A 57,671-nucleotide genomic window follows, 5' to 3' on the forward strand; every position below is an offset into this window, starting at 1 on the left:
TGCGCGACGATACAGCGAGGGTGTAGACGCCGGTGTCCTGCGGCAGCCTCGCGGAGAGCGTGCACTGCTCGCTCCTCTGGGAGGCACATCCGGCGATGTCGGTCGTGGCGATCTCCTTTCCGTCACGGGAGAACTTCGTCTTCAGGAGAGCGCGGTCCATGCACAAGAACCCGTCGCACATCTACGCGACGTTGATGTTTCGTCCGCGGCCTGCGACCCTCGGTGAGTGGGCAGCTGCGGCGGTAGCGGCAACGTTCACCGCCCTTCTCTTCTTGCTAAAGACTTCGGAAGATCGCCCACCTGCTGTCCCTGGACCGCCCGCGCCGCCAGCCCCTATGTCCTGCTCGTTCACAACGGCACCGGCCGACGGCCCAAGACCCTGGGAGCCTATGACTCCTACCTGCGCAAACGGTGGGGCGAGGGATGCACCAACGCCGAACTCCTCTACCAGGGGCTGCAGGCTCTGGGCTATCGCGGCAGCGGCACCACCTTCCGCCAGTATGTCGCCCCTGGCGCGACGGAACGCCTCTCGCGCCAACACGAGCGCGGCCACCCACGGTCGGCAGGCCACCGGCTGGTTCCTGCGCAACCCCGCCAACCTCGCCCCTGACGACCGCCGCCAGCTCCAGTCGCTCACCACCGCATGCCCCAGCTGGCGGCACTTCGGCTGCACGTGCGCCAGTCGGCCGAGATGATGTCGCACCGCCACGGCCAGAACCTGGATGACCGCAGTTCTAGGCGACGATCTGCCTGAGCTGCACTCCTCTGTCAGCGGGCTACGCCGGGACCAAGATGCCGTCACCGCTGGGCTCACTCTGCCTTACAGTCCGAGCCTGTCGAAGGGCACGTCAACCGGACCAAGATGCTCAAGCGACAGATGTACGGCCGTACAAATCCCGATCTCCTGCGCAAACGCATCCTGCTGACCGACTGATCAGAGTCCGAACACGAAAGTGCGCCTGATCCAGAATGCGGCCGTCGTTGACAGGCCGAACAGTCAGTCAGCACGCGCGGGGCTACGTAGCTTGCGTGTATCGGGTCGTCGAGAACCAGCGATTCGGGGGAGGTGCCCGACTCCTGGTGAGCGTCAACGGGTAACGCGCAGGGCCCACTCGACCGAGTCTGGGGCTTGGATGCGCATGGTCAGGGTCTTCCGCTGCCCGAGGTCAAGCCGGTTCATGATGGGGCTGATCAGGTCGTCGAGACAGGTGGAGGGCATGTTGATGCCCGGCTCCAGAATGATCTCCGCCTTGCCCTCTCCCCGGCAGTTGAAGAGCACCCAGAGTTCGTCCTTGCCGGGTGGGATGTCCCCGACGATCATTGATCCCGTCCTCGGCCCCGCCTTGAGTACGGTTTTCGTGCCCGCGTCCATGCCCGGCATGCGGAGCGGCACGCTTTTTGGCGAGGGTGGTGTGGTCACTGCGGTCTCGGTCGGGACGGCCGACGAGGTGGCGCCTCGCCGGTCCGGCACCGGATCCGTTGGAGGAGTAGTCGTGCAGGCCACTGCCAAGGAGACGACGGTGCAGAAAACCAGGAGAGGCGCTACCTGTCGAATCCTCATGTCGAGATCACCTTTGCTTGACGTACCAGCCGACGTGCCAGGGAGTCCACGCGGTCACTCGTCGCTGACCGCTCCGACCGCAGACCTGGTAGATGCCATTGGTCTTTTTACGCCACACGCCGTACGTGGCGGTCGTTGTTTTGCGTGGTGGGGTCGGGACTGCGATGCTGTTGCCCAGCGAGGCCGTCAGGCTTGCGGACAGGTTGACGCCCGTGGCCGCCTCGGCGCCCGCGATGAGCCTGTCTATCTTCAAGCTGCCGGAGACGTTCCAGGAGTCGGCTGGTACCACCCCCGATGCCGGCCCCCGCAACACGCCAGGCCTAATCGCTCGCGTCATTGCTTCCATGACCTCGCTCTCGATCACGGGGCAATGCGGTGATCCATGAACCGGTGTATTTGGATGGGCGTGCGGATCTCGACGGCGTGAGGAAGAATCCCTGCCTCATTGAACGTGTGCGCTGAGGAGGGACAGTTGGGGCGGCGGCCACGCGGGTGGGCCTCGGCGGTGTCCACGTGCCACACGCTGGCACGCAGTGATAGCGAATCCACCAGCCACAGTTGGTAGTTATCACGGTGTTGGGCCAAGTGGGTGATGTAGCGAGTGAGTACGGTTTCCGCGACCGTCTCGGCCGTATCGGCGGGGGTGATCCCATGGGAGTGCTCGCTGGGAGCTTGGTGCCAGCCTTTGGCGTGCTGGTCGGTGTATTCGATGAGATAAGCGAATTGGTCGGTAGTCTCGGGCGCGTTCGGCTTGCCGAGCTGTTCGGCCGCCTGCGCCGAGAGCCGAGCCCAGTCGGCGATGCCGGCGTACAGCGCCGCCTGCTGTCGGGTTTGCGGAGCGTCGTCGTTGTGGGTGGCGCTCATGTCCAGGTGCGGCATGTTGAGCAGGGCTGCCACCTGGTGAAGCTGGCGGGGAGAGACCAGGCGGTTCCGAGCGTCGGTGAGATCGTACGTCACGGCCTTCAGTGTGGGGGGTCGTCAAACGTCTGGTCAGTAGAAGATAAAAAGATCTTCCATGGCGGCTTCCAAGGCTGTGCGGTAGTGCTTCTGCGGCGGCCGGTTTCGCGGCACCGCAGACCGCGACAGCACCGGTAGATCCAGTCGTCCGTCTAGCCATCGGTCGGGAAACGCCGAGGCGCTGTACGGCGGCCGCTGTCATCCCAGGTCGTCGGCACGTCCAGCAGCACCACCGTCCACTTGGCCGGCTTGCCGCTGACCGGGAGCCGCCAGCATGTCCCACCCCCGTCGAACACCCCAAGACCGCAACCCGGCCGGCTCGGGCACGATCGGTGCCGCACGCAACCGCTGACTCTCCGCGGCCTACTCGGCGGCCAGGTTGAAGCCGCCCGCCGCCCCGGAGCCGAGCAGTCGCAGTACGCCGGCCAGCCTTCCCATGCCGTACTCGCCGACGAGCGGCATAGGCCTCGGGCACCACCGTGGTCGCCTCGACCCTCGCCGTCTGTCCGGCGACGTCGAAGGCGAGCGGCGTATGCGGAAAGGAGGCCGTTTCCGGAACATCCTCCAGCAACGGGTGGAGTGAACGTCGAGGCGTACGGGGGAGACACCGCGGGCAGGGCCTCCCTGAGGTCAGGCTGCCCCTCACCCCGCGGTGAGCATCTCCATCCTGGGCGCGTCGACGCCGCCACGTCTCATCAAGCGGTGTCGAGAGCCTCGGTGATCTTTCGGGCCATCTCGGCCATGGTGGGGCTGGGCTCGCCCTTCTGGGGCCGGGCGGCTGCGTCGATGGCGACGTTGACGGTGCGGCGGAAGTTGTCGGCCTCGGCCGGGTCCTGCTGCTTGAGCAGGCTGATGGATGTGGTCAGGGCGGGCAGTACCTGGTCGGCGAGTGCGGCTACGGTCTTGCCGTACTTCACCCCTTTGGGGGCCTTGGTGAGTACGTGCCCCACCAGGCCGGTCGCGGAGGTCAGGGCAATGGAGCCTTCGGCGGCGGCCTTGTGGGCCGAGCCGGCGGCGCCAGCGGCGGACATCAGTGAGACGGCGCCCCACGCGGCGATCCGCAGGGTCAGCTTGTCCTGGTCGGTGAGGGTGATCGACATGGTGTTGTGCTCCTTCGGACTGTTACGAGATTTGTCTTGAACGGACAGGTGCTGAACCGCTCATGCATCCACGATCGCCGACCACTCTGATACCGACCTGTCGCCCTCCTGATGCGGCCGCTGACACGACGACGCATGGTCAGCGCGAGGGCCGGCCGGCTGAGTCGAGGGCTATGGCGATCTTGGGGGCATCTCGGAGGGCGGAATCACCGTCGTTGTCGGTCACCAGCACCGGCGTGCACGGGCAGCGCACCGCCCAAGATCGACCAACGCCGGGATGGCCACTGGACGCGATCTGGGAGGTCGTATTTGGCTTGTGCCGCGGAGGTGACGCTGGAATGTACGCATGTATTTCGCACGATCAACGGCTGTAGTTGTCCGATGCCCGGGCGATCGTAGCCGGTTCCCAAAGGCCCGAATGACCCAGCATCAGGGTCTGACCTGGGGAAACGCCTCCAAGATCATCCCGCATATGTCCCTGATCATGGTCTTATGGCTGCACGCGGGCACCGTCGGCTGCCTATCAAGGTCCAAAGAGCAAGGACCTGCGGCTGAGAAACCGCAGGTCGCAGGACAGTGCCCCGGCAGGATGCGAACCTGCGGCACCCGCTTTAGGAGAGCGCGGGCGGAGAGACCAATCTATATGGAATGACCTGCTGAAACGCGGTGCTGGACGTATATGGGCCGCTTGATCATCCCGCGCATGTCCCCGAACGACGGACCACGGTCCGCCCACCTGCTGAGATCTGCATGAGTGAATGCAGAAGGCGCTCCAGTTCACCAGGCCGCCGACCTCGACCGATGATGCGTACCCGCTCGCCACCTGGACTACGGCCGTCTGCACTGCGCGGCCCCAGATCTGTGATTTGGCGGTCACACGTTTACCGTACGTGATAAAGTCGCAGAGTTATCGACTGCTTGGCGCGGGTCCTCTGTCGTCGGAAGTTCCGTTGTTGGATGAGGCGGTGGAGTACCTGGCGCCGTGATCCATTCGCACGGAATCGTCGGCGGCTGGAGTCCCAGCCCCTCAAGTCGCCGAATGGGCGGGGCACAGCGTGGCGGTGCTGCTGCGTGTTTACGCAAAGTGCATCGCCGGACAGGACGAGACCGTGAAGCGCCGAATCTCTATAGCTCTCCATGAATAAGCGGATCGTATCGGGGGGCCGATCTGCGCGCTGGGTCTCCGTGAGTAACCGTCTGCTGCAATTGCTCAGCTGCGCAGCGATACCACAATCCAGAAATGCACTTCAAGAGCCGATGACGGCACGCGGCGCCAGCCCTTTCATGCTCCTAGTGAGGCTAGATAGGAATCAATACGTAACTCACACGCCGCTGTTCTCGTCAGGCACGATGGGCCCTTCTCCCGAGCCGGTTACGGAGGGAAGCCCATATCGAGACGACAGCTTCTTATCTAATCGGTGGATTGCATCAAGCAGCGCATGCAACGCTTCTCGCGCAGCTTCGCGCGACTGCGTCTGTGCTGCGAGTTCGCCCCATGCTTGCATCAACGGTGCCCACCATTGTTCGGCCTCACTTAACCGATTGGCGAAGCGGTAGAATTTGTCGATGTCCAGCTCATCGCCCAGGCGACTTGGGTCGCGCTCCAGGAAATCGACCGCAAGTAGACTCGCATCGGAGTAGAGCGTGGTCTTGAGGTACTGTAAGTGATTGACACGGGCCTCGCTTGCCAGCAGTCGACGTAAGGTTTTCTCGTTTTGTTCATCGATGTGCAAAGCAACACGAGCCCTGCAGTCTCGGTAGAAACCGTCAGTGGAATCCGACGGCCTTCCGAGGCGCGCATTTATCGCGTCCTCCGCTTCGAGGATCTCAATCGCCAGCCATGACTGAGATTCCTCCCGGGCGGCCTGCAGGACTTCATGCCGTATAAGGCTATCCCGGTTGCAGTGGCCTTGGCGACCAGGGCGATATGTAATCTGGAAGTCGGCTTCGAAATAGAAACGACTGCCTTTGTAGGACGTAGTCGGCAGTGAGGCAGTGAACTCTATTTCGATCAGGGCGGCTTTGAAGAACGACATCTACGCAGATGGGTTGGCAGGACTAGTAGATTCGCTGTTAAGCGTCAACCTTGCGTGCATCCTTGAGCTAACATCCCCAACCACGTCCCGTGAGATCTCTTCTCCTGTCTTTGCCAGGGTACTACTGAAATTAAATATTGCCTGGATGGCGCCATGGTTCACAACCGCTTCCGTTATGCGGTCGATTGCTCTGCTGTACAGCTCGTCGCTGAGGGCGGCTTTCCTCAATAATGCAACCAGGGAAGCGCCAGCGCTTTGGCTTACATGCAAGTCCGAGATGGTTTCCGCAAGCATGCGGTTTATGTCCACGCCTACGGATTCAGGTGTAAGAAGCCACGGTATTCCATCAACCTCGAGATGCATGATGGCGATGAAAGCGAGCTTCGTGGATGTGGCCGAGGTTTCCATGGAGCGAGGTACGAACCATGGACGCGCCTCGCTGAGGAACCACTCTCTAGAGCTCTGGTCGCTTGCAGCATTCTGAAAGGCGTTCAGGACTCGTTCTTTAGCTCCAGGCCTAGATCTCGGTGCGTCTGCCACACGTCGGAGCCGCCTTAGCGCGATAGCACCTCTATCGGTAGGCAGCAACCTCTCTGCAACGTCGATTACGACATCTTGCATCTCTGGCTTCAACGCCCAGTCGTAGAGCAGTCGCTCACTGTGCCGCTGCATATGTGGGTCCTGAGCCGCATCATATAGAAGGCGACTCAAAACATCTGGCCGCTCCTGTTTGACACACACATCGGACAGGTAAGTCCTCATAAAGGCGACATCTTGGTTCTGTCGTATGAGCCTTGAGATCCATGTGCAGATAGCTTCGGTTCGTGTATTATCGAGTTTAATAAGGCTTATTAGCCAATCGGCCAATGGCTTACGGAGCTCTGTATAATTGTCCCAGACATAGTGGATGACCGCACTCTTAAGGCTTGGGCGGCGCAGGATAACGGTCTCGCCAGGACCAACTTCCGCAGTGGTCCTCCGTATGCGACCCCGAATCCCTGGCCCAGACAGGAGAGTGCCCACATCCACGGATGCTGTAGGTTGCGGCTTTGCGGCCTCTAGTCGCTCAAGGAGGCGGCGGCTATCCTCCTCCAATTGAGGAATTCGTACTGTATCGCGAAATGAAAGAGCGATTAGGAGGCAGCGATCAGACAACGCCAAGGGCCGCTGCTCTTCTGTCCGGATCTTGTAGAGGGCCTCGGCGCGGCGCCGGCGCGTTATCTGCGCCTGAACTGGCTCGTAGTCATCAAACAGCCTGTCTAGGAGCGCCACGTGATCGTCTAAGGCTTCGGCGATATACGCCCTAATGCCATCGGCGTCCTGATCCTTGACGACCTCGCGTGCGTCTAGGATATGTTCGACCGCTTGTGCTGCTTGTAGTGCGTTTAGTCCTTTGAGATGAGTAGTAATCTCTTCGGCTCGCACCACGTCCAGCAGTAATGGCGCTCGGACGCTGAGGTACTTCTCAACGAGTTCTTGAGAATTTGGGGCCTGGTTCAAAGTGACTACTGACACGCTGTCAGCGACCTTGGCCTTACTGCCGCGCCACAACTCATCGACGACGGCGATAATCAAGGTCGACTCGAGATTTTTGTAAGTGGAGGCAATTTCGCTCAAGCCCTTGACGAAGTGAGCCGAGGGCCTATCATGATCAGGGTGGTTTAGTTCAAGTAGGTATGCTCGCCGCGGCTGCACGGGAAGGGCCGCAATAGATGGCTCATTCCATTCATCCGGGTGCAGGAGTGTGATCTGTAAGTCGCTCTTAGTGTGCTGTGCGGCCAATTGCTGAATGAAGGTAGTGGAGCCGACGCCGGGCGGCGCCGAAACTATCGCGATATTCCCTTGCTCGATTGCTTGAACTGCGTCGTCCCAAGGCTCTGACCATTCGCTCGATTTGATGAAACATGGATCTTCCAATAGGTGATTACGATCTAGTGTGGTGCTTGAGAGCCATTTCGTGCGACTCGCCAACGCCGGCTGGCGTTCGATAGGTATAGAGACGATGCCGTGCAGTAAGGTCTCGAGATCTTCTGTCCGGCTGATCCAAACGCGTCCTGAAACCCACGCGTCCGATGAGTTGTAGCGGCTCGTGAGGACACCCACTAGCGCGCCGTCGTGTGCGCGTAGGACAGGGCATCCGCTCATGCCTGGCACTGCTCCGTCAGCTCGAGCGCGAGCAAGAACGATGCCGGATCCTGTCTGCTGCGCTATCCCCTCCCAAGTTCCCGTAGTTTGCTGATAGTCGTATTCAGCGACCCCATCCATCTCTGGCAGAGTGGCGAAACCTGTTATATGGATAGGCATATCAAGCTGTTGAACTTCCGACATGGCCATCAGTGTTATCGAGGAGTCGAGATAAGCGTCCGTTCGTAAGATGACTAGATCATGAACCTCATCGATGTTCGCAACATAAGCGAGTAAGGGTGCACCTCCTCTTAGCGGTCTGTACTTTATAGGTGACATCACATCCTGATAAGCGTCCTCGATGACGTGTAGCGCTGATACGATGTAACCGTTGGCGATCTGGAAGCAAGTGCCGATCGGCTGTTCCTCAGCGTCAAGTATGCATCCGAGGAAGTGAAGGTGAACCTCTCGTTGCTGTGCGCCAGTCGGCTCGCCTTTAAGCACTTTGTTGCTCCTGGCGAGAGGGATCATTACTCGTGACAGTATCGCCAGTATCCGGGCGCCCGTTCCCGTAAATGATCTTTATAGCTAGCGACGCTTCGGCGGCAGCGCTCGCAAAGATGATCTGTCCTTGAGTGGTAAACTTGACGCCGAACTGAATCTCAAGCTGATCGGGTCTGTGTGCGTGCGAGGCCAATTTCTCGCGCATGTCAATGATCTCGATCGCCATCTGCTCTATTACGCCCTGCGCTCGAACAAACATGTCGTTCAGGCGTTCTGTTACCTCTGCCCGACTCGATGTCTTTTGGGTCCCTGGGCCTGTGACAGCATCTACATAAACTATTATTCCGCCGATTTGACTTTCAACGAGCATGTTCCCTTCCTTTCGCTTATGAGGATGAGTTCCCAGAGTGTACATCATGCTCTGCGGGGGAGGGAGTGGCTGTTTTGTGCGGACATTTTATTCTGCATAAAATGGTACTTTTTTACTTGCTCAAAATACCCTCGGTTGTACATCCGCTGCGGGAAGGGGGTGCGGTTGGTCGGCTGATAGCTGGACAAGCGATCACGATGGCCATGCTGTGAGCCTCTGCTTAGGGCGTCAGTCAGCCGTCGGTCTCACCGTCGTGTTCGGCGGCGATCCGCGGCCGGGCCTGAGCGATGTAGAGCTTGACCCGCTGGTAAGAGTGGGCGAAGCCGTACTCGGCGACCAGTCGTTCATGGATCGTGGAGGCGGTGATGGCGCGCTCGGCGCGCAGCATCGCGTCGATCACGTGCACGTACGGTTCGACCACCTGGGGCTAAGAGCTGCTAACGCAATGAGGTGAGACGCCGCCAGCAGATGAGCGCGCAAGCCAGGCTGAGGAAGGCTTCGTGGATGTCGGCGCGGACCTCCCAGCGGATGCGCAGGCGGCGGAAGGCGTGCAGCAGGGCGAAGGTCTGCTCGACGACGTAGCGGTGTTTGCCGAGGCCGGAGCCGTGTGCAGTGCCACGGCGGGCGATCAGCGGGCGGATCTGCAGCTCACGTACGAGGCGCCGGTACTTGTCATGGTCGTAGCCGCGGTCGGCGAGTACCACGTCGGGGCGCTGGCGGGGGCGGCCGCGCTTGCCTCGTACCTTGGGGATGGCCTCTAGCAGGGGGATGAGCTGGGTGACGTCGTTGCGGTTGGCGCCGGTCAGGATGACGGCCAGTGGGATGCCGGTGGCCTCGGTGATCAGGTGGTGCTTGCTGCCGGCCCGTCCGCGATCGACCGGAGACGGGCCGGTCTGCGCCCCCCTTTTAGCGCCCTGATCTGCGAGGAGTCCACCGCAGCCCGGGAGAAGTCCAGCGCGTCGGCGGCGCGTAAGCGATCGAGCAGCACCTCATGCAGGCGCTGCCACACCCCGACGTTGTTCCACTCGGCCAGGCGCCGCCAGCAGGTCATGCCCGAGCCGTAGCCCAGCTCTTGCGGCAGATGCTCCCAAGCGATGCCGGTATGCAGCACGAACAAGATGCCCTGCAAGGCCAGCCGATCATCGAGCCGCTTGCGCCCCGGATGACGGAAACGCCGCTGACGCTGCGGCAACAGCGGCTCGATCACCGCCCACAGCTCGTCGCTGACCTCCCACGGCTTCTGCTTGGCCACCCGTGCTCCTCTCGCTCGACTACAGCGAGAGATCAAAGCACAACAAAGATCATTCTGTTAGGGCCTCTAAGTGCCCTTGCGCGAGGACGCCTTCGGCGGTGTGACAGGACCGTCCTGCTGCAGGTACTTCTTGACGGTCCGCCAGTCCAAGCCGGTGGCCTCGGCGATCTCTTTATAGGTGGCACCCGCCTGATGCAGGGCGCGGAAACGGCGTAGGTTCATCCAGGACTCCTGATCCAGGATCATGAGAGTTGTCATCCTTCGGGTTGTCTGCTTGGCCTGCCGACAATCCGAAGGATGATCAACTCTGTGGCGAGGAACGGGTCAACTCGCCGGAGCCTCACCTACATATGAGGTCGTACGACCACCGTCATGCGAGGTCGTACGCGGACACCCGGCGCCCAACTCCGCTTCACCGACCTCGACGGACACCGCTTCACCTGCTTCGTCACCGGCACCCCCGGCGGCCAGCTCGCCGACCTCGAATTGCGCCACCGCCGCCCCGCGAGAGCCGAAGACCGCATCCGCGCCGCCAAGGACACCGGCCTGCGCAACCTGCCTCTGCACGACTTCACCCAGAACCAGATCTGGCTCGAGATCGTCGCCTTGGCCTGCGAACTGCTCGCCTGGATGCAAATGCTCGCCCTGCACGGCACCGACGCCCGCCGCTACGAGCCCAAACGCCTGCGACTGCGCCTGCTCGCCGTCGCCGGCCGATTGGTGCACGGCGGCCGCCGCCTACGCCTCCGCATTCCGACACGATGGCCCTGGGCCAGCCAGCTCATCACCGCCCTGACCCGCCTGCACGCCCTGCCGGCACCAACCTGACCACCACCCAACCGCCCCCACGACCAGGAAAGGAGACCCGCGGGCCCGTGGAACCCCGCCCACCCGGCGCGACAGCCGGGCGACCACGCTGACCACAGCGAGGAAATCGACCTTCAGCCGAATGCCTCAGCCAACCAGCTCAAGGTCGAGAAAGATCGAGGCTAGAGGACGCGGACAACGTCGAGGGTGCCTTTCCCAGTCGGTCGTTCCTGGCGGGGGACGCCAGTCACCTCCGCGTCTGCGATGTCTTTATGTGACCGAAGCGGATGGATGAATGCGGTCAGGGTCGACGTGATCGGCAACGGTGTAGATTCAGCAACGTGGGCGAGGAGGGCTTCGCGTCTGGTATGCCGGGGTTGTGTTGCGAGTTGACGGAAGAGGGCGACGTGACTGCGGGGAAGAGATTGCTGAGCCCAGTGTTCGAACGTTTACTCGCGATGGGCTTCGCACACCTGAAGCCGTGCCCCGTAACGATCTTGATGGGGGATCCAGATTGGAGCGAGGATCCGCTCGCTCCACCCGAGGCGTGGGCAGTCATCCGGGAGCCGTCAGCGGAATTTATGGGCGTCAGGGCCAGTAGCCTCCTTGAGAAGGGCCCGATCCTGCTCATGCCGCCGTGGGAACGCCAGACAGAGACGCCATCATTGATAGATTCGCCATTAGCAAAGCGGGGTGGCCGTCGAGTCTTCTACGCCTACGAGAATGTGCTGCGCGACTGCAGGCCCGCTGGCACTGATAGCGTGATGGCTGTCTTGACCCCCTCAGAGCTGTGGACTTCGGATGCCCAGTGGGCAGCTAGCCTCAGACATGATCTGGAAGAACACTGGGATGTGCACTTCCTGCTCTACAGCTCCGGAGCGATCTCGGGGATCCATCACAACTTTGTGATTGCCGCCGCCTTCCTACGAGGTAAGAGCGTGCACCGTCCGCCTCTCAAGATTTTCCAGGCTCGGCGCGATGAAGAAGAATCGACCGTCGAAAAGGACTTCGAGACGCTGTTGACTCGAGGAGGCGGGCGTACCCGGTACGGGTATGTTATTCGCGATCTGCCGCCTCTCACAGAGCGTCTGGACTTCGACCGCCACGACCCTGTCGTGTTGCAGCAGCGTGCCGATCTAGCTGGCTTCGGCGGCCTGTGTGCTCTGGGCGATCTGTTCGTTACGGTTCCACATATCCACAGGGCAGCTAATGCGCGGCTGATCAGCTCTGAAGAGAAACCTGGTACGGTCCGGCTGGTGACGGGGCGCGACATTCAACGCGATGGCACGATCACGTCACCCGCCGACGAGGTCTGTTGGGTAGAGGCCGAGCCTGAGTACCTGCTCGAACCGGGTGATCTGGTCATCCGTGAGCTCTACGGCTACGGAGACCCGCACGGTTTTGTTGTCGCTGTGATGACAGAGCAGGACCTTCCAGCTGCCGCGTCCAATTCGACCGTTGTGCTACGCCCCCGTGCCAACGTTGATCAGCAACAAATTCGCTTTGCTGTCATGTTCCTGCGTACGCCGCTGGCCCGTACGTTGGCTGGTAGATCTGGGCACCATGTCATAGTTAGCAGGCTGACGGCTCTTCCAGTTCCTCAGCCCGACGAGGCTTTGACGCAGGCATTCAATGATCTGAACGCGGCCAGGTTGCAGCTTGAGAAGTGGCAGAAGGAAGCGGATTCTCTTTTGGAATCTGTGTTCACGTATGAGACAGCAGCTCAGGCCCGCTCGAAGATCATCGAGCAGGGTCGTGCGCTGCGGCTGCGCGTGGAAGCGGCAGCCCTTCTCGACGACCTGGGTCACACAGTGCGCACACGCTTTCCCTACCCGGTTGCCTATCGGTGGCGTGAGACCGAAGCCCGGATGAGCGCGCGAGATCTAGAAGCGGCCTACGGCGCCGTGCTCGATACAGCAGAGATCCTTCTCTGCTACACCGCCCAGGTCGCCCTCGCACTCGGCCGGGAGGCCGGGATCAGCTTTGGCGCAGTGACAGCGATCAGGGAGAAACTCGCCGGCGGTCGCAGCGGTCCCGGCTTCGGTGACTGGGCAGCAGTGCTGCACGAGGCCGCCTCCAGCCGTCAACTTCGCAGCCTGCCCGCCGAGCATCCCCTCCACGACATCCGCGGCCTTCTGGGCAGCCAGGAGGCCGCCGACGCACGCCAGCGTCTGAATGATCGCCGGAACGACCAGGCCCACCTGCGGCGCATCGACCTCGTCGACCTGCCTGCTGCTCTCCAGGGCGCCTTCGCTGAGCTGACCATCCTGGTAGAGCGGGCCCGGTTCCTCGCTGACTACTCGCTACTGCATGTCACCGACGTGCGCTGGGATTCGCTGCAGAAGACGGCTCAGGTGCATTACCGCGAACTAATGGGAGATCACCCAGTCGTCCCAACCAGATCTATGGTCTTACCCAGCAACGACCTGGAATCCGGCAGCTTGCACCTGCGTGATTCCGATCACCGACTTCATCTACTACGGCCCTTCCTGATAGGACAGGATTGTCCAGTCTGTCGGGCTTGGTCCACATTCCACGTTGATCGCGTCCCCAAGAGTGGTGTGCTCCTCAAGAGCCTCGAACATGGGCATGTCGTTCAGGAGGTCTCGCAAGGCACGACCGCGGTGCTGGAGAGTGTTGGCCTGCTGTGATCTCTAAGGCGGGCGAGGCCGAAACCTCGGCCCTGATTCTTGCTGTGATCCGGTGCTTGATGTCTTCGCGCGACAGGTTGGTGTGGCCAAGTCGCTTGCGTACGGGCGTAACGGTGGGTAATCGAGCCGTGATAACAAGAAGGATGCAGGGTTGAGTATGCCTCGCTCCACGGCCTTATGACCATTAGAGTGCTCCTCCACGAGTTTTCGAAGATCGCAGAATGCGGGCGGGATGGACGTCTTCAAGGTTCACGAGCAGCTGATCGCAGACTACGCTGCGTTCACGGCCGGCTTCACGGAGATCGAAGACGAGCGGATCAAGAAGCATGTGCGCGACAGGCTGGCCGCCGGGGATCAGTGGCCCGACCCTTACCTGGCGCTAAATCCGAATTTTGAGCCCGGTGGATCAGTCGACGATCTCGTGCAGCAACAGCTCCTCGTCGCGGAATGTGAGCGGATCTTCCGCGTCGGCAAGTCCGGCGACTCGGCCGGCCAGGTTCTCAACCTCCACCGGCATCAGCGTGAGGCAGTGGAAATCGCCAGGTCCGGAGCGAGTTATGTGCTGACCACGGGCACTGGGTCTGGCAAGAGCTTGAGCTACATCGTGCCGATCGTGGACTGGATCCTGCGGCAAAAGGCCGAGGGCGTCTACCAGTCAGGCGTGAAAGCGATCATCGTTTACCCGATGAACGCACTGGCCAATAGCCAGGTCCATGAGCTCGACAAGTTTCTCAAGGAGGGGTATGGCCCTGGCCGTGAACCGGTCACGTTCCGCCGCTATACCGGCCAAGAGAAGATGGACGAGCGGCGGCAGATCCTCGCCGATCCGCCAGACATCCTGCTGACCAACTACGTCATGCTCGATCTGGTGCTCACCCGGCCGGGCGAGCGGGACAGTCTGATCACTGCTGCACGCGGTTTGCGCTGGCTCGTCCTAGATGAGCTGCACACCTACCGTGGCCGGCAGGGTGCTGACGTCGCGATGCTTGTCCGACGAGTGCGTGAAGCCTGCGAGGCGGCCGAGATCCAGTGCGTCGGAACGTCCGCGACGATGACCACCGAGGGTAGCGAGCACTCCCGGCGTGCCAAGGTGGCCGAAACAGCTAGCCGGCTGTTCGGCGTTCCGGTCTCCCGCGCGCACGTCATTGGCGAGACTTTGGAACGTGTTACTACCGCGGATCCGACTCACGTAACCCGGCTCGAGTTGCCCGAGCCCGAATATGGATCCTTCATCGCGGATCCGCTCGCTGCCTGGGTGGAGGCGCAGTTTGGCGTCGTGACTGACCAGGAGACTGGCAAGCTTGTTCGCCCTCCGCGACCGCGAACTGTTGCGGAAGCTGCCGCTGAGCTGGCGGAGTCGGTCAATGAAGATCCCGAGGATTGCGCCATCGCGATCCAGGAGATTCTCAAACTCGGCGCCTCGATCCCGCATCCTCGCACGCAACGTCCGGTGTTCGCCTTCCGGCTGCACCAGTTCCTCTCCAAAGGGGATGACGTCTATCTCAGCATCGAATCCGAGGCTGACCGGTACATCACCAGCCGATACCAGACCGTCGTGCCAGAGCCGGGCAGGGAGGATCACATCCTCGTTCCCGCCTCTTTCTGCCGGGAGTGCGGCCAGGAGTATCTGACCGTCCGAAGGGTCGACGAGCGCTTCACGTCACGGCGTGACAGTGACACCACGGGGGACGAGAAGGATGGCTACCTTTACATCTCGACGGACTTCCCCTGGCCTGACACGGTCGAGGTCGCCATCGATGACCAGCGGGTGCCGGAGTCATGGGTGGAGACCCGGAAGGACGGCTCGCCTGGCGTAATCTCGGCTAAACAGAAGTACCTGCCGAAGGTTGTCACAGTGGCGCCCAACGGCCACATCGCTGACGGGGGGACGCGAGCCGCCTACATCGCCGCTCCATTCACCTTCTGCTTGGCCTGTCGTACCTCCTATGAGCAGGTGCGCGGTAGCGACTTCGCCAAGCTGGGGTCGCTGGCGGTGGAGGGGCGCAGCTCGGCCACCAGCGTGATCAGTTCGACGGTGGTCCGGACTCTGCGTGAAGACGCGAACCTCGAAAGGCCTGAGCGCAAACTGCTAGCGTTCACCGACAACAGGCAGGATGCCAGCCTCCAGGCCGGTCATTTTAATGACTTCGTTCAAGTCGTCCAGCTTCGTGGTGCCCTCTATCGGGCTCTGCAGGACTATCCGGATGGACTGACTCACGAGGTGATTGCGCAGAAGGTAACCGAGTCGCTCAATCTGAGCTTCGCGGACTTCGCGCAAAAGCCTGAAGCCCGATTCTCAGCTGAGCGCAACACCTGGAAGGCGCTCCGCCAGCTAGTCAATTACCGGCTCTACCTTGATCTGGAGCGTGGCTGGCGAATCACCATGCCCAATCTGGAGCAAACCGGATTGCTCACGGTGGATTATCTTGATCTTCCGGAGATCGCCGCAGCCCAGGATTTGTGGGATGGCGTCCATTATGCGCTTCGCGATGACGCGCCGGAGCTGCGTGAGGAACTGCTGCGGACCTTGCTGGATGAGCTGCGCCGCGTGCTGGCGATCGACGTCGACTGCCTTACCGAGCCGGGGTTCGTCCAGATCAAGGAAGAGAGTCGGCATTACCTGAAGGACCCGTGGGCGATGGAGCCAACGGAGAATGTCGTGTATGCCCCGGTCGCCTACCCGCGAGCCGGAAGTCATGGCGGGTTGCGCTCCAGCAAGGACTTGTATCTCACTGGGTTCGGCGCCTACGGCAAGTATCTGCTCCGCGAGCACTCTGGGCTGACCCGCGACGATGCGCACGCGATGATTCGCGACATGCTCGCGGTGACCGAGCGGTGCGGCCTTCTCACCATGGACAGGGATGGCTATCAGCTGAAGGCATCCGCACTGGTGTGGCGGCTCGGTGACGGCAAGGCCGGTGCAGTGGACCGCATCAGAAAGCACGTCGCCACCGAAAGAGGCCCGCGGATCAATCCGTTCTTTCAACGCCTCTACACAGATAAGGCAGCTCAGCTCGCGGGTCTCCAAGCACGTGAGCACACCGCCCAGGTGATGAACGAGGTTCGTGCCCAGCGCGAGGAGCAGTTCCGCGCAGGCGATCTACAGGTGCTCTACTGCTCACCCACGATGGAACTGGGCATTGACATCGCCAGCCTGAACGCGGTCGCACTACGGAACGTGCCGCCAACCCCCGCCAACTACGCCCAGCGGGCCGGTAGAGCGGGCCGATCGGGGCAGCCGGCGCTGGTTGTGACGTACTGCGCTTCCGGATATGCCCACGACCAGTACTACTTCCGTCATCGCGATCAGATGGTGGCAGGGTCGGTAGCCGCGCCGCGGCTGGACCTCACTAACGAGGACCTAATCAGTTCACACGTCAACGCGATTTGGCTGGCTGAGATTCAGCTGCCGTTGGACAGCTCGATCTCCCAGATTCTCGACGTCGATCAGCCCAGCTTCCCGCTGCTGCCAGACGTTGCTGCGGCAGCCGCGAACCCGCAGGCCCAGCTCCGGGCCGCCGAGCGGGCCCGACGCGTGCTGGCCGAAAGGGTCAGAGAACTGAAGATTACCTCGTGGTGGCATGACGACTGGATCGACCGGGCCGCCCAGGATGCTCCGGCGGCGTTCAACGCCGCCTTCGATCGCTGGCGCGAGCTGTACCGGACGGCGCAGGCCGAACGGGAGGAACAGCACCGGATCATCGGCGATCATTCCACAAGCAAGGGTGCCCGGGAAGGGGCCATCATCCGCCGCCGTGAGGCGGAAAACCAGCTGAAGCTGCTCAGGAACGAGGACTCCGAAGACTTCCAGACCGACTTCTACTCCTACAGATACTTGGCATCGGAGGGGTTCCTCCCCGGTTACTCTTTCCCGCGGCTTCCGCTGCGCGCCTACATCGCTGCCCGCAAAGGAAAGAGCACCGAAGTCGAGTTCATCCATCGGCCCCGCTTCATCGCGATCCGCGAGTTCGGACCGGACGCCCTCATTTATCACGAAGGCTCCCGGTATCAGGTCAAGGAAGTGCAGCTCGCACCCAACGAGCAGGGTGGCGGCGGGTTGGACACCCGATCCGCACGGCGCTGCGAGTTCTGTGGCTATCTGCACGAGGCGGTCGTCGGCACCGACGTCTGCGACTCGTGCAATGGAATACTCGGCAAGACCATGAACCGGCTGCTGCGGCTGCAGACCGTCAAGACGGTTCGGCGCGACCGGATCTCCTCAGACGAGGAGGAACGCCGCCGCGCCGGCTACGACGTGGTCACCTCCTATCGCTTCAACGACCATGGCGTACGACCCGGCCGCCTGGATGCCAAAGCAGTGCGGGGTGCAGCACCGCTCCTGGAACTCACGTACGGAGACACCGCCACAGTCCGCGTCACCAACATGGGACGCAAGAGGCACACGAGCGACGGCTTCTGGATCAACGTGCAGACCGGGCGCTGGCTGTCGGAGAAGGACGCTCTCACCCCTGACCTGCATCGCCTGGATGACGCCTCGCTTGTTCAAGCCAAGCAGCAAGTCATTCCCTATGTCGAGGATCGAAGGAACATCCTTGTCACCCGGATGCTCGGCTCCGTAAGCCACGAGGCCGCAATCAGTTTCATGTATGCGCTGGAGCGGGGCATTGAGGCCGAGTTTCAATTGGAGGACAGCGAGCTCACCAGTGAACTGCTCCCTGACGAAGCACACTGCGGCCGGGCACTGTTCATCGAGAGTTCTGAAGGTGGCGCGGGCGTGCTACGGCGACTGGTTATGGAGCCCGACGCACTCGCACGGGCCGCAAGGAAAGCGCTGGAGATCGCCCACTTCGACGTCGCCACCGGCGAGGACACGGGTGGGGCTGTCAACAACGAGCGCTGTGCCAAGGCGTGTTACGACTGCCTGCTTTCCTTCGGCAACCAGGCCTACCACGATCTGATAGATCGTCACCTCGTCCGGGATCTTCTGCTCGCGTTGTCGCTCTCGGACGTGCCCGAGCCGCCGGTGGCTTCCCCTCAGGACATCTGGGAGCCCGTACGCTACGCCGCCGAACTCAACGATCCGGTGCACGCCTTTGTCGCGTGGTTGGAGGAGTGGGAATATCGGGCTCCGGATGAGCTGAGTGTGGACCTCGGGGTGGCCACCCCGGAGATGGTCTATCCGGGCCAGGTCGCCGTGTTCGTCGACGGCCCGGACAACGGCGCCTCACCCGGCAGGGACGAGGACGCCGAGGACGAACTCCGCGAACTCGGCTGGAGTGTCGTCCGTGTTCCTTACCGTGGGGACTATGCGCAGATCGTAAAGAAATATCCGAGCGTCTTCGGGACCAGTCGCAGGGAGCCGCGTTGACCACTGTCTTCAGCCCAGGAACGCTCGTGAGCGCCCGCAACCGCGACTGGGTGGTGCTTCCGGGCTCCAGCGACACGTTTCTGGTGGTCCGTCCGCTCGGCGGTGGAGACGACGAGGTCGCCGGCATCCTGACCCAGGTCGAGGAGGTCGCACAGGCCACTTTTCCGCCGCCTAGTGCCGACGACGCCGGCAACGCGGTCAGCGCCAGCCTGCTGCGTACGGCCTTGCAGATCGGGTTCCGCGCGACGGCGGGGCCGTTCCGGTCGCTCGCGGGGCTGGCCGTGGAACCCCGGCCATACCAACTGGTCCCGCTGCTGATGGCGTTGCGGCAGGAGACGGTCCGGCTGTTGATCGCCGATGACGTCGGTATTGGCAAGACCATCGAGGCGTCGCTGATCGCGGCCGAACTCCTCGCCCAGGGCAGCGTGACAGGGCTGACCGTGCTGTGCAGTCCCGCCCTGGCCGAACAGTGGCAGGAAGAACTCACGACGAAGTTCCGCATCGATGCCGAGCTGGTGCTGCCGAGCACCGTCAAGCGGCTGCAGCGCAACATCGTCGACGACGATCAGTCGATCTTCGACTTCTACAAGCACACCGTGGTCTCCACCGACTTCATCAAGTCTCCGACCCGGATGAAGGAGTTCATTACCTCCTGCCGCGACCTGGTGATCGTGGACGAGGCGCACACCTGCGTTGCGGACGGCACTTCCACCGGCGGTCGAACCAGACGCTACAACCTGATCCGTGAACTGGCCGACGATCGGGATCGGCACCTCATCCTCGTTACGGCCACTCCGCACAGTGGCAAGGATGAGGGATTCCGCAACCTCATCGGCCTGCTCGACCCCGAGCTTCCGGCGCTGAACCTCGACGACGCCAAGGGCCGCGAAAGGCTCGCCCGGCACATGGTCCAGCGCCGTCGGGGTGACATCAAGGCGTACCTCAATGAGGACACCAGGTTTCCCCAGCGGCGTGAGACGCGGGAGGAGCGCTATTACCTGACCGACGACTACCGTAAGCTCCTGCGCCAGGTCCTCGCCTACGCGCGGGAGACCGTTCGCGACGTATCGCGCGGGCAGTTGCGGCAGCGGGTCCGCTACTGGTCGGTGCTGGCGCTGATGCGAGCGCTCGCCTCCTCGCCCAACGCGGCGGCGGCGACGTTGCGGACGCGTGCGGAGGGAGCGGGTAAGGAAACTCCTGAGGAGGCGGACCGGATCGGCCGTTCGACGGTGCTCGACACTGACGATGACGAGGCTGCCGAGTCCGTCGATGTGATTCCCGGCGCCGACGACCTCGATGAAGACGATCAGAGCGAGCGTGCCAGGCTGCTGCGTTTCGCCAAGGCGGCCGACGTCCTGGCCGGGAGGCAGGACGCCAAGCTGGCCAAGGTCGGCGACGTCGTGGAAGGCCTGCTGGCTGACGGGTTCGACCCGATCGTGTTCTGCCGGTTCATCGACACCGCCGAATACGTTGCCGCGCACCTGCGTGAGCGCCTGAGCAGAGCGGCGGAGGTAGCCTGCGTCACCGGCACGCTCCCGCCCAGCGAACGGGAGGCGCGGATCGACGAGCTTCGAGCGGTGGAGGGGCGGCACGTGCTCGTGGCCACCGACTGCCTGTCCGAGGGGGTCAACCTTCAAGATGCCTTCCAGGCGGTCGTCCATTACGACCTCGCGTGGAACCCCACCCGCCATGAGCAACGCGAAGGCCGGGTCGACCGGTTCGGCCAGGCTGCCGAGATCGTCCGGGCGGTGACGATTCTCGGTGCCGACAATCTCATCGACGAGATCGTCATGCGGGTCCTGATCCGCAAGCATGAGGAGATCAGGAAGAGCCTCGGCGTCAGCGTGCCCGTGCCGAACTTCTCCAACCAGCTCGTTGAAGCGCTGATGGAGGAACTGCTCACCTCCAACACCGACAGCTGGGAGCAACTCCCGCTCGAAGGTTTCAGCGCGACGAACCTGCACACCGAGTGGGAGAACTCGGCCGAGTGGGAGCGCCGCTCCCGTACCAAGTTCGCCCAGGCCGGCATCAAGCCAGATGAGGTAGCCAGGGAGCTGGCGGAAGTCCGGGCCAGCCTCGGCTCACCCACAGAGATCGACGGTTTTGTCCGCGAGGCCCTCGACGCGCTCGGCTCTTCACTCGTCGAGGCTGCAGACGGTTTCACGGCCGTAACGGCTACTCTTCCCCTTGGCCTGCGCGACGCGCTGCCTCCAGGTCAGGTGCAGCCGCTGCCGTTCCACCGTGACCTGCCGGTTCCTCGCCGACACGCGCATCTGGACCGGACCGACGCCAGTGTCGGAGCGATCGCCCGCTATGTGCTCGACAGCGCGCTAGATGCGAAGACCCCAGGCCCGCGGCCGGCCCGCAGATGCGGCGTGATGAGAACGAGCGCGGTGCAGCGGCGGACTACCCTGCTGCTAGCCCGGTTCCGGATGCATCTGACCCTGCCCGGCCACGATGGCGTCCGCCCTCTCGTGGCCGAAGAGGCGCGCGTGCTGGCTTTCCGCGGGCGCCCGGACAATCCTGAGTGGATCCCTGCGGCAGAGATCGACGCGCTCCTGAAGGCGACGCCGGGCGGCAACATCGCGCCCGACCTGGCCCGTGACGATCTCGACCGGTTGCTCGCTCCCGACGATGACGGCCTGCCGAAACTTCTCTCACAACTGCGCCCCGCCCTGGACGCCGAAGCTGACGCCATGGCGGAACGGCTTCGCGACTCGCATCGCCGCGTCCGCGAGGCGTCCCGCCAAAGTGGACTCAGCAAGATCCAGGTTGCCGCCAACAAGCCGGTTGATCTGCTTGGCGTTTACGTCTACCTGCCGGTGGTGTCCCGATGAGCAGATCCCCCTACCCCTCTCTCCGCACGGCCGGCGGCCTGCTCTCCGCCGACCTGTTCGAGCGGGTCATGGACGCCCGGCAGGGCGAGAACGCACTGCCGGGGCGCGAACCGGAGACCTACGGGCTGCTGCCCCACGAGAACGTCCGCGAGGCGGCGGCCCGCGCGTTCGACTACCTCAAGAACGCCTGGGCCCAGTTCGCCAAGGAGCGAGAGCGTGCCCGGCAGGAGGGGCGTTCCCCGCGTGCCCGCGACCGGTGGCTGATCCCGTTGCTGCGGCAGCTCGACTACGGGGTGCTTCAGCCCGCCGGAGGGATCACCGTCGAGGACGTCACCTACCCGGTTAGCCATCGCTTCGAGCAGGTGCCCATCCATCTGGTCGGCTGGAATGTCGATCTCGACCACCGCACCGCCCGCGTCAACACCCAGGCGCCGCAGTCGATGGTGCAGGAGTTGCTGAATCGGAGCGACGATCACCTGTGGGCAGTGCTTTCCAACGGAGGCAAGCTGCGGCTCCTCCGCGACACTCGTTCGCTGGCCGGCTCCGCCTATGTCGAGTTCGACCTTGAGCTGATCTTCGAGGAGCAGCTCTTCGCCGACTTCGTGCTGCTCTACCGGCTCGTGCACGCGACGCGGCTCGCCGTACCTGAAGATAAGACGCCTGCGGACTGCTGGCTGGAACGCTGGCGAACTGATGCTGTCCAGGTCGGCGACCGGGTGCTCGCACGGTTGAAGAAGGGTGTCCAGGAGGCCATCAATACCCTCGGCACCGGCTTCCTCCGGCATCCTGCCAACGATCGGCTCCGAAAGCATCTGGAGGGTCGCAGCACACTCGCCGACCTCAGCGAACGGTCGGACGTTCTGGCCGGGCTCGGCGGCGGGACGCTGGAGAAGGTGCACCGGCTCAGCAAGGAGGATTACAACCGCGCCCTTCTCCGGCTGGTCTACCGCTTGCTGTTTTGGTTCATTGCCGAAGACAGGGACGTGCTGCTCTTGCCGCTTCCGGAAGAGGAGGAACTGGCCGAAGAGCGCAAGCAGATCCTCGCCGCCCGCAAGCGTTACGGCGACTACTTCTCGGCCCACCGCCTGCGCGACCGGGCGATCCGCGGCGGGGCGAATCATCACGATGACCTGTGGGAAGCAGTCCAGCTCGTGATGCGTGGTCTCGGCGAGGACGGAGGCCGCCCTGAGCTGGCCATCCCCGGCGTTGGCGGGCTGTTTGAGCGGATCACCGAACTGCATGACGGCACGCGGCTGGACCACAGCCTTCCCGACGAGTTGGACGCGCCGCTGGAGGGGATGCGGATCGACAACGCCCACTTGCTGAAGGCCATCCGTCACCTCGCCGTCGTCGACACGGGCATCCAACGCAGGCCGGCCAATTTCCGCGAACTCGGTTCGGAGGAACTTGGCAGCGTCTATGAGTGGCTGCTGGAATTCCATGTTGATCTCGACACAGCCAACCGAATTTACATGCTGTGGAAGGCGGATGGCAGTGCCCGGAAGACTACCGGCTCCTACTACACGCCTACCTCTCTCCGAGAGGCCTTGCTCGACAGCACGCTCGACCCGGTCCTGGACCAAGCAGCCGGATCGGCCGACACCGTAGAGGGCAAGGCTGAGGCGTTGCTGAACGTGACCGTGTGTGATCCCGCCTGTGGGTCCGGGGCTTTCCTCGTCGCTGCTGCGCACCGGATCGCCCGCCGCATCGCACAGATACGCTCCGGTGAGGACGAGCCGTCTCCCGCCCAAGTACGGCATGCGATGCGGGAGGTTGTATCCCGTTGCCTCTACGGAGTCGACATCAACGAGATGGCCGTCGAGCTTGCCAAGGTGTCGCTCTGGATTGAATCGGTGGAGCCCGGCAAACCGCTTGCCTTCTTGGACACCAACATTCGAGTCGGTAACTCACTGCTCGGTGCCGCCCCGGCGCTCATTGAGCGTGGCATTCCGAAGGAAGCCTTCAAGCCCATCGAGGGCGACGACAAGAAGGTCGCCTCCGCTGTGGCCAAGGAGAGCGAGGCGGAGAAGGCCCTCTCTGCGCGAGGAGACTTCGCCGGAACACTCTTTGACCTCGATGAAGGGACGAACCGGTCGAACAAGCGCCTGGGCACGGTAACTCGCGAAATCGTCACCGCCCTGCCGGACGACCTTGTTGGCGCGGCGGTGCAGCGGCGGCGGCTCCGTCTAATCGACGCGGAACGGTTGCCCGCAAAGCGAGTAGCAGATGCTTGGTGCGCCGCCTTCGTGCAGGAACTCACTGCTAAGACCCGGATGAGCGCCATCACGCAGTCCACGCTGGATTGGATCGGCGGCGAGCAGTTCGACGAACGCCAAGAAAGGATCGCTTCCCGGGTGGTCGAGCTCGCCAGGGCGTACCGGTTCTTCCACTGGCACGTGGAGTTCCCGCACCTGTTTCAGGTGCCCGACAGCGGGTCAGTGAACGGGAAGACCGGCTGGAAAGGCGGCTTCACCTGCGTTATCGGCAACCCGCCGTGGGAGAAGATTGAGTTCAAGGAGCAGGAGTTCTTCGCCTCGCGAGACGAGGATATCGCCAACGCCAAGAACGCCAGCGCCCGTAAATCCGCGATTGCTGCTCTAAAGGATAGCGAGGACGAGACTGAACGATCTCTGTACAACGAATACGTTCTAAATCTCCGCATCCCCGCCTCATGGACGCACTTCTTCAAGGAGTCAAGCCGCTATCCACTCACTGGAAGAGGGCGACTCAACACATATGCTGTCTTCGCAGAGACTGGTCGGGACATCATTGACCCGATGGGTCGAGTCGGAATGGTACTGCCCACGGGTATCGCCACCGACGCGACCACCCAGTTTTTTATCAAGGACTTGGTGGAGACTAAGACTCTCGCTTCACTTTACGACTTCGAGAACGAGGAGAAGCTCTTCCCGGACGTCACCAATCGTGTGAACTTCTGTATCTGGACTGCGACTGGCGAGAAGATTCCTCAGAAAAGAATTTTGTTGGCATCTAGGCTACGTCAAGCGTCGCAGATCGCTGACCGGCGGCTCACCCTCACACCCGAGGACATCACGCTACTTAACCCGAACACTGGCACCCTCCCGGTCTTCGACTTCAAACGGAACGCGGAGATCACCCTCGGAATCTATCGACGGCTTCCGGTTCTGTGGCGTGACTCTGCCAATGGTGGTGAGGGAATCAACCCCTGGGGACTGATGTTCCTCCAAGGCCTGTTCAACATGGCCAGCGACTCTGCTCTGTTTCGGCCTAGCGCCGCTGAAGAAGAGACCCTGGAACAGATGCTCGACGACGGCTGGCAGTTCGACGGCAATGCCCTCGTCCGCGACAACGAACGAATGTTGCCGCTGTACGAGGGAAAGATGCTGCACCACTACGACGGTCGTTATGCCACATACGAGGGTGCGACTCAAGCCCAACTTAACAAGGGCACACTCCCACGAACTTCCGCGGCGCAGAAGGACGACCCGTCCTACGTCACCATTCCCCGGTACTGGGTCCCCGAGAAGGAGGTCGCAGCCCAGCTCCAAGGCTCCCGGAACAATCGGCGCGTTCTCAGCTGGGACCGGGAGTGGCTGCTGGGTTGGCGCGACATGTGCCGCCGCTCCGATACTCGCACAGTAATCTCTACGATCCTCCCGCGCGCTGGCGTCGGCGACAAGTTCTTGCTTGCCCTGCCGCAGCAGGAGGGAGCACTTCTTGGGGCGAACCTTGCATCGTTCGTGTTGGACTTCTGTGCCAGGCAGAAGATCTCTGGCACGTCCCTGAAGTACTTCATTTTCAAGCAGCTCCCCGTGCTGCCACCCTCCGCGTACGAGAAGCCATGTCCTTGGGGCTCTGGCGAGCGGCTTGACAACTGGGTGCGGCTTCGGATGTTGGAACTGGCCTATACCTCCTACTCGATGGAGCCCTTCGCTCGCGATCACTTTGACGACGGCCCGCCGTTCCGCTGGGACGATGAGCGCCGTTTCTGGCTCCGAGCCGAGCTGGACGCCGCCTACTTCCACCTATACGGGATCGCACGAGACGACGTCGACTACATCATGGATACCTTCGGCGCCCTCAGAAACAAGAGGCCGGAGGAGTTCGCACGTACCAAGAAGGCCATCTTGGAGATCCACGACGCGATGAACGCCGCGATCAGCTCGCGCCAGCCGTACCAGGCGACCCTGAATCCGCCGCCTGGGCAGGGAGCGCGTCATCCCGCCCGCCCAGCAACCGCCTAGGAGACCACCGTGGCCTTCGCCGATCATATGGGGCCGCTGCTGCGGACCACTCTCGAGGTGCTGCGCGACGCCGACGGCCCGCTCACCCGCCGGGAGACGTTCGATGAGGTCGAGCGGCGGGTGGAGATTGCTCCCGACTACCTCACTGCATACCCGAGCGGCGAGCCACGCTGGCGCAAGCAGCTCGGGTGGCGAGTCATGGAGGCGGCGGCGCTTGGGTGGGTGACGCGGCGGGGTGGGTGGTCGATCACCGAAGCAGGGCTTCAGGCGTTGGAGGATTACCCCGGTGCCGAGCTGTATCGCCAGGTGACGGCGCAGTATCGCGCCAAACAGCAGAGCGGGAAGAAGTACGCGGACCCAAAGTGGGCGCCGGTCGCCGAGGCCATCGCCCGTCTGGAGCCGGGTATGTGGACTAGCCATGTTGATCTCGCCGCACTGAATAGTACGGCCTGGAACTCGATCTGGGGATTCCTCGGCGAACAGCGGCCTGCTGCGGCGCACCGAGTGCTGCTCAACGACGGTCGCATTTCCGATGACTTCAAATGGTTCGACCCGGAGCGCACCGACGACCCCCGTGAGGTACTGGAGCGCGAAGGCCTGGAGTTCGACGCAGCCGGCCGCGCGAACCCGGCGCGACGACTCACTACCGATGACTTCCGTGAGATGTTCGCCGAACTGGCACCAGAGCCGGTGATCCGGCGGGCGTGGCTGGTTCGCGGCTCATCAGTAGACGGACGTGACCTCGTACCGGTCTGGCTGCACAAGGGGTCGGTCTCGTTGGCGGCCGCCAGCCTGCCGGAGATCCCGATTCCGATCGACCGCGATCAGCTCAGAATGACCGTCGACGGGAACTACCAGCACAAGTCCTACGCGGTCAGGGAAACGAAGCTCACCGAGTTCGATGCGTTTAGCAACCGCATGCGGCCGGGCGACTATGTGCTGACGACCACTCAAGGCAAGGCGTACGTCGGTGTGCTCGCCGGTGACGCCTCCTACGTCGCCTCCTCCGACCAACGGTCCAACCTTCGACGAGCTGTCGACTGGTTGAACGAGACCCAGCCGGTGCCGTTCGCGCACCTGCCGCAGCCGCTGCCCGCCAAACTGCACAGCCAGTCCGACGTCGTCGAACTGACCGAGAACATCCCGGCGATCGAAGAACTGCTCGCGGCTCTGGACATCACGCTCGGCGAGACCGAGCCGGAGCCGGTCCGCGTCCTGGCCTTCCCCGAGATCGGCCAGGACCTCGCCGACGACATCCTCATCACCCGCGAGGACCTGCAACGCCTGGCCGACCTCCTGTGGGAGAACAAGCAGCTCATCCTGTACGGCCCGCCCGGCACGGGCAAGACGTTCCTCGCTCGCAAGCTCGCCGGGCAGTTGGCCGAGCCGAGCGCGGTCAAGCTCGTCCAGTTCCACCCGTCCTACACCTATGAGGACTTCTTCGAAGGCTTCCGCCCGGTCCAGCGAACGGACGGCCAGCTCGCCTTCGATCTGCGGCCTGGCCCGTTCCGGCAGCTCGTTGAGGCCGCCCGGCAACACCCTTCGGATCCGTACATCCTCATCATCGACGAGATCAACCGGGCCAATCTGGCGAAGGTCTTCGGCGAGCTCTACTTCCTGCTGGAATATCGCGACGACGCGATCGGCCTCCTTTACTCAGCCGAGTCGGATTTCACGCTGCCACCCAACGTTTTCGTCATCGGCACCATGAACACCACCGACCGCTCGATCGCCCTCGTCGACGCGGCGATGCGGCGCCGGTTCCGCTTCGTGGAGTTGCATCCGTCTCACGCTCCCATCCAGGGACTTCTCGATCGATGGCTCGCACGGCTGCGCAACGACGACGAGCTTGCCGTCCACAACGTGGACGCACCGGAGATCCTCGACGCGCTCAACACGCGCATCGAAGACCACGACCTCGCCATCGGCCCGTCCTACCTGATGAAGCCGAGCATCTACCAACGCGAGAGCGGCCTGGCCGAGGTGTGGGAGACCGCTATCCTCCCGCTCCTCGCCGAGCAGCATTACGGCAGCCCGCTCGCTGTTCTCGACCGCTATCGCCTGCCCGCCCTCCGGCAAGCCGTACGCCAAGCCGCCCCTGAAGCCGAGCCGGAACAGCCCGCGTCGTGATGCGTCTGACCGTTGCCGAGAACGATCAGCTGGTCGCGCGTCTCAGCCATGAGCAGGGACGACGGCTGGCGGACTCGGGCGTCGTTCAGGCACGTCCTTCTTCCTTCAATGCCGAGCTGTGGGAGCTCACTCCACAGGGGAAGGTCGGCGTCGCGCGGGTGGGCGACGTCGAGGTGTGGGTGACACCGAAACTGGAGATCGACCGGCTGCTGTTTCTCGTCGGGTACGCAGCGGATCCGAAAGGATGGCGGGACGAGCTGGTTCATCTGGAGGTACGGGAGGGGTTGATTCCCGCCGTCGCCGATGCGTTGTGGCGGCAGACAGAGCGTGCGCTCCGACAAGGGCTGCTTCAGGGATATCGAACGGCCGAGGAGACCTCGTACGTGTTGCGCGGACGCCTCCGCGAGGCCGACCAGCTCCGTCGGCACCACGGTCGCCCTATCCCCATGGAGATCCGTCACGACGACTTCACCATCGACATCCCGGAGAACCAGATCCTGCTCGCGGCCATCACACGGCTGCTGAGGGTTTCTCGTGTCTCCGGAAGCTCACGTCGGAGGCTGGCTGCCCTCCGGATCCGCCTTGCGGGCGTCACCAGCCTGATTGTCGGGGCGCGCCTGCCGAGCTGGCAGCCGACGCGGCTGAATGCCCGGTACTATGCCGCCCTCCGGCTCGCAGAGATCGTGTGGCGGGCGACCTCACCCGAGCACGCTCCGGGCCCGACGGTTGCCAGCGGGTTCCTCTTCGACCTGCCGAAGATCTTCGAAGACTTCGTGACCGTGGCGGTGTCGGAGGAACTGCATGACCGTTTCGGCGGGATTGCTTATCCGCAGTATCCTTGCCACCTGGACGAGGCGCTGGCCGTACGGATGAAGCCCGATCTGGTGTGGGAACTGAGCGGTGTTCCCCGGGCCGTGGTCGACGCCAAGTACAAGCAGGAGAAGCCAGCCGGATACCCAGACGCCGATCTGTACCAGATGCTGGCCTACTGCACGGCCCTCGGGCTGCCTCGTGGACACCTGATCTACGCCAAGGGGAACGGATCAGGTGCCTCACACGTCGTAAGGCATGCGGGCATCGAGATCATCTGCCATGCGCTCAACCTCGCTTCGGAACCCGAGGCGATCCTTTCGCACATCAGCAAGATCGTAAGTGAGCTCTGACCGGCGAGGAGGATCTGTGGCACGTCTGGCGATCGACAGCAGCTTCCTGTGGGAATTCGGCAAGCTGAACCCGGACGTCCAGGAGCGTGTCCAGGAGGTCTTCGCAAAGTTCCAGGCGGGCGGCGCAGGCATCAACCTGGAGAAGATCCACAACGCGAAGGACGAACGGTTCCGCTCCATCCGGATCGACCAGGGCTATCGCGGGATCGTGCTGGCCCCGGAGCAGGGTGACCTCTACCTGCTCCTCAAGGTCGACCAGCATGACGCCGCCTACAGGTGGGCTGAACGGCACAAGGTCTCCGTCAACAGCACCGCCGGTGTGGTCGAGGTCATCGACGTGGTCGGCGTGAAGGAAGCCACCGCCAGGAACACCGCATCCGGCGGGCCCGATCGACTGTTTGATCACGTCAGCGACGCGCAGCTCCGGACGCTTGGCATCGACGAGCAAACCCTTGCCTTCGCCCGCTCCGTGACGGACCAACTGGAAGTGGAGAAGGCGCGCCGGACGCTGGGCGAAGCCCAGTATGACGTGCTCATCGGCCTGGCCATGGGGATGACGCCCGAAGAGGTGTGGAACGAAGTCGCTCAGTCGGCTCCGGTCGACATCGATGACATGGTGGCTGCCACTGAACGGACCAGCCGCAGGCTTATCCTGGTGACCGGGCCTGATGAACTCATGGACGTCTTCAGCCAGCCGTTCGCCCTTTGGCGGGTCTACCTCCATCCAAGCCAGCTGCGTGTTGCCCACGCTCGGTACAGCGGACCAGCTCGGGTTTCCGGTGGGCCGGGAACCGGAAAGACGGTCGTCGCCTTGCACAGGGCCCGGCATCTGGCTAGACGTGTTGAGCGCCAGGGCGCGGTCCTGCTTACCACCTTTACGAAAACGCTGGCCGCCTCTCTCGACGACGGGCTACGTGCTCTTGTTAGCGAACCCGACCTGCTCGAGCGTGTTGACGTCCGGCACATCGACCAGGTTGCCCACCAGATTGTTGCCCGCGAGCACGGGCGACTGTCTGTTCTCAACCAAGCGGAGGAGGTGGCTAGGTGGGCGAAGGCCAGTTCCGCGCACGAGCCGGCGTTTCTCGCCGCCGAGTGGCGGCAGGTCATCCTTGCCCAGGGCATCACCACGCTGCTGGAGTACCAGGGTGCCCGGAGGAAGGGGCGCGGGGTACGGCTAAGCTCTGCCGCGAGAGAGACTGTCTGGGAGGCGTTCGAAGCGTTCAGCTCCGGGCTGCGCAAGGACGGCGTGTGGACACACGAGACGATCTGCGTTGAAGCGACCCGACTCCTGACCGAGGCGGACCGCCAGCCGTACGAACACGTGATTGTTGACGAGGCGCAGGACCTCAGCCCATGGCAGTGGCGCTTCCTGCGCGCTGTTGTCCCGGTCGGACCTGATGATCTGTTCATCGCCGGAGACACCCACCAGCGCATCTACGACAACCGCGCCTCCCTACGGCAGGTCGGGGTGGACGTGACGGGCAGGTCAACCCGACTGAAGATTAACTACCGGACCACGGCAGAGATTCTCGCGTGGTGTGTCGGCCTCCTTCGCGGTCAGGCCATCGATGACATGAACGAAGACCTCGAATCGTTGACCGGCTGCCGCTCAGACGTCCACGGTAACCAGCCACGGCTGGAAGGATTCGCTTCACGGCAGGACGAACTTGCCTTCGTGACAGCACAAGTCCAGCAGTGGCTCGACGATGGGGTGGAGCCAGAACAAGTCGGCATCGCCATGCGTGCCCGTGCCCCCATCGGCGAGGTCGTCAATTCATTGGCAGAACACGGCATCCCGGCGGCGAGCCTGGCCAGCCAGGCCGCCCATGAGGGCAAGGTTCTGGTCGGGACCATGCACCGGATGAAAGGGCTGGAATTCCGCTGCATGGTGGTCACCGGCGTCAGCGACAACTCGGTGCCTGCGCCATCGGCGGTGACACTGGCGAGCCTAGACAAAGCCGCGCACGCCCTTGACCTACAGCGCGAGCGCTGTGTCCTCTTCGTCGCTTGCACCCGGGCGCGAGAGGAGTTGCTCGTTACATGGACTGGCGTACGAAGTCCCTTTCTACCTGTCAGCTGATGATCTCCACACCGGTGCGATCCGGACGCATCTCCAGCCGTCTGCCAGTGGTCGTGAGGCGCCCTCTGACTCGGACGGTAGCGCGTTGGTAGTGGAGCGGGGCGATACTCTCATACTGGCGGCGGCTCAGTACGACCCAGATCGCGCGGGCAAGGGACTCGGACGACGAGGTTTGCAACTCGCCCCGGATCTTGATGCGAGGCGGTTCCACGTCGTCATAATGGAGATCCTCAATTACACCGGTGATCGTGGCCGTTCCTACACGGGCCAGGTCTCTCAGCTGTTTCGCTGCCTGGCTCAGGACCCCGGCCATGGTCGCACTGAATTCGATCGCCTCCCCCGAGGGCGAGTCCAGCCCGCGTGCCCACCCGACCGCGATGGAAAATGGACGATCGACACCGTGACCGGCGAGCCCGCTGACCGCTTCACAGAGATCGGCCGATACACCCTGGTCTACATATTCCTCGATGATGTCGAAGGAGGCCGTGCCTCGGATAACTTGCGTACAAGCTGTCTGCGCGGCTCGGAGGGCCTTGTCCATGGTGACCAAAACTTGCCTGCCGAATGGGTCGGTGTCGTCCTCCTCGAACAGCGAAGCCTGGACATCACGGGAGGCCACCGGAACGCGAGCCGTGAAGATGTAGCTTCCAGGCTTGCTTGTGCCCAAGCGGACAGATCCCAGAAAGTCCTGCACCACCCCGCTTCGGCGTCCTGTGAAGATGAGCCGGGGACCTTCTTCCACCGTCCGGGCCGCGGTGTCCAGCAATTCGCAGATACTGTCGACCGCTTTCACTCCGGACAGGAGTGGGATGGTTCCGGACGGGGTGTCCGGCTGAGTTCGGACATCCACGGTGTCCACTAGCGGCTCTGCGATGTCGAGCAGAATTTCCTCGGCAGGTCGATCCTCTAGCACTGCTAGCTTGGCGACCGCCTCCGCAAGCAATTCATCGTCGTCCGGATACTCCCGCTGCGGCGGGATCAGCAGGCGGGTATCTGCACCTTGCCAGACCTCGGCTCCCCGCCATGTCCCTTCGTTTCGCCAACCACGACTGGCAAGGTAGCCGGCAAGGCTGGCAGGGTCGATTGCCAGCTCATTCATAAAGCCACCTCCGCCAGTGTCGGGTCTAGCAGTCCTCTCAAGCTCTTGACGGTGAGCAGGTTCCTCTTCGGCACTCGTACGGTAATGGTTCCGTTGCACTGCGGATTCTCGACCCTGACGCGATCGGCCAGGGAAAGCCAGTACGCGGCGTGGCTCAGCACGAGGCCGTTCTTGTTGCCCCGGGCGTACTTCGCTGCGTCGTCTGGGACGATGACCAAGAAGAGGAAACGAGGAATCCGGCGTTCACCGCCGGCGAGTGCATTGAACCGCTTCTCGGTCAGCCGAGGATAGATCCAGTCATCGTTATCCCCCTTGGGCTTGGCCCAAGTCTTGACCTGAACGCGCATCGCAGGAAAGTCACCCCCGACTTCGACGGGCGCGGAGATGTCGAAGTCGACGCCCGTGCAGTCGGGCGTGAGCGGGCTGGCTTGAAGGCCCGCTGCCGCGGCAAGCACCTGAATGAAACACTCGCCATACCAGCCCTGGTGATTGTTCTTGTCCAGGCACCACTCGCAGGCCAGGGCAGCCTCCTCCTCGAACAGCGGCCGCCCCCGAATCCGCCGATAGGTGATCGTCATTGACGGTAGCACGGCAGGATTCGAGGTGGAATCGTAGAACATACGTTGATAGCCACCTGAAACCGCGGCGCACGACGGCTGGCGCGCTTGAGCGCCACGCTGATCTGACCGATGGTTAGCTCGCCGCGGCGCCCGGGTCGGTGGCCTTGGCCAACAGTCCCAGTGTCATCGGAGGCATCCAGGTCGTCGAAGGCGGCTAAAGCCGCGGGGATGTACATACTGGACGTGATCGATATCGAGCTCACCGGATGCCTCCGATCGTGATCTCCTAGTTGCGGTCCTTGAGCTCAGCAGCTCTCCGGACAAGCCCAGGTTGGTTAGTGGCATCCGGCAACTCCTCGCCGTGGCACGTGGCTGATCCATCGCCGATTTACCGGGTTCTCGCCCGAGGCGACCGCCAGGAGGAGGCCTCTAGGGAGCCGAACTGAGCAGAAGGCCTGGCCTGTGTGACCGTCCGCTTTTCAGCCCGCTGATCGGGGGTGGGTGCTTGCAACTGCATGGTGCCCGCCCGACGGGACCGCCTCCCACGCCGCAGCGGTCATCGTGCAGCGCCGCGCGAACGCCTTCAGCGTCATCATGGTGAACCGGCAGACCGTCTACCTCGGCCGGCTGCGCGACGGTTCATATAGTGACGACACGATAGAAAAGCTTGGTCGGCAGCTCGTTCTGGCCGAGCCCCTCGTAGAACTGTTGCGCCCTAACGTTGTCGTGATCGGTGGTCCACTCGACTCTGCTGCATCCGTGCTCGACCGCCAGAGCGAACAGAGCCTTCATGAGCGCCGTCCCCACCCCTTGGCGCTGCGCTGATTCTGATACGTAGAGCTCCTTCAGATACAGCGACCGTGTCAGTCCGACAGCAGGCCACAGGAACGAGTAGGACGCGACGCCGACAAGCTGATCGCCTTGCCACGCAAGTAACACGAACGCAGCACGAGGCTCGGTGAAGAGAGCTTGCTGAACCTGTCGAGTACGAACCTCCACCGAGTCCAGCTCATCGGCCCCGTAGTAGCGGTCCATCTCCTCTAGCAGTCCCACGAGGGCCTCGATGTGTTCCGGGGTCGCCGGCTCCACCTTGATCGTCACGTGAGCTGGACTCCTCCTCAGTCGCTCGGCGACAGAAGCTCACGAAGCTGCCGTACAGCTGGCAGAGCCTTCTGTCCGTGCGGGATGACCTCGAGGACTTCTCTGCCGCGCAGGCTGATGATGCCCTCGCGTTGATCCTTCGTGAGTGGGACGAGCGTAGCCGCCGCGTGCTCCAGAGCACCAGCGCTGTCGCCGTCACGCGCCAGACACAGGGTTCGATCCAGTCCGATGAGCGCCCGATCCAGATAGTTCGTCGGGGCGTACAGTTCGAGAGCCCGCTGTTGGGCTTGCCAGGCCGCCCTGGTGTCGCCCAGGTAGGTGTAGGTGTTGCCTCGGTGGAAGTAGAGCTGGGCATTGTTGTAGCCGAAGGCGGAATCGTTGATCTCGTGAGGACGTAGTGAGGCGAGAAGGCCTTCCGCTCGCGCGAGTGCCGCTTGAGCCTCGCCGACGCGTGCGGGGCCGAGCGCTGCGTGTGCTCGGGCCTCCAGGGCGGCCGCGAGGACTGCACCCACGGCTGTGTTCACGAGCGACTGGGCGCCCCTGGCCACGTCGATGGCCTCCAGGTAGTCGCAGGCGTAGAAGTGGCCGTACGCCTCCTGGGCGAGCACCCAGGAGTAGGTCCACGGGTCTTCGGCCTCCTGAGCTGCCAACCTGGCCGTGCGGGCCCAGCGGCGGAAAGCGGGGCGGTCGTCGAGCTTGATGTGGGTGAGACACATGAGCCCGGCCATGTGCGCCACTGCCCGGGTGAGCCGGCGCTTGGTAGAGGCCGACCTGTTCTCCGCAAGGGCCTGGTGCAGGTCGGTAAGGTCCGATCCCAGATCGTGAACGAGGAGGTTAGCTGGCCTGGTGTGGGCTGCTTGCCCGTAGAGGTGGACTGCGCGCTCCCAGTCATCCAGTGTCGCGTCGCTCATCGTGCCCGCCGCCAGCACGTCGTCGAGGCGTTGACGTAGGTTCTCGTACCCGGAGCCCCCGAAGAGTTCGCATTCGGACATGTCGAGCACGAGAGCGCACAGTCTGCGATAAAACGGGCTCGCGTCATGTTTTCCCGCTTCCCATCCATATATATTCCTTTTGAGGCTTTCGATTGACGGCAGTCGTGTCGGCTTGTGTTCAGCTTCGGCCGCCTTGATCAATTCGCGGGCGAGATCGCTTTGGCTCCACCCGTGGGCTTCGCGCTCTTCGCGCAATCGGTTTGGCATCGGCTGCATCTTAGGGGCCACGACCAGGCACCTCGCAAGGGGCGGAAACGAGGGGACATCCTTTGGTTTCATAGTCTCTCGGCTTCCTGCGCGAAGGAATGGCCGATCAAATTGATTCGTGTTTGCACTAACAGATTCCGATGCCGGGGCATTCATATCGGCCACTGTCGAGCATCGGGTGTTGGGCGCAGGAGGCTTGGGCAGATTGTCCCCGCCGGACAGTATGGCCAGTCGATTGCCGGAAGTTTGTGTTTTTCCCCGAACAGGCGTCTTCATTCGCACGGCAAGCGGCGGGATCTGCACTCCATGACCGATGCCAGTTGCCGGCCACGGTCCGTGGCATCAGCACCTGCGGATCTCACGTGGGAGCCGCATGTGCCGTCCGGCGGTGACGTCGTCCGGGTGAGGCACACCGCATGTTGCGGTGCCTTCGAACTGGCGTCCCTCGGTGGGCAGTACTTCGTGCTGCGCCCTGCTGACGCGCCAGGTGAGTACGAAGAAACCGCCCGTGGCCGCTACATCACGGCTGTCGCCGCGTACGTCGCGCTGCTCAAGCAGCACCACGCCGAACACCTGCGCCGGGGGGAGACGCCAGAGCGTGACAGGCTCCTGGATCACCCGGCATGAGCACCAGTCAGCACCGTGTGGCGTGCCCCGTGGACACCGGGCATCGGGCCGTTCAGCGTGAGCCACGCCCTCGCGAGCATGCGGCGACGGCATCCGCTGACCACCCACAAACCGCGAAGAGGAGTCATTCATGACTGACGACACCAGCGAACAGGCTCGGGCCGCTGAGCTCAGGGACAAACTCGCAGACGAGCTCATCGCGGCAGGACACGTCACGTCCGCGCCGGTGGAGGCGGCGTTCCGTATGGTGCCACGGCACGCGTTCGTTCCGGCCGATACGCCGCTGGAGGTCACCTACGCCGCCGACAACGCCGTGGTGGCCAAGAGGGATGAACACGGCATCGCCATCTCCTCGGTAAGCGCGGCATACATCCAGGTAGCGGTGATCGAACAGGCTGAGCTGAGGCCCCTTCCGCGAACTGTCGCTCCTGTTGATCAACCTTCTGCTCAGAGAGGCAGGACTGGACTGGTTCGAGCGCGGCGACGTTTTCGGCCAGGTCGCCGAGATCCGTCCAGCGCCCTCCGCCGACCATGCCGCGGCCATGGAGGCACTGGCACCGAAAGTACGCACTTCTTCTGCAGGTGCCTCAACAGGCCGACCGCGCGTTGCTCGCGGGCACTATGGCGTTCGCTGAACCCTGGCTCGCCGCGTATGAGATGGCCGGTCGGCGGCTCGGTGACGCGGCGGCGCGGGGACGCCTCGATCGCGGACTCCGCGCCGTACTCACCCACGTACTGATCTCCCACTGGAACCGGTTCGGCCTGTCGGCCATGACCCAGGGCGTACTCGCCCATGCGGCGAAGGCCGCCTTCTTGCCTTGGAGCTGAGCATGGACATCACGACACTGCACGCCGTCGTACGTCTGTTTCCGCTCGTCGGGCGCCCCCGCCCGGCCTGCCCCTCGCTCCAGGAACGGGTGAGGGAGATCGCGGAGATCGCCGACATCGCCTGGCAACAGGGCGCGAACGGCCTTCACCAGGCGGCCCACGCCCTGAACAAGGCGGCCTTGGTCGCTAGCGATTGTGGGCTGGGCGACCTCGCCCGTGACCTGTGCTGGCAGCACATCGACGTCTATCGGCGGATCGGTGCGCCCCTCACCGTGCCGCACGCGAGGTACATGCTCGAACCCGTCCTCAACCTGGCGCGGCTGCAGATCCGCGCCGAGAACGGCGACCAGGCGCTGCGGCTGCTCGATGCGGTCTACCAGGCGGTGACCGCACGCACCGAACTCGTCGTCGAGGGGCAGCCCCTGCCCACCGCCGGCCTCATAGGGACGAGACAAGAGCATCACAAGCTCCGCGAATGGGCGTGGCTGCAATATCTCGCTGACGGTATCCGCGCACTGGCCATGGCCGGTCGCTGGGACGAGGCGGTCACACACGCCAAGGTCCACAACGGCGTGGGAGTGCACCTGATGGAGGGACGGCAGGCCGAGATCATCGCGCATTGCCTGCACGGCGCATCTCAGGCCGCGCGGAACGTCCTGGAGGAGTGCGAGCTGACCGAACCCTGGGAACGACAGGTCGGGGCCTGCCTGAACGTGATGTCCGCAGGCAGATCGCTCAGCCGAGACGGCCACGCGATGGTCCAGCAGTTCCTCGGAAGCGAGCCGATTCCGGGTTACGCGGTTTTCCGCGCCCGGTTCGGGCTGGCCGTGGCCACCCTGACCGGAGCCTTCGACGTGTGCACGGCGGACCGCGTACTGGTTCAGGTGGCGATGGAGGCGCTCCAATCGGGAGACGGATATGCCGCTCGCGACGTACTGGGCCACCACACCGTAATGAGGCTGGCCGGCGACCACCGCCGAGGGCTGACCGAGCTGGTGGCCTCGGCCGGTCTCGGAAGTGAGTCTCTTCCCGCGCCGCTGCTCGACTCGATCACCGCCTCGGTCAAGCTCGCCCGAGAAGTGCTGGCCAAGTCTCTGCCCGCCACGGCCAGCCGTCGTGCCGCTCGTCGAGAACCGCCGCATGACTTCCCGAGTGGTCCCGCACGTACTGGGACGACTTGACCCCTGACATGAAGTCGAGCGCTCATTAGGCCGGTCGTGTCCGCCCGGGTGCGACAGCCACCGACGATAGGAGGAACACCGCGAATGATCGAAACCATGCATGCACCGGAACGATGGGAATGGATGCGGTCGTCCGACCGGATGGATTGGCGAGGTGTGTTCCCGGGTGAACACGATCAGGTAGGTCGAGTGCGGCGCATGGCCGAGGCGCTGTTCGATGGAACGGGCCGCGAGGACGATGCCGGACTCATCGTCTCCGAGCTCTCGACGAACGCCCTGCTGCACACCCGGTCCGGCCTCGCTGGAGGCTGGTTCGGGGTGGAAGTTCACCTCCCGGAGAACGGCCCCGCCTACCTCGGGGTGTGTGACCTCGGGGGAGCAGGCAGGCCGCTGTTCGACCGTCAACCGGCTGACGGGAAACTGACGGTAGGCGGGTTCGGGCTCGCGATCGTCAGGAATCTCGTCGTGAAGCTCTCCCAGATCGGGAGCCCGGCGACCGGGCACACGGTGTGGGTCCACCTCGACCTCGAAGCCAAGGACGTAGAGCCAATGGGAGCCGTAGCGGGATGAGGGGTCGGCCTGCTGCTATCAGGCCGACCTCGTCGTACGGAGAAGTCCCCATACGAAGAGAGGCGAACGTGAGCACCATGGACTTCGGGACCGTCCTCGAAAAGCTCTACCCCTGGTACGACGATGACGTACGCGCGCAACTGTTCGCGCTGATGTGCGACATAGCCTTCGTCTACGCCAGTAGCGACGAGATCGGCGACTTCGACGTCAGCCTCGACTGCGCCCTCGACGCCCTCGAAGAGAACGTTCACGAGATGCGGGCCGAGTACCGCCTCAGCCCGCTATCTCTGCTCCTGCCCTCAGCAAAGGACGGTACGGATGGTGACGTCTGAATCCGTGCTCGCGTGATCGGTGGTGCCCGTCCGGTTCGCGGATGGGCACCACTGTGTTCGGGTCATCACCCCACGGTGAGCGCTTCGGGGTTGTCGGCACCGATGTTGATCAGGTGGGCGTAGAGGAAAGCGCTGATGGCCTCATACGCCTTGAGTTCATTGGCGCGGTTGGTGAAGCCGTGGCCTTCGTCGGGATAGATGTCGTAGCGGACTTCAACGCCGCGTTCGCGCAGGCGGGTGACAATCTGGTCGGACTCGGCCTGGGGGACGCGCGGGTCGTGGGCGCCCTGGATGACGAACAGGGGAGCGGTGATGCCGTCGGCGTGCGTGACGGGGCTGCGCTCAAGGAGCTGCTCGGCGCAGGTGTCGGGGTCTCCGAGGACGGTTGCGACGAAGGTCTTCCAGGTGGGGGGTGACGCCTTGGCGAGGGTGACGAGGTTGCTGGGGCCGCAGATGGAGACGCCTGCGGTCCACGAGTAGGGCAAGCGAGCGAGGCAGGACAAGGCGGCGAATCCGCCGTAGGACGCTCCCATGACCGCGAGGCGGCTGGTGTCGGCCCAGCCGAGGGTTTGCAGGTACCGGATGCCGTGGTCCAGGTCGTCGAGGTCGATGCCGCCCCAGTCGCGGTAGATGAGCTTCTGGTGGGCGGTGCCGTACCCGGTGGACCCGGCGGCGTTGGGAGCCAGGATGGCGATTCCCTGGTGGAGAAGGTGCTGGTAGAGGCCGGAGCGGGCGTAGATGGGGCGTTCCTGGGCTTCCGGGCCGCCGTGGACGGACAGCAGGACCGGGTGCGGTCCTGGGCTGTCCGGACGGTAGAGCAGGGCGTGGACGTCGCGTCCGTCGCGGGCGGGGTAGGTGATCAGTTCGGGGACGATGGGGTTGATGACCCGCAGGGCTGCGGGGCGGGTGTCGGTGAGGTAGCGGAAGTCGTGCTGGGCCATGTCTAGGACCGCGAGTTCGGCCGGCCGCGCCGCCGAGTCGATCAGGAGGACCGCGAAGGAGGCGTCCGGTGCCAGGGACAGCGTCGAGATGACACCAGGTGGGATGTCAGGGAGCGGAAGCGGGGAGCCGTTGCGTTCAGCGTGCAGGCGGGAGCGGCCGCCCTCGTTGACAGACCAGATGCGTACGCCTGCGGCGACGTCGAGGGTTTCAACGTCCCAGTTCGGGTCGGCGATCGCGTGCAGGGACTTGGCTGCGAGGTCGTAGAAGGCGGCGGCGGTGAAGTCGCTCCAGTGATCGGTGAGCAGGTGGAAGCCGCTGGAGTCCGGAGCCCAAGCACCGGGTTCGAAGACACCCTCGCCGAGGGCGGACGTCACACAGGCGGGCTTGACGTCCGGGTCGTTCAGATCGGTGAGGTAGACCGCGATGTCGGTGTTGGAACGGAAGCCGGTAGACAGGAGCCAGCGGCCGTCGGGGGAGAGGCTGACAGCCTCGAACGCGACTCCTTCGGGAGGCGCGAAGCGGCGGAGCTCGTCGGACATCAGGTCGTGGACGATGAGGTCCTGGGCGGCGGGATCGCGGTCGTTGGCGGTGTAAGCCAGGAAACGACCGGTGGGGTCGAACGGCGATTCGGCCAAGATACGTTGGCAGTCCGGCCCTGAGCTGACCTCGGTCGGTTCGCCGCCATGCAGAGCGACCATGTAGATGCGGAACTGCTCGTCCCCGTTCTCATCAGCGGTGAAGACCAGCTGGTTACCGGAGGGCGTCCAGGCGAACTGCCGTACCGTCCGATTGTCGAAACCCGCCACCCGGCGCGGCTCGCCACCGGCTACGGGGACCACCCACAGGTCGTAGTGGCCGGAGGCGTGGCTGGAGTAGGCGACCAGCCGGCCGTTGGGCGAGAGCGCAAGGGTGCGCTGGAATCGCTGCTGGGGGACGAAGTCCAGGTATCCGAGCATGTGGCAGCCTCTCGAGTCAGTCGATCCAGCCGCGGCGCGCCGCTGCGGCTCCTGCGGCGAAGCGGGTCTCCACACCCAGCTCATCGCGAATGGCGGTCCAATGTCTGCGCATGGTGTTGACGCTGATGTCCATCCGCCGGGCGATCGCCTCGTCGGACAGTCCTTGGGTGAGCAGCTGCAGCACCTGCGCCTGTGCCGACGTGAGCGGCCCGGCGGCCTTCGTGCTGCCGAACGGTATCGCCTTCTCCCACAGCAGCTCGAAATACTCCCGCAGGGCGCCGACTATGACCGGCGAACGAACGAGCAATGCCCCGCCCATCCCCGTGGGCGTGAGCGGAAGGAGCGCGACCGCCTCGTCCGCGAGCTTCATCTTCATCCCGATCCGGGGCAGCAGGCGCGCTTGCTCACCGGCGGCCACCGCGGCCTCGATCGTCTTCGCGCCGATCGGATGCTCCGCGCAGCGGGTCTCGTAGATGGCGCGGCACTGCACCTGGCCCTCGAACACCGGTAGCGGTGCGTACCCCGTGGCGTCCTCGACGGGCGCCTCCAGGACGTAGTTGTCCAGAGTGAGCCAGTCGTGCCGAGCCGCGTTGATGAGTGCGTACGACAGGCGGCTGATCTCGTCCCGATCGGTGACGATCTGCACGAGCCTGTCCATGCCAGAGCTTGAGGAGGACGTGGCGGACGTCTGATGGAACTCGCTCAGCCGCTTGTGCCCGGCCAGCAGCCGCTCCTGATCGCTGACGAGACGGCGCGAGAGCTCCGACAGAACGCCCTGGAGCGCGAGTTCGGGCGGTGCGGGCACGAGACGCGGTGGCAGCAGCGGACCGTCCGGCCGAAGATGCGCCATGCCGCGGGCGGTCAGCTCCGCCACCTGCTCAGCGCTTCCCAGCAGGGTCGCGGCGTCGCTCTCCTGGCAGCCGTCCTCCGCGAGCAGCTTGGAATACGACGCGAAGATCTCGTCCGGAACGACGCCCGCCAGCAGGCGCTGTGCGTTGGTCTGTTTCTGCCCGTCCACTGACACCACCAGACAGAGAGTAGTCGCTTCAATGCTCAACGTGATGGTCCTTAGTGGGCCGTGTCGAGAGTGAGTAGTTCCACGCGATGGTGGGTTTTCACCACCGCGTCCTGCGACCCCAGATCCCCGCTGCGCAAGGCGTTTCCGTGCCCCTGGACGCGCTACCCCTGGTCAGTAGACGTCGTGAAGAGTTTCAGGCTCTCTGATTCGATGCCGCGCGCGATCTGATCAGTGCGAACGCTCAAGAGCGGCAAGGGAGGCAGCATGCGGCGGCAGTTCGTTAGAGAGGCGGCGAGGGCACTGGCCGGACGGTCGTGGGCGATACGGAGCCTGGCCGGGCTCCTGGTGACGTTCGGCCCGTTCGGCTCGCGCAATCGTACGGCGCACCGACCCACCGATGTCAGCCCCGAGGTAGCGGCGGTCCCCGTGCCCGTGGGTTCGACGCATGGTGCCCCGGCGGTGCCTGCGCCCGCTGAAGCTCCCGCGTCGGGACCGACCATCACGTCCACCAGTTCAACGGACGCCCCGCATGACCCGGCAGCCGACCGGCGCGGCCTCATCCGCCTTGTGGGCCAGTGCATCATCGAGGGACGCAACCGTACGGCGGGCGGGTGGGGGACCGACACCTGGGCCCTCCTCGGCCTGCTTGCCGAGTACCGCTCCTCTCTGCTGACCAAGAGCGCGGCCGGCGACAAGCTCTGGCCGGAAGCCGAAGCCCCGCATGACCGGTTCGCCGGCCTTCTCAAGGCGACGCGCGCGAAGATGTGCGAGGCGCTCGGGATGCCCGGCAATTATGGGCGGATCGTCATCCAGTTCATGGGCAGCACCGGATATCGGATCAACCCTGACCTCTACACCTGCGACGTCTGGCAGATCCGCGACCTCCTCACCACCGCGGCTCGGGCCAAGGGCCCGGAGAGGTCCGCAGCGCTGATCGCCGCCGCGGACCTCTACACCGGTCCCTACCTCCCCGACGTACCGCATGGCTGGGCCCGGCACGCGGCTGACGCTCTGAACCGTGCCGTCGTCCAAGCCCTCGCCCAACTTGCCGATCTGGAGGAGCAGCCCGAAATTGAGATCGGTTATCTCGAACGCGCCACCGAACTCGACGGCGTCGCCGAACATCTGTACCGCAGGCGAATGGAGGTCTACTCCGGCCTCGGCAGGTTCCAAGCCATCCATTACTGCTATGACGAACTCCACGAACGGCTACGCGCCCGAGGTAGAAAACCGTCCTCGCAAACAGGGCAGCTCTATCGCAGGGTTACTGACTTCGGATGAGCAGTCGAACCGTCTGAATAACTATTGCCGACGACTTGACGACGGTCGCCGAGGTGAGCCCTTATATAACCCGTGCGTACGCGCGCACGCATAATTGAAAGGGGTGCGCTCATGCGTTTATTACGGGTTGAACCGGCAGGGTCGCCGAGGTAAGTAACTTCGGCGGCTCCGGCGCCCTCGCCGCCCAGCGTAGGCGCCCAGGGGCGAAGAAGGCCTCGCAGTCGCGTGCATGCCGTAGTGCCCGGCTGCGAGGCCGATCCTCGGCGTGGCCACCTGATCGGGGCGTGCACTTCGCCTGCATCAGGCCACATCGGCCTTCACGAAGAGTGGGACCAACCGGCTGCTATCCGGCTGGTCCCACCCCCTCAGACTACGGGCAAGCCCACCGTGAGAAGTCCGGCTTTCGGCGGTGGGAAGCCCTCGTTGCGCGAACTTTGCGCTCTGTCGCCCGGGCCCGCCGGTCGGTGTGCCGATCGCCCTACCGTTCGGGCCGCCGCCTTGACGAGTACCCCGCGTCGGCGAGCGCGCGCAGGTGGAAAGGGCTCCGCGGGCTACCGGTGGCTCGCCCGACTCGCCTTACGAGTCGAATACTCGCCATGAAGCGAACCTCGGATGTTCTGATGCGAGCGATTCAATCTGAGTAATCTCCTACGGCTCCGCTCGTAACTCGTAGGGCTAATAATCTCTGTTCGGCTCTTTGTGCTGCCCATGAGCCGCAAGGCATTTAACCGGTTGGGGCGCGGGAATTGTCGGCGATTCATTGCCTGGTCGGGCGATCGCGAGCCCATTGTTTTTACCAACGCGCCGCCGAATCGGCTTGCTTTGTATTTGGGGTCGAGAAATAGTCGTTGTGTACGAACGAATTGGCCTCCAGGGAATCCGGGGGGTCGCACCCCAGGTAAAAGGAGAAATAAATGGCGACGAACACGGTAGCCGAGAAGACCGACACCTCGGCCGAATTCCGCCCTGAAGGCACGGCGGCCAAGGTATGGGAGGCCCTGACCGCCACCCCGGCGGCATCCGTCACGATGATCGCCGAGGCTGCCGGTGTCTCACGGCCGACCGCGACCAAGGCACTAACGGCGTTCGCCGAGGCAGGCCACGCCATCCGCACCCCCGGCAGGCGCTCTGAGGAAGGCCGCGCCCAACCGGACACGTGGGCTCCGGTCTTCTCCGACGACGTGCGTGATCAGGATGGCGACGTCCCTCCAACGCCCGACACGGCCGCTGACGCCGCCGTAACAGCAGACGTGAGCATCGACGCCCCGGCGGCTCCGGAAGCTCCCGACACAACCACTGAGGACACCCCGACCACCACCATGTCCTTCCCGGATGCCATGCGCATCCTTGAGCAGGAGGCCGAGCGCCGCGCGGCTGCCGAGGCCGAGTTGGCCCGCGCTCAGTCCGAGGAGGAAGCCCGCCGTCAGCAGGCCGCCGAGAGCTTGGCCAAGGCCCGCATGGTCGAAGACACGCGCCGCGCCCTGACCGACCTACTCAACGCCGTGACCACCACATACGCAGCCCTGCTGTCTGATGACGACACGGCGTTCACCACCGGTCTGGAGGCCATCTACAGCGGTACGGCGGACGTACGAAAGGCCATCCGCACTACCCAACCTAAGGCCACCACCGGGTGGGGTTCCTCGCGAGGTGGGGACCGCAGCGCACCTCGGCCCCTGCGTCCGGATGTCGTCGCTCACCTGACGAAGTACCCCGACCTGGCGTTCACCGCCAACGAGATCGCGAAGGTACTCGGCCGTTCCTCAGGAGCGGTCGCGAACGCCCTGGACACCCTCGCCCGCAACGGCGAGGCCGAACTCGTCAGTGAGCGCCCCAACCGCTTCCGCGCAGTCAAGCCCCAGGACGCCTAATCAGCGGCACCAACGGCCCTGGCACGAGAGGAGAAACCATGTCCGATGAGATGTTCACCCTCCTGGGGTGGGCATGGGATGTAGACCTGGCCACCCGTCTGGCCCGACGCCACCCAGTACGCCCGGCTGCTATCCGGACGTTGACCGGCGTCAAGGACCTCATCCGCATCGACCCCAAGCATGCCGTGACGGTTGACCTGACGAAGCCCATCCTGGTCGTCCCGCTCCCGTGCGCACTGCCTCCCGGCAACCGCCTGGTGATCGACGGCTGGCACCGCATACACCGCGCCCTCGACCTGGGAATGGAGAAGCTGCCAGCGATCCTCCTGGACCCGTCTGACGAGCGCACATGCCGCCTACGCGGCGGCGATATCTGATACACGGTGCACGAGAGCGGGCGGGGCAGTGGTTGCCCCGCCCGCTCACTTGTCATTCAGGGGGTCGCTCGGCCTCGGGCGGCGGTACGGCGGATGACCCGGCTCCGATGTCAGCCGCCCGGACGGGCGTAGCCAACGAGGTCCCGCCGGGTCGTGTAGCGGCTGATGCGAACGCGTGCGCCGGTGCGCGGGGCCTCGATCATGCGATAGGAGTCGAGGACGAGGCCGACATGCCCGGGGCGGTCGGAGCCTCCGCCGGAACCCTGGAAGAACACGAGATCGCCGGGTGCCTGGCGGCCGGGCGGAACATGGGGGATGGCCCGCCACTGCTCCTCGGTGGTACGAGGCAGGGCAGTTCCAGCTTGGTGCCAGGCGTAACGGACGAGGCCAGAGCAGTCGAAGCCCGTCACCTTCGCGCCCAGTCCTATCCCCGTGGTGGGGCCATCGAGGCCGCCGCCTCCGTAGGAGTAGGGGGTGCCGAGCCAACGGGACGCCGCCGCCACCGCAGTCGAGCCGCGTTCCGAACCGCTGACTTGGAGGGGCGGGCAGGCTGTGGCGTAGGAGTCGGCGATGCGCAGGACCTTGGTGACGTAGGCGGGATCGTGGTTGTAGTGCAAGAGGGCCTGGTCGAGGTGGGTCGGTGCGCCGCTGTGGCGGAGGTAGCCCGCTGCCGTGGGGATGGCGTCGGCGGGGTCGTAGATGTCCTTGGTGCCGTCCGCGTTGCCGTCCACGCCGAAGGATTGCCAGGTGCCTGGCATGAACTGCATGGGTCCTGCTGCTCCGGCGTGGTTGGTGCCGGTGGTGACGCCGGGCCCGATGCCTCGGCCGTGGTCGGATTCGGCCTTTCCGACCGCTGCCAGGACAGTCCAAGGGACACCGTAGAGGGCGGCGGCTTGCTGGTAGAGATCGAGGTAGCGGGGCGGGATGTCGGTGGGCGCGGACACACCGCAGGAAGCGCTCGGAGCGTCGTAGCTCGGTAGCACGGTCGCGATGACGCTGAGGAGGACGGCGATCAAGGCGAGCGCCCCGATCGCCGTGGCCGTGATGACGGGCATTACGCGGGGACACGGTTGGGGCCGGTGGTATCTACAGGGCCCCACGCGCCCCGTAGGGCTATCAGGCCGCGGCGGGGACCGGTTGATCCGGCTGGCAGCCATACGGTCCCGGCGGGGCCGTCAGGGGCCGTCGCGGGCGTGTGTACGGCCGTGGCGACGGGCACGTCGGGGGTCATCAGGATCTTACGGAAGTTGGCTTCGCGGGTGGGGTTTGGGAGCCAGAAGAGCACGGGCGTGCTGATGCCGGTTGCTTCGGCCAGGGCGGCGTACCCGTCGAGTTTGGCCAGGACGCGGGACAGCGGCTCGGTGCCGGTGTCGTGTTCTAGGAAGAAGTCGATCGTGTCCGGCTGGCCGGTCGAGGTGGGCTCGGTCCAGCGGCCGAAGGCGTCCGGCCGGGCGAGGTCGCCCCACAGGGCGGTGCATCGGCGTTCTGGCCACCATTCGGCGACTGCAGATCCGTCAGCTCTGCGGTGGGCCGTGGCGTGCAGCTGGGCGAAGAACTCGTTCACCCCTATCTGGTGAGTCAGCCGGGACGAGAAGGCGATAGCGCTGGCCGAATCGGGGCGGTAGCGGAGTTCCGCCGGAGTGATGCCGCGCTGTGCGGCCAGGTGATGGGCACCGGTGGTGCCGAGAATCCAGTGCCAGGGGCGGCTCCCGGTAGGGGCCCAGGGGCGGAAGCGGTCCAGAGCGCGTAGTTCGTAGAGGTCCAAAAGGCGGTGGCGGGCGCGGTGGACACTGGGAAAGAAAATGGCGGTGAGCTGGTCGGTGGTGAGGACGCGGTGTTCCCAGACGGCGTCGAGGATCTCGGCGTCTCGCGGGGTGAGGCGTTCAGCGAGGCCGGCGACGAGGGCCTGACTGACGCGGGCGCGCTGGTGCCGGGAAGGAAGCAGGCGGCGGGACGAGTTTGGCCGGGTCATTGAATGCCCTCCTCGTGGGCTCGGCGTGGATCGGTCGGGATGCGAAGCTTCGGCTTGCTCGCAATGGCGGTCTCGGGGCGGGCGAAGGCCGCACGGGACGCGGCCCGAACCGCTTCCTGACGACCAGGGATGGGGTCGGGGAGGGGTCGGGTGCGGAAGGTGAACGCCGGTGACGGGCCTCCTGCGCCGGTCATGACTCGTCCGGCTGCCTGGTAGGCGCCGAGATGGGATAGGTCGTGTGCGGTGAGTACGGGGCCGACGTGGCGGGCGAGATCGTAGGCGTCTTCCGGCGAGGTGGTGAAGTAGACCTTGTTGCGCGCGTCGGCGGAGACGGCTTCGCGGAGATCTCTGGGGAGCTGGGACAGGTGCTGGTGGGCGAGCGTCAGCGAGAAGCGGTACGCCCGCGCCTCGGCCAGGAGGTCGCTCACGGAGATGGGCATGTTGAGGAAGTTCTGGGCCTCGTCGATGTAGGCGGCGGTATCCCGGCGTTCGTGCTCCGGCAGGCGAACCCGGGGCGTGATGGCCTGCCAGGTGTGGGCCAGGAGCAGCGAGCCGAAGAGACGCGCGGCGTCCTCGCCCAGGACGCCCTTGGGAAGTCGGGCGAGGACCAGGCCGCCGGTGTCCAAGGTGCGGGCCAGGTCGAACGTGGAGACTCCGCCCGATAGGGCGTCACGGACGAACGGGCGCAGGAGGACGGCGCGGAGCTTGTTCATGACAGGGCTGATCACCGAGGCGCGGGCGGCGGGTGACAGCTCGTCGTACGCGGACCAGAAGCCGCGCAACAGCTCGTCGTCGAGCTTGCCGACGATTCGGGCGCGGAATGGGGTGTCGGTGAGGAGCTTGGGTACGTCGGCGAGAGTCGCGCGGTTGCGCTGAGTCCGTACGAGGGTGAGGCAGGCCGAACGCATGAGGTCGTCCAGGCGCGGACCCCAGGACGAGGCGAAACAGCGATGGAAGATCGTGACGATCGAGTCGACGGCGAACGCTGGGTCCGGCCCGGCAAGGACATTGAAGCAGGGTGGATTGCCGGGCTCGGCTGGGTCGAAGAGAACTGTCCGTTTGATGGCGCGTTCGGGTAGGCGGTCGAGTATGTCGTCGATCAGGTCACCTTTGGGATCGATGACGAGGGCGCCTCGGCCAGCATGGGCGTCGGAGAGGATGAGGTTGGCCAGGAAGGTGGACTTGCCGACACCGGTTTGGCCGAGTACATGCAGGTGCTGGCGGGCCGAGGCCACGGTGACCCCCACAGGGCGCGGGTGGCCGGTCTCGGCATCACCCAGGACCCGGACGTCCGGGCCGTACGTGGGGACGTCGGGCGCGGGCGGGATAGGCCGGGCTCCGGCTCGGGTGATGCCCGGGGCGGCCTGGTCGTAGGGTAGGTGGGCGAGCGCGGCCAGCTCGTCGACGGCCAGCAGGTAGCCGGAGTTCATGCGGCGGTTGGACATGCGACCCGGGAAGTCGAGGCCGCGCAGGCGGCGCAAGTACTGGTGGCCGGAGGCGTAGAGCGCGAAGGTGGCGGCGATCTCGTGGGCGCGGCCACGAAGGCGGTCCCGGGCGTCGGGCCGATCACTCGTGACGGCGTACGAGATCTGGACGGCGAAGCGCGGCTGGTTCGCCTTGGCGAGGATGGCCCGGATCTCCTCGGCACGCTCGGGGAACATCCGGGACAGCTCACCGGGCCGGTTGCGGTGCAGGCTGCCGGGAGTGATGACGTCGAACAAGTCGGCCCGGAGGCTGCTGGACCTCCCGTTCCGCAGCGAGGAGGCGGCGCGGTGAGCGGCTGACAGCCGCCGCCCTGTCACCGGGCGGACCATGACCTGGACGGCGGCCTGCTCGCCTTGACGCAACCCCGAGAGCGCGCCGAGGAGCGCGCGCAGCGGATCGTTGCGGTGCGCGGTCGTGAGCGGGTAGTGGTCAGGCCGAGCCAGAACCATCCGGCCCCGGGAAGCCGTGGCACCGCGAGAGGTGAGAGGTTCGGCCGGGCGAGTGGTGACGGCCGCGCCCGGCCAGGCCGACCGGATCGACTTCTCCACCAGCCCAGGCGGTACGAGCCCCGGCACCCACAACTGCACCCGGACACCGGCGGCATCCGCCACGTACTCCCAGGCCAGATGAGGTTGGCCGAACAGGAGACGCTTCCAGCGCGGCGCCGTCAACCCCATCACCTGTGACCACCAGGCAGCCGCGCTGCCGGACTCGACCTGCGGCGGGACCGCGATCTCGACCAGCCGAGCGTTACGGGCGAAGCGCGCGTTGCGCCACCGCCAGAGGACGGCTTCGGCCGTGCTGAGACCGGCGGCACCACCGATCACGGCTCCCCAGAGCGCTGGATCGGAAAGGTACGGGATCACTCGGCTGGGTCCGTGGTAGCGAGCGCATGCTCAGACTCACTGGCGACAGCGACGAAAGCGGCACGATCTCCGACGCCCCCGCGCACCAGGCCCTCTCCTTGGCCGGCCGAAAGCAGGAAGAGCCGTTCCCCTTCCGTGAGGTCAAAGGCCTCGGCGATCTCGTCGATGGCCTGCGGAGCCTGCCGCAGCAGGACCTGCGTACTGGCGTTGGAGACGACCGCCTTGCCGAGATCGGAGCCGAGCAGGTCGGCGGCGTCCTGGGTGACGACGGCGAGGCCGGCCCAGTGCTTGCGGGCGGACTTGGCGAGTCGGTAGAGGAACCTCGCGCCCTCGTTCTCGCGCATGAGCGTCCACGCCTCGTCGACCACGACCAGGCGGCGGCGCCGGTCGGCGGGGTTGGACACGCGCCGCCAGATCGCGTCGAGCGCTAGGAGCATCCCGACCGGCCGCGTCTCCTCGGGCAGGTCCCGCAGGGAGAACACGATCAGGTGGCCGTCCGGCCGAGTGGTGGTCGGACCGGCGAACAAGCTCCGGTAGGAACCGGACACGTATGGGGCGAGCCGCGCGGCCAGCTCGTACGCCTCGGGCGCGTCGGTGGCATCCAGCATGGTCACCAGATCAGCGAGCAGCGGCGCAGGACGCTTCCACGTGCGCTGGTCCGGGGTGATGCCGTGGGCCGCGTACGTGGCGATCACCGCCTTGTCCAGTACGGCCTTCGTCGCGGCAGCGAGCGGTTCGCCGAGCATGGTCGCGACCAGGGTTTGGAAGAACATCGCGCGCCGGTCGAGCGCGTCGCTTTCTACGGAGGCGGGCAAGTCGAACGGGTTGAAGCACACACCCGGCATGCCAAGACCGAGGACGGTCCCTCCGACGGCATCCGACAGGCGTCGGTACTCGTCCTCGGGATCGACGACACACACCTCGACCTGGTGGAACAGCAGCCGCAGCACCTCCAGCTTGGTGAAGTACGACTTGCCCGCCCCCGACCGGGCGATCGTCACGGAGTTGTAGTTGTCGTGGGCGAACCGGTCCCACAGGACGATGCCGGAGGAGTAGGCGTTCAGCCCGAACAAGACGGGCGTCTCACCGAGCCGAGGTCGCAGATCCGGCGAGGCGAACGGGAAGGCTGCCGCGAGCGCCGAGGTATCGAAGGTCCGGCGGGTCTTCAGCGTGTCGGTGCCGAGCGGAAGCGTGGCCGTCCATCCCTGCATCGCCCGGAACGTCGTCGGATGCGCGTCGAGCAGAAGCGACGCCGCCAGCGCCTTGATGTGCTGGACCTCCGCATCCAGCTCTTCGGCATCCGCAGCGTGAACGGTGAGATAGAGGCCGACCCGGAACAGGCGGCCGTGCCCCCGGGTGAGGGAGGCGGCCAGCTCCGCGGCGTCGTCGGCAGCGGCCTCGGCCGCGAAGTCCGGCATCCGGGCGCCCGCGGAGGCGGACTCCAGGCGGGCGAGCTGGCGGCGAAGACGCTGGGCGGCGATCAGCGGAGGTACCGGCTCGATGTGCAGGGACACGTCGAGGTGCCCTGGGTAGCCGGTCAGCGATTCGAGCCAGCCCGCGCCGACCTCCCGGGGGTACCCGGCGATCGCGAACGACGCGCACACCCCGTCCGGGAACTCGACCGAGCGAGCGTTGATCTTCAGTGATGACGGGCCAGGCAAGGTGGCGGCAGTGCGGGCCAGCGCCGCGGTGTCGTCGGCGAGTCGGGTGAACCTCATTGCTTCTCATCTCCACGGGCGATCGGCTCGTCGGGACGGGCGATCCCGACTGGTTCCGGACGGCGCGGCGACAGCGACCGTACGAGCAGATCGCGAGCGTCCTCGGCACCCACGACGGAGGCGTGAACCCCGAGGCCGAGCAGTGAACGCACGGTCTCCTCGGCGCGACGGGCCACGATCGCCGCCGAGCTGTCCCGCCGAGCCGTACGCCGGGACCTTCGCGTCCATCCGGGCGGCTGCTCGGCGTCCTGGTGACGGACGACGACCAGGACATCTCGGGTCAGCAGATCCCGGGTGGTGCTCAGCTCGCTGAGGAACTCGGCGTGCTGGCGGGCTGCCTGCTCAAGCGCGGGATCGGCCAGACGCCCTGCCGAACCCTCGATCACGTTGGCGAGAACGGAAAGGTCAACCGGCCGCGCCTGCAGGAGGATCTGCACGGGCGCGTCCAGCGAGTTCAGCCACCCGGCGAACACCCCGACCAGCGCCGCTTGCTCCTCGCCCGTCCGCAGCCCGAACGCCACGGTCCCAGCTCGGACGACGGCCACGGTCCCGCCTTCGGCCAGCTCCATCACGCCGTCCTCGCGGATCGCCCGGACAGGGAGCCGAAGAGCACCCGGCAGGCGGCCCCGGACTCGGCACCAGGCTGGCGGCGGGAGGACTCCTTCCTCGGTCGTGACCAGCTTGCGATCCCGCCGCAGGTAAGCGAAGGCGTGGAGGACGAGCCGGTCGAGACTGAGCCCGTCCCGCCTACCGAGCGCCAACGCGCACCCGCAGGCGATCACCGGCAGGACGATCGCGGCGAGCACCGGGACAGGCAACCGGTCGCCGGCCATGAGATAGACCCAGGCCGCCAACACCCCTGTTCCGGCCAGGATCGCGACTTGCCGAACCGTCAGATTCGCGAAGAGCTTGTCCGGCATCTCCACATCGGCCGGGATCTTCGCGACCAGCCGTTCCTTACTTGCGTGGCGCACGACGTGCCGCCCTTCTGGGAAGACGAGGCATTTGGAGCCGCAACGCGACCTGTGACGGGCGCTGTGGTGAACGTCGGGGCCTGGGCGGCTCGGGCGGGGTGGCACTATTCGGAGGCCGGTCGCGGTGGACGATAGGCCGGTGATGCGGCCCGGGCTGCGGACGGCCGTTGGGGGTCCCCGGCCCGTGGGGTCCCGCAGGGGGGCCCACAGGGGACGAACGATGAACCTGCGCGTTCCCGCCGCCCGGGCGGCGGGAACTGGCGGCCATCCCCGGCGGACGACGTGGGTGACGGGGCATCCCCGAACGTGGCCCGCCCGCGTTCGGCCCCCGCCTACCGGGACCACCGCCTGGACCTCCGCCAGAAGGACCGCTGGGCCCGCCGCCTCCACCTCCACCGGGCGGAGTAGGCGGCTTCGGCGGCTTGGGACGGCGCGCAGCGCGGGCGGCACCGAGCCCCTTACCGAGCAGCATGTTCAACCCGCGATAGACGATCAGCGACTTCACGAGCCGTGAAAGAGTCCGAGGCTTGCTCGCCTGCCATATGGTCCGCGCGACCCATCCAGGGATCTTGAGCAGGACGAACAGCAGGCATATGGCCATGAGCAGGTCGGTCATGTCCGCCGTGCTCGGGATCCAGAACGAGTCGTCGTCAGCCGGGTTGGCGGAGAACAGCAGTTGCAGCGCTGTGACGAGCACGAGCGACTGACACATCTGAATCGCCAGCAGCCCGGCGAACGCCCGCCACCACAGCCGGGCGATCCCCTCGGTCATCGGCAGCGCGTGCAGGATCAGCGCAAGGGGCGCTGCCACGATCACGACCATGGTGAGTGCGATCCGGACGATGTAGGTGAACAGCACACCGACCGCCAGGATGACTACCACGAGCGCCACGATCGCGAAGAACACGCCCTTGAGGACGATCCCCGCGAGGACCGCTTTCTTGATCGCGTCGAACACCAGCTCCGGATCGATCCGGTCAGCTCCATCGGCCAGGAACGCCTGGCTCAGCCCGTTCGCCAGAGTGATCGCGTACTTGATCGCGATCAGGCTCAGGTTCGCGGCCAGAAACGCCCAAACGAGCCGCGGCAGCAACTCCCGCGCCGAGGTCCCGCCGGGCAGCGCCTGCCCGACCATGAGCATCACGCCCGCGACGGTCACCAACAGCACGAAGCACGTGTTCGCGATCGTCCGCGACAGCTCCCACAACTGCTTGGCCCGCGCCATCTCTGGGGAGTCCAGCTCCGGCGTGGCCAGCACGGTCGATCCGAGCATCTCGAACACCGGCTTGGTCGCCGACTCCACGAGATGCGTGAACCATTCGTCCACCGCCTGCCGGGTCTTGCATGCCACGTCGATGAAGCCGCAGTCCGGTGCCGACGGCGCCACGGCTGAAGGCGAGGGGCTGGGTGTGGCGGAAGGTGCTGGAGTCGGTACGGGCGTCGGAGGCGCGGCAACCGCGGGCCCACTGAGCAGCGCCGAGACGAGCGCCGCACCGACAGCCAGCAGCGCGAACAGCCCGAACACTCTGAGGCGAGCGAGGGCCGCCACGTCAGGCCCCCACGATCCGCTGAAGAATCTCCACCAGGACGGGGGCGAGCATCGCCACTCCGAACCCGAGCGCACCGTACCGCAGCGTCTTCTTGGCGGCCTCGACCTCACCGGGGTCGCCGCCGGCCAGGATGTAGCGGACTCCGCCGATGGTGAAGAACAGCGTGGCCAGGCCGACCAGCAGCCCGATCACCACGTTGCGCAGGTTGGTGATGACCTGGTCGAGCGAGGCGGACGCCAGGTTGGTCATCGCCTCGGCGACCCCTGGCACGGTCAGTGCGGCCACCATGCAACCGGCTGTCCAGAGCGCTGAAGCGGCACCACGCCGGACCCAGCTCGTACCTGCTGGAACCCGGACAACGAACAACGGACAAGGCCGAAACGGCTTCATGACATGGCTCCCCGAGACGTGAGGTCCTGAGCTGGCCGCCAGCCGTGATCACAAGCCCGGAGCGGGCCGGGATGGGTGTCCTCCTTCAAAGGACGAGGGACGATGGGCTCGATGGGAACGGGCAACCGCCCCTCAGGAACCGCCCCGAGCCGTGATCACGCCTGACATGGATGAACCACCGATTCAGCAGGCGAGATTGGAGGCTGGCCCGTCACAGCTGACCGAGACTTGACCCTCCTCGATCGCTCGCGCCAGCCGCGCTTCCGCCGCCCGCCGCCGCTTGTACAGCCGATCCGCCGGCACCCCCAGCCGCCCCGCGTACGCCCGCAACGCTTGCCCCTCCAAGCGGGTCGCGTTGATCAGCTTCGCCTCGTCAGGGGTAATGACATGGCACCGGACAGCCTCGGCGAGCACCATGAACGGCTCCGTGTCCAGAGCCACTGGTTCCGGCGTCTCAGCGCAGATCTCGATGGAGGCGAGCTCGCGCGCCCGAACCCCAAGCGCACCCTTCCTCGCCCACAGCAGCAGCCGAGGCAGGATGTTCGGCCGGTCGAGATCGATCCGGCGCAGTTGGGCGACGAAGTACGTCACCATCTCCGAGACGATGTCGTCGATCACGTGGGCGGGGCAGTTCTGCGTGGTCCTCGCGGCCAGGTTCTTCAGCCCTGGCATCGCCATCCCCACGCATCCGATCACCCAGGCCGGACCGTCGGATCGCGAACGTCGTACGAGATGCGCCCAGACGGCGTCCTTCAGTTCGTCGCTGGCCTGTGGCGTGAGCAGCAGCTCCTTCAGCTCACCGAGATCGATCGGACGCTGGGGCGTTCCATGTCCGATGGAGCGGCCGTCTACCGAGAGCGGGCTCGGACCGGTGACCAGGAGTGTGAACGCCCTGTCCGCCACGCTCAAGGCGTTGTCGTTGACGATCTTCGAGGTCGTGCTGTCGTGTATATCGAGGGCCATGGTGTCTCCCCGTGGCTCGCGCCGGCTTGGTCGATCCAGGTCTCGACCACCGGTTGGGGGACGCTGAGAACACCAAGGGAAGAAGCGCGGACACCATGAACCTGCTGCGATGCTCCCATCTCTCATCTGACCTGGGGTGATAGACAGACCCGAAGTGACGCGCAAGGGTCATGCCAAGCTCGCCGATCCGCAGCTGACCTGGTGGTAGGCGCTCCACTGAGCAAGCTGTCAAAGTTCGTGCCAAGCCCGTCGCCGTGGGCACCTTCGTCATTCACCGTGAACATCCCCATCCAATGGTTGCGAGGGGTTCACGGACATGGTGTCGCGACACCCTCATGGGCACGATGGGCGTATGCACTCGGAGTGGTCGTCGCCGCTGGCGGTACCTGTTCGAGGCCTTGAGCCCCTTCAAAAAGGGGGTATTGCGCACTATTGTGCGTCTCCTGCCTCATCCTGATCCCGTGATTTCTGCCGAACCGGAGAGCGTATGGCCAGGAGTAATTCGGGTTGTGGGTCACCGCTTCTAGCGCTCTTGGGCGCAGGGGCTTACCTGGCCTTCCTGAGCCAAGTCGCCAGTAGCGGCGGCCTCCCCGCCGTACTTAGGCTGCTCCTGGTGACGGGCGTAGGCACAGGTCTGTTCTTTGCCGTTCGGGAATGGCGTCGTGCCAGGCTGCGGTGGGAACGAGCGGCTCTCCAGTTAGCGGCCGAGCGTGAGCACGTCCGGCGCACGGTGGATATGGTGCTGGACCCTTCGCTGACCATGGAGGAACAACTCGTCGTCATCGACGGTTTTATCCCTCGCCTCCGCTCTCAGGGCGTGCCCGACCCAAGAGTCGGACCACTACGTGACCGGCTTGTCGTCGTAAGCGATCTGACGCCCAACGCACGGAAGCTCCTCGATCGGGCCAGGAGAGCCGTGTGGGCGATCTATGGCTCACGTGTCAATCGCTTGAAGATGCTGGATGACATCGCAAACGACATCATCCTGCCGCGCGAAGTCTGGGAGATCGCTCACCTGCTGCTCACACAGAGCCTGCTCGCCAAGCGCCAGCAGGAGGCTCGTCGTGCTGTGCTGGCCACCGCCGAGTTCGAGGCCGTCCTGGCCCCGCAGGAAGCGGCGCTGCGGCGCTCCATTGAGGGAACCATGGAACGTGTCGTCATTGTCGAGGAGTATGCCCGGCGCGTCCAGGAAGCCGATGCTGCCCTCCTCGCGCAGGAGATGCTGGGAGATAACGATCAGTATCGGAACCTGTTGGCACGTACCGATGATGTTGAAGGCATGCGGCAGCTGACCTACCAGGCAGTGGCGGCGAGCGAGGTCCTCGCGAAAAGCGTCAGGGACGCGATTGAGGTGGGACAGATGCTCATTCCCCCGGAGGTCTCGCCATGAATGCCCTGTGGCGTGAAGAACCTGTTACAGCTCAGGCCGGGCCGGCGAAACGGGCTGGACCTTTCACGTGACTGGCCATCCAAGAGCATGATCATGGCCCTGGATGACGAGGTTGCCCGTGCCGTGCTCGCGGCTGGCGCTGTACGCCGTTGCGCTGCTTCGATCGGTGCCCGAAACGGAAAGGGAGGACAGGAGCGGCCAGGAGGCTCGACACGATGACGGCGCCTTGCCCGTGTCCTACGTAAGATCTCCGTCCGTCCGGGCATCTTCGCTGGTCAGGCTCGGCATCATTCCGAACAGCATCTTGCAGAGCATGGCCGTGAACACGAAGCCGGACACCACGGGAATCGTTATCGACAAGGCAAACGAAAGACCCTGGTGGGATACCCAGGAGTCGTAGTCCGGCTGGAAGACGAAGACGCCCAACATGGCGAAGGGCGCCATCAGGCCTATGAGCGGCCAGACAGGCAGGCGAGCCAACCACGCGGCCGTCATGCTGAGCGGGAAAGGTGCCAGCGCGACCGCTATCGCCAAGTTGACCTCGGATTCCGAGTCGTCGACCGGCCAGGCGAGGAGGAGCAGCAGTAGGACCGCCGCCACGGATCCTGCCAAGGCCGACCGCAATAAGAGACGCACAGTGAGATTGTCGCGGATCAAGATCGGACAGGTCGATAGCTGTCAGAGACTTACTCCCCTCGACGGTCAGTCACGACCGTGTGCAGATGGGATCGCCTGACGGCCGGTAGCTATTTTCGCGTGCCCTACCGGCAGACAGATGACTGATTGTGACGCTTCCCATTGATCTGAGGCAGTGGTGGAACGAGTCTTTCCAATCACAACTGATCAGCTGGTGTTTCAGTACATGGGAACGGACGGCCGTCGTCGGGTCACCGCATATGAACAAGAACCGTGGACCGCGGTCGAATGGCTCGCGTCCTGCCGAGAGGCGGTTGGTGCCTCTCTCGGTCTGGCTGTGTTCCGACACCACATCCGACACAGCCAAGGCCAGTCGCCGCGCTACCGAAGCAGTCTGCGTTCGGCACCACCGGGCCGTGGGACAGGAACTGGCACGGCATCTGATCGGTGCCTGTACCCGTCCAGGCGGGGTCGTTGCGGATGTCTTCACGACGAGCGAGACCGTGCTCGTCGCAGCGGCGGAGATGGGACGGCTGGGGATCGGTTGCGTTCCGCGTCTCGCAGTCGCTCAGCATCTGGTCGGTCGTCTACGGCAGGAACTCACGGCGGATCGGCGGGCGGCGGTGAGGCTACGTCCTCATGGGCCGCATGAGATTCG

General features: G+C 64.7%; 41 protein-coding genes and 2 pseudogenes. 18 read left to right on the top strand and 25 right to left on the bottom strand.

What is annotated here, in order from left to right; all coding sequences use genetic code 11:
• Window positions 1-1,087 precede the first annotated feature (1,087 nt).
• From BLS95_RS42610 to BLS95_RS42645, 10 genes are all read right to left on the bottom strand, one after another.
• A complete protein-coding gene (locus tag BLS95_RS42610; protein WP_090945302.1) occupies window positions 1,088-1,321 on the bottom strand; it encodes a hypothetical protein in 234 nt (77 codons plus the stop codon).
• A 247-nt stretch (window positions 1,322-1,568) separates the two neighbouring features.
• Window positions 1,569-1,925, bottom strand: a complete 357-nt coding sequence (locus tag BLS95_RS54865) for a hypothetical protein (RefSeq protein WP_143044103.1) — start codon at window positions 1,923-1,925, stop codon at window positions 1,569-1,571.
• Window positions 1,922-2,518, bottom strand: a complete 597-nt coding sequence (locus tag BLS95_RS42615) for a hypothetical protein (protein WP_090945303.1) — start codon at window positions 2,516-2,518, stop codon at window positions 1,922-1,924. Before BLS95_RS42615 ends, BLS95_RS54865 begins: the two co-directional genes overlap by 4 nt.
• Window positions 2,519-3,213: 695 nt before the next feature.
• Window positions 3,214-3,618: a hypothetical protein gene (locus BLS95_RS42620; RefSeq protein WP_090945304.1), complete on the bottom strand. Its 405-nt coding sequence runs from the start codon at window positions 3,616-3,618 to the stop codon at window positions 3,214-3,216.
• Window positions 3,619-4,940: 1,322 nt separating this feature from the next.
• Window positions 4,941-5,654 (bottom strand): hypothetical protein, encoded by a 714-nt coding sequence (locus BLS95_RS54870; RefSeq protein ID WP_143044104.1) that lies wholly within the window; start codon window positions 5,652-5,654, stop codon window positions 4,941-4,943.
• A complete protein-coding gene (locus BLS95_RS54875) occupies window positions 5,655-8,309 on the bottom strand; it encodes a S1 family peptidase (RefSeq protein WP_143044105.1) in 2,655 nt (884 codons plus the stop codon). It lies immediately after the preceding gene.
• Window positions 8,275-8,652 carry a CU044_2847 family protein gene (locus tag BLS95_RS42630; protein ID WP_143044106.1) on the bottom strand — a complete coding sequence of 126 codons (378 nt, stop codon included), beginning with the start codon at window positions 8,650-8,652 and terminating at the stop codon, window positions 8,275-8,277. Before BLS95_RS42630 ends, BLS95_RS54875 begins: the two co-directional genes overlap by 35 nt.
• 232 nt (window positions 8,653-8,884) lie before the next feature.
• Complete coding sequence (locus BLS95_RS42635; protein ID WP_090945307.1) at window positions 8,885-9,073, bottom strand: hypothetical protein; 189 nt, start codon at window positions 9,071-9,073, stop codon at window positions 8,885-8,887.
• A gap of 16 nt (window positions 9,074-9,089) precedes the next feature.
• A protein-coding gene (locus BLS95_RS42640) for an IS5 family transposase (RefSeq protein ID WP_090945308.1) occupies window positions 9,090-9,904 on the bottom strand; the annotation gives its coding sequence in 2 pieces (ribosomal slippage) (window positions 9,090-9,550 and window positions 9,550-9,904; 816 coding nt in all).
• Window positions 9,905-9,970: 66 nt separating this feature from the next.
• A complete protein-coding gene (locus tag BLS95_RS42645) occupies window positions 9,971-10,150 on the bottom strand; it encodes a hypothetical protein (protein ID WP_090945309.1) in 180 nt (59 codons plus the stop codon).
• Window positions 10,151-10,297: 147 nt separating this feature from the next.
• Here BLS95_RS42645 and BLS95_RS42650 point away from each other — a divergent pair.
• The 8 genes and pseudogenes from BLS95_RS42650 to BLS95_RS42685 form a co-directional block, all read left to right on the top strand.
• Window positions 10,298-10,732: pseudogene (locus BLS95_RS42650) on the top strand (transposase); the annotation flags it as partial.
• A 320-nt stretch (window positions 10,733-11,052) separates the two neighbouring features.
• Complete coding sequence (locus BLS95_RS54880; protein WP_143044107.1) at window positions 11,053-13,362, top strand: hypothetical protein; 2,310 nt, start codon at window positions 11,053-11,055, stop codon at window positions 13,360-13,362.
• A 232-nt stretch (window positions 13,363-13,594) separates the two neighbouring features.
• Window positions 13,595-18,691 (top strand): DEAD/DEAH box helicase, encoded by a 5,097-nt coding sequence (locus tag BLS95_RS42660; protein WP_090945312.1) that lies wholly within the window; start codon window positions 13,595-13,597, stop codon window positions 18,689-18,691.
• Window positions 18,688-21,528, top strand: coding sequence for a helicase-related protein (locus tag BLS95_RS42665; protein ID WP_090945313.1), 2,841 nt, complete (start codon window positions 18,688-18,690; stop codon window positions 21,526-21,528). The genes BLS95_RS42660 and BLS95_RS42665 overlap by 4 nt, the downstream gene beginning before the upstream one ends.
• Entirely contained in the window at window positions 21,525-25,754 is a 4,230-nt protein-coding gene (locus tag BLS95_RS42670) for an Eco57I restriction-modification methylase domain-containing protein (protein WP_090945314.1), read from the top strand. Before BLS95_RS42665 ends, BLS95_RS42670 begins: the two co-directional genes overlap by 4 nt.
• Window positions 25,755-25,763: 9 nt before the next feature.
• Window positions 25,764-27,884, top strand: coding sequence for an AAA family ATPase (locus BLS95_RS42675; RefSeq protein ID WP_143044108.1), 2,121 nt, complete (start codon window positions 25,764-25,766; stop codon window positions 27,882-27,884).
• Window positions 27,884-29,047, top strand: coding sequence for an McrC family protein (locus tag BLS95_RS42680; protein ID WP_090945348.1), 1,164 nt, complete (start codon window positions 27,884-27,886; stop codon window positions 29,045-29,047). The genes BLS95_RS42675 and BLS95_RS42680 overlap by 1 nt, the downstream gene beginning before the upstream one ends.
• Window positions 29,048-29,063: 16 nt before the next feature.
• On the top strand, window positions 29,064-31,127 hold the full coding sequence (locus tag BLS95_RS42685) for a UvrD-helicase domain-containing protein (RefSeq protein ID WP_090945316.1): 2,064 nt from the start codon (window positions 29,064-29,066) through the stop codon (window positions 31,125-31,127).
• Here the strand turns inward: BLS95_RS42685 and BLS95_RS42690 are convergent.
• The 4 genes from BLS95_RS42690 to BLS95_RS42705 all read right to left on the bottom strand — a co-directional run bounded on the left by BLS95_RS42690 (window position 31,120) and on the right by BLS95_RS42705 (window position 35,086).
• On the bottom strand, window positions 31,120-32,226 hold the full coding sequence (locus BLS95_RS42690; RefSeq protein ID WP_143044109.1) for a hypothetical protein: 1,107 nt from the start codon (window positions 32,224-32,226) through the stop codon (window positions 31,120-31,122). The two genes, BLS95_RS42685 and BLS95_RS42690, sit on opposite strands and share 8 nt — an antisense overlap.
• Window positions 32,223-32,804, bottom strand: coding sequence for a DUF4365 domain-containing protein (locus BLS95_RS42695; protein ID WP_176993673.1), 582 nt, complete (start codon window positions 32,802-32,804; stop codon window positions 32,223-32,225). Before BLS95_RS42695 ends, BLS95_RS42690 begins: the two co-directional genes overlap by 4 nt.
• Before the next feature lie 621 nt (window positions 32,805-33,425).
• Window positions 33,426-33,887 (bottom strand): GNAT family N-acetyltransferase, encoded by a 462-nt coding sequence (locus tag BLS95_RS42700; protein WP_143044110.1) that lies wholly within the window; start codon window positions 33,885-33,887, stop codon window positions 33,426-33,428.
• Between the two features lie 17 nt (window positions 33,888-33,904).
• The gene (locus BLS95_RS42705) at window positions 33,905-35,086 is read right to left on the bottom strand and encodes a helix-turn-helix transcriptional regulator (RefSeq protein WP_143044111.1); all 1,182 of its coding nucleotides are present in this window, start codon (window positions 35,084-35,086) and stop codon (window positions 33,905-33,907) included.
• Between the two features lie 402 nt (window positions 35,087-35,488).
• Between BLS95_RS42705 and BLS95_RS54885 the strand changes: the two genes are divergently transcribed.
• The 5 genes from BLS95_RS54885 to BLS95_RS42730 all read left to right on the top strand — a co-directional run bounded on the left by BLS95_RS54885 (window position 35,489) and on the right by BLS95_RS42730 (window position 38,624).
• Complete coding sequence (locus BLS95_RS54885; protein ID WP_176993674.1) at window positions 35,489-35,713, top strand: hypothetical protein; 225 nt, start codon at window positions 35,489-35,491, stop codon at window positions 35,711-35,713.
• A 621-nt stretch (window positions 35,714-36,334) separates the two neighbouring features.
• Window positions 36,335-36,541, top strand: coding sequence for a hypothetical protein (locus BLS95_RS59655; RefSeq protein ID WP_342742822.1), 207 nt, complete (start codon window positions 36,335-36,337; stop codon window positions 36,539-36,541).
• Between the two features lie 2 nt (window positions 36,542-36,543).
• A complete protein-coding gene (locus BLS95_RS42720) occupies window positions 36,544-37,722 on the top strand; it encodes a hypothetical protein (protein WP_176993675.1) in 1,179 nt (392 codons plus the stop codon).
• A 198-nt stretch (window positions 37,723-37,920) separates the two neighbouring features.
• On the top strand, window positions 37,921-38,292 hold the full coding sequence (locus BLS95_RS56280; protein ID WP_176993676.1) for an ATP-binding protein: 372 nt from the start codon (window positions 37,921-37,923) through the stop codon (window positions 38,290-38,292).
• A gap of 68 nt (window positions 38,293-38,360) precedes the next feature.
• Window positions 38,361-38,624: a hypothetical protein gene (locus BLS95_RS42730; RefSeq protein WP_090945321.1), complete on the top strand. Its 264-nt coding sequence runs from the start codon at window positions 38,361-38,363 to the stop codon at window positions 38,622-38,624.
• A gap of 65 nt (window positions 38,625-38,689) precedes the next feature.
• Here the strand turns inward: BLS95_RS42730 and BLS95_RS42735 are convergent, their stop codons facing one another.
• A complete protein-coding gene (locus tag BLS95_RS42735; RefSeq protein WP_176993677.1) occupies window positions 38,690-40,522 on the bottom strand; it encodes a S9 family peptidase in 1,833 nt (610 codons plus the stop codon).
• Between the two features lie 16 nt (window positions 40,523-40,538).
• Window positions 40,539-41,579, bottom strand: coding sequence for a helix-turn-helix transcriptional regulator (locus BLS95_RS42740; protein WP_143044113.1), 1,041 nt, complete (start codon window positions 41,577-41,579; stop codon window positions 40,539-40,541).
• A gap of 225 nt (window positions 41,580-41,804) precedes the next feature.
• Between BLS95_RS42740 and BLS95_RS42745 the strand changes: the two genes are divergently transcribed.
• The 3 genes from BLS95_RS42745 to BLS95_RS42755 all read left to right on the top strand — a co-directional run bounded on the left by BLS95_RS42745 (window position 41,805) and on the right by BLS95_RS42755 (window position 45,069).
• A complete protein-coding gene (locus BLS95_RS42745) occupies window positions 41,805-42,821 on the top strand; it encodes an AfsR/SARP family transcriptional regulator (RefSeq protein ID WP_090945324.1) in 1,017 nt (338 codons plus the stop codon).
• Between the two features lie 914 nt (window positions 42,822-43,735).
• On the top strand, window positions 43,736-44,692 hold the full coding sequence (locus BLS95_RS42750) for a helix-turn-helix domain-containing protein (protein WP_090945325.1): 957 nt from the start codon (window positions 43,736-43,738) through the stop codon (window positions 44,690-44,692).
• A gap of 38 nt (window positions 44,693-44,730) precedes the next feature.
• On the top strand, window positions 44,731-45,069 hold the full coding sequence (locus BLS95_RS42755) for a hypothetical protein (protein WP_090945326.1): 339 nt from the start codon (window positions 44,731-44,733) through the stop codon (window positions 45,067-45,069).
• 110 nt (window positions 45,070-45,179) lie between these two features.
• On the opposite strand, the gene BLS95_RS42760 is transcribed toward BLS95_RS42755, so the two are convergent.
• The 8 genes from BLS95_RS42760 to BLS95_RS42795 form a co-directional block, all read right to left on the bottom strand.
• Window positions 45,180-46,124, bottom strand: coding sequence for a C40 family peptidase (locus BLS95_RS42760; protein WP_176993678.1), 945 nt, complete (start codon window positions 46,122-46,124; stop codon window positions 45,180-45,182).
• Window positions 46,124-47,041, bottom strand: coding sequence for a replication-relaxation family protein (locus tag BLS95_RS42765; RefSeq protein ID WP_090945328.1), 918 nt, complete (start codon window positions 47,039-47,041; stop codon window positions 46,124-46,126). Before BLS95_RS42765 ends, BLS95_RS42760 begins: the two co-directional genes overlap by 1 nt.
• Window positions 47,038-49,353: a type IV secretory system conjugative DNA transfer family protein gene (locus BLS95_RS42770; protein WP_090945329.1), complete on the bottom strand. Its 2,316-nt coding sequence runs from the start codon at window positions 49,351-49,353 to the stop codon at window positions 47,038-47,040. The genes BLS95_RS42765 and BLS95_RS42770 overlap by 4 nt, the downstream gene beginning before the upstream one ends.
• 35 nt (window positions 49,354-49,388) lie before the next feature.
• Complete coding sequence (locus BLS95_RS42775) at window positions 49,389-51,110, bottom strand: VirB4 family type IV secretion system protein (protein ID WP_090945330.1); 1,722 nt, start codon at window positions 51,108-51,110, stop codon at window positions 49,389-49,391.
• Window positions 51,107-52,084 (bottom strand): PrgI family mobile element protein, encoded by a 978-nt coding sequence (locus BLS95_RS42780; protein WP_143044114.1) that lies wholly within the window; start codon window positions 52,082-52,084, stop codon window positions 51,107-51,109. Before BLS95_RS42780 ends, BLS95_RS42775 begins: the two co-directional genes overlap by 4 nt.
• A complete protein-coding gene (locus BLS95_RS42785) occupies window positions 52,068-53,471 on the bottom strand; it encodes a TrbL/VirB6 family protein (protein WP_090945332.1) in 1,404 nt (467 codons plus the stop codon). Before BLS95_RS42785 ends, BLS95_RS42780 begins: the two co-directional genes overlap by 17 nt.
• 163 nt (window positions 53,472-53,634) lie before the next feature.
• Window positions 53,635-53,922 (bottom strand): pilin, encoded by a 288-nt coding sequence (locus tag BLS95_RS42790; protein ID WP_245765634.1) that lies wholly within the window; start codon window positions 53,920-53,922, stop codon window positions 53,635-53,637.
• 285 nt (window positions 53,923-54,207) lie between these two features.
• Window positions 54,208-54,933 (bottom strand): hypothetical protein, encoded by a 726-nt coding sequence (locus tag BLS95_RS42795; protein ID WP_143044115.1) that lies wholly within the window; start codon window positions 54,931-54,933, stop codon window positions 54,208-54,210.
• 667 nt (window positions 54,934-55,600) lie between these two features.
• On the opposite strand from BLS95_RS42795, the gene BLS95_RS42800 reads away from it, so the two are divergent.
• A complete protein-coding gene (locus BLS95_RS42800; protein WP_143044116.1) occupies window positions 55,601-56,377 on the top strand; it encodes a hypothetical protein in 777 nt (258 codons plus the stop codon).
• A 237-nt stretch (window positions 56,378-56,614) separates the two neighbouring features.
• Here BLS95_RS42800 and BLS95_RS42805 read toward each other — a convergent pair whose 3' ends face one another.
• Entirely contained in the window at window positions 56,615-57,034 is a 420-nt protein-coding gene (locus tag BLS95_RS42805) for a hypothetical protein (RefSeq protein ID WP_143044117.1), read from the bottom strand.
• 239 nt (window positions 57,035-57,273) lie between these two features.
• On the opposite strand from BLS95_RS42805, the pseudogene BLS95_RS60010 reads away from it, so the two are divergent.
• Window positions 57,274-57,549, top strand: a pseudogene (locus BLS95_RS60010) (DNA methyltransferase); the annotation flags it as partial.
• Window positions 57,550-57,671: the final 122 nt, after the last annotated feature.

Source organism: Nonomuraea jiangxiensis, assembly GCF_900099965.1.
Taxonomy (GTDB): domain Bacteria; phylum Actinomycetota; class Actinomycetes; order Streptosporangiales; family Streptosporangiaceae; genus Nonomuraea; species Nonomuraea jiangxiensis.

Coding starts and splice junctions, on each gene's coding strand:
- BLS95_RS42610 (WP_090945302.1), bottom strand. CDS start 1,321: ATGATCGTCGGGGACATCCCACCCGGCAAGGACGAACTCTGGGTGCTC.
- BLS95_RS42745 (WP_090945324.1), top strand. CDS start 41,805: ATGCGGCGGCAGTTCGTTAGAGAGGCGGCGAGGGCACTGGCCGGACGG.
- BLS95_RS42630 (WP_143044106.1), bottom strand. CDS start 8,652: ATGCTCGTTGAAAGTCAAATCGGCGGAATAATAGTTTATGTAGATGCT.
- BLS95_RS54875 (WP_143044105.1), bottom strand. CDS start 8,309: ATGATCCCTCTCGCCAGGAGCAACAAAGTGCTTAAAGGCGAGCCGACT.
- BLS95_RS42720 (WP_176993675.1), top strand. CDS start 36,544: ATGGACATCACGACACTGCACGCCGTCGTACGTCTGTTTCCGCTCGTC.
- BLS95_RS42735 (WP_176993677.1), bottom strand. CDS start 40,522: ATGCTCGGATACCTGGACTTCGTCCCCCAGCAGCGATTCCAGCGCACC.
- BLS95_RS42660 (WP_090945312.1), top strand. CDS start 13,595: ATGGACGTCTTCAAGGTTCACGAGCAGCTGATCGCAGACTACGCTGCG.
- BLS95_RS54870 (WP_143044104.1), bottom strand. CDS start 5,654: ATGTCGTTCTTCAAAGCCGCCCTGATCGAAATAGAGTTCACTGCCTCA.
- BLS95_RS42775 (WP_090945330.1), bottom strand. CDS start 51,110: ATGAGGTTCACCCGACTCGCCGACGACACCGCGGCGCTGGCCCGCACT.
- BLS95_RS59655 (WP_342742822.1), top strand. CDS start 36,335: ATGGCGTTCGCTGAACCCTGGCTCGCCGCGTATGAGATGGCCGGTCGG.
- BLS95_RS42755 (WP_090945326.1), top strand. CDS start 44,731: ATGTCCGATGAGATGTTCACCCTCCTGGGGTGGGCATGGGATGTAGAC.
- BLS95_RS56280 (WP_176993676.1), top strand. CDS start 37,921: ATGGCCGAGGCGCTGTTCGATGGAACGGGCCGCGAGGACGATGCCGGA.
- BLS95_RS42765 (WP_090945328.1), bottom strand. CDS start 47,041: ATGACCCGGCCAAACTCGTCCCGCCGCCTGCTTCCTTCCCGGCACCAG.
- BLS95_RS42690 (WP_143044109.1), bottom strand. CDS start 32,226: ATGAATGAGCTGGCAATCGACCCTGCCAGCCTTGCCGGCTACCTTGCC.
- BLS95_RS42760 (WP_176993678.1), bottom strand. CDS start 46,124: ATGCCCGTCATCACGGCCACGGCGATCGGGGCGCTCGCCTTGATCGCC.
- BLS95_RS42670 (WP_090945314.1), top strand. CDS start 21,525: ATGAGCAGATCCCCCTACCCCTCTCTCCGCACGGCCGGCGGCCTGCTC.
- BLS95_RS42680 (WP_090945348.1), top strand. CDS start 27,884: ATGCGTCTGACCGTTGCCGAGAACGATCAGCTGGTCGCGCGTCTCAGC.
- BLS95_RS42750 (WP_090945325.1), top strand. CDS start 43,736: ATGGCGACGAACACGGTAGCCGAGAAGACCGACACCTCGGCCGAATTC.
- BLS95_RS42695 (WP_176993673.1), bottom strand. CDS start 32,804: ATGACGATCACCTATCGGCGGATTCGGGGGCGGCCGCTGTTCGAGGAG.
- BLS95_RS42620 (WP_090945304.1), bottom strand. CDS start 3,618: ATGTCGATCACCCTCACCGACCAGGACAAGCTGACCCTGCGGATCGCC.
- BLS95_RS42790 (WP_245765634.1), bottom strand. CDS start 53,922: ATGGTGGCCGCACTGACCGTGCCAGGGGTCGCCGAGGCGATGACCAAC.
- BLS95_RS42705 (WP_143044111.1), bottom strand. CDS start 35,086: ATGCCAAACCGATTGCGCGAAGAGCGCGAAGCCCACGGGTGGAGCCAA.
- BLS95_RS42645 (WP_090945309.1), bottom strand. CDS start 10,150: ATGATCCTGGATCAGGAGTCCTGGATGAACCTACGCCGTTTCCGCGCC.